We start from the raw sequence: 56,065 nt of genomic DNA, 5'->3' as shown, positions 1-56,065 counted from the left end.
TCCCCCGGCACTGCTCCGGCGTGACTCCTCCAGCGTGACTCCTGGGGCGTCACTCCTCGGGCGGCTCGACGAAGAGGGCGGCGAGCTTCGGCAGGCGAAGCCGCGCCTCGTCCTCGTCGTCGAAGTCCCAGAAGTCGTTCAGGTCCGGCGCCCGCACCGGGTCCCGGTCCGCCGGCAGGTCGGCCGCGGTGGCCTTCCGGTACGCCTCCCACGGCACCGCCAGCATGTCCTCGCACTCGAACTCCTCGCCGCTGAGCGCGGCGGACCGGACCTGCGGCAGCTCCGCGAGGGAGTCCGGGTCGGCGACCGCCCGGGCGAACACCGCCCGGCCCTGGGTCATCAGCCAGCCCCGGAAGTACTCGAAGCCGTCGTCCGAGGCGCCGCCGTTGATCAGATACGCCGCACCCCAGAGGTCGACCTTGTACGACGCGGCGAGCACCCGCTGCTGGTGATGGGCGTACCCGACGATCTCCTCCGGGTCCCGCTCGGCGAGCAGCGCCACCGCCCGGGCGGCGACCGCCGCGGGCTCTCCCCCGCCCCCGGCCCGGGCGTCGTCGATCAACTGCCAGAACTCGTCGGTCCTCATGGCTGGCCAGTCTGGCAGAGCACACCGACGTCCCGGTGCGGCAGCATGGGCGGGTGCCCGCGATCTCCCTGCCCCCGGTGCCGTACGACGCCACCGCCGACCGGCCGGCGTGGGGCGAGCTGCCCGCCGGGCTGCGGGACGCGCTGGCCGCCCGGCTCGGCGGGCACCCGGTGACGGTCCGCCCGGCCGGGGCGGGCTTCACGCGCGGCTTCGCCGCCGTGCTCACCGGCCCCACCGGGGAGCCGGTCTTCGTGAAGGCGGCGGCGCTGGCGGAGCAGCGGCACCTGGTCGACTGGTACGCCCACGAGGCCGCCGTCCTGGCCCGACTCCCCGCCGGCCTGCCGGTCCCGCGCCCGCGCTGGGCGCTCACCGAGGCCGGCTGGTACGCGCTCGCCCTGACCGCGGTCGACGGGCACACGCCCCGGCTGCCCTGGGCCCCGGCCGAGCTGGACGCCGCCCTCACCGCGTACGCCGAGGTGGCCGCCGCGCTCGCCGCGCCGCCCCCGGACCTCGTGGCGCTCGGGTTGCCGCGCCTCGCCGACCTGGCCCGCGACGACATCCTCTGGTGGGGCGAGGTGACCGCCGGCCGCGAACCGGCGCCGGTGCTGCCGCCCTGGGCGCCGCTGCCCGAACTGGCCGCGCTGGAGTCCCGCCTCCCCGGCTACGCCGACGCCGCCCCCGGCCTGGCCCACTGCGACCTGCGGGTGGACAACGTCCTGCTGGACGCCGCCGGCCGGGCCTGGATCTGCGACTGGAACTGGCTCTGCCACGGGCCGGCCTGGTTCGACCTGATCACCCTGCTGATCACCGGGTACGCCAGCGGCCTCGACGCGGACGCCGCCTTCGCCGGCCACCCGGCCGCCGCCGGGGCTCCGGCCGACGCGCTCGACGTGACCCTCGCCGCGCTCTCCGGCTACCTTCTCACCAGCGCCGCCGCCGGCCCGTCCACCGCGTCCCCGCACATCCGGGCCCACCAGCGCTGGAGCGGCGAGCAGGCCCTGGCCTGGCTCGCCGCCCGCCAGGGCTGGACCTGAGCACCCCGCTCCCGAGGCGTTTTGGCTCGCCGCCGGGCGACCTGGTAACCTGGCTTTTCGCGCGGCGATGGCGCATGTCCGCCGTGCGTGAAAGCAGACCAACCCGAGCTATCAAGACGAGGCTGTCGCGTGGCGAACATCAAGTCCCAGATCAAGCGCAACCGGCAGAACGAGAAGCGCCGGCTGCGTAACAAGTCGGTCAAGTCGTCGCTGAAGACCGCCATCCGGAAGTTCAACGAGGCTGCCGAGGCGGGCGACGCCGAGAAGGCCACCACCCTGATGCGTGAGGCCACCCGCAAGCTGGACAAGGCTGCCAGCAAGGGTGTCATCCACGCCAACCAGGCGGCCAACCGGAAGTCGGCGATCGCCAAGCGCGTCGCCTCGTTCTCGGCCTGACGAGCGCCTCAGACCTGACCGGAAGCCCCGGGGTTACCGCCCCGGGGCTTCCGGCTGTCTGCGTTCCCACGTCCGGTCAGGCGGTACGGACCATGTCGGCCTCGTCAGCGGTGCGGGTCGCCCCGGTCAGCGGTGCGGGTCGTGCCGGGTCGGGTCCGGCCGGCGCCCGGTGTCGGAGGGTGCGGCGGCAGGGCGGGGCGCTCCCAAGGTCGGATCGCCGGCCAGGGCCACCCCGCTGGGCAGCGCCCGGGCCGTGGACGGCACGCTGGCCCGGCCGACCACCGGCTCCATCTGCCGGCGGAAGCGGTCCCGTTCCTGCTCCGGCACCTGCGCCGCGGTGCGGATCACGATCTCGGCGACCATGTCGTTGAGCTTCACCATGGCCGCCACCGCCGCCGGCAGCACCAGCACCGCCCACCAGGTCACCAGCTCGGCGAGGGCGAGCAACACGGCCAGGGCCACGGCGCCCTCGAAGAAGAGGAAGCAGAGCACCCCGCCCGGGTTGACGAAACGCAGCCCGAGGACCCGGGCGTAGAGCGGCCGGTACCGCTCCTCGTCCGCCGGGACCGTCGACCACGTTCGGGTCACCGGCCGCCACCCCGCCGCGCCGCGGCCACGGAGAAGACGGCCCGCTCCAGCGCGTACGCCCGGTCGTCGGCGCCGCCCTTGACGGCGGCGTTGCACTCGGCGGCCGCGCGCATGGCCTCCACCAGGCCCTCCGGCGTCCAGCCCCGGCCCTGCCGCTGGGCCCGCTCGATCTTCCAGGCCGGCATGCCCAGGCTGCTCGCCAGCTGGTAGGGGCTCCCCCGCCCGGCCGAGGCGACCCGGGCCACGGTCCGCACTCCGTCGGCCAGGGCGTCGGCGATCGGCACCGGGTCGACGCCGACGTGCAGCGCCCAGCGCAGCGCCTCCAGGGCGCCGGGAACGTCACCGACCATCGTCGCGTCGGCCACCGTGAAGCCGGTCACCTCGACCCGCCCCCGGTAGTAGCGGGACACCGTGTCCGCCCCGATCCGCCCGTCGGTGTCGGCGACGAGCTGGGAGCAGGCGGCGGCCAGCTCACGCAGGTCCGTGCCGATGGCCGCGATCATCGTCTCGGCCGCGTCCTCGGTGCACTTGCCGCCCAGGCGGCGGATCTCGTCCCGGACGAACGCGACCCGCTCCCGGTGACCCTTGAGCTTCGCCGCCGGCACCACGGTCGCGCCGGCGGCCCGCAGCCCGTCGGCGAACGCCTTGCCCTTGGCGCCGCCCAGGTGCAGCACCACGAGCTGCACGTCCGGATCCGGGTTCTTCGCGTATCCGAGCAGGGCGGTGACCAGGTCCTTGCGGGCGTCCTGGCCGGCACGGAGCACGAGCACCCGGCGGCCGCCGAACAGCGACGGGCTGAGCATCTCGGCGATCTCCCCCACCGCCAGCGAGCCGGCCTGGTACTCCCGGACGTCAACATCCGGGTCGACGCTGCGGGCCCGGGCGACGGCTTCGGAGACGGCTCGCGTGGCGAGCAGTTCCTCGTCGCCGAGAACGAGCAGAATAGGGGGCAGGCTGGCGGGGGTCACGTCGCCCATATTCGCACGGCCTCCGACCGGATCGTGCCTGGTCATCGAGGACTGTGACGGCACAGCCCGCACTCAGCGCGAATCCAGACATTTGAGTCGATATACCAGCTATCCCAATAAGCACCTGGATTCTCGGGTGCTTCTCGAACCGGTCTCACCGCCGCCGCCCCGGGCCGGTTCCGCGGGCCACCACCGCCAGGCCACCGCCGGCGCGCACCGCGGCCACGTCGCCGTCGGTGTCGGTGCGCAGCACCCGGGTGCCGGTGCGGGTCAGCCGGTCCAGCAGGCCCGGGTTGGGGTGCCCGTAGTCGTTGTCGACGCCCACGCAGACCAGCGCGACCGCCGGGCGGACCGCCGCGAGGAACTCCGGATCCTGGTACGCCGACCCGTGGTGGGCCACCTTCAGCACGTCGGCCCGGATGGCGGCGGCCGGCACGGTCTCCAGCAGCGCCCGCTGCTCCTCGGTCTCCGCGTCGCCCGGCAGCAGGATCCGCACCCCGTGCACGGTGGCGGCCAGCACCAGGGAGTTGTTGTTCGGGTCCGACCGGCTGCCGCGCAGCGGGTACGGCGGCCCGATCGCGGTCAGCTCGACCGCCCCGGCCCGCCACCGCCAGCCCGCCTGCACCGGCGCCAGCGGGGTGCCGCCCTCGCGCGCCGCGTCGCGTACCTGGGCGACCCCGTAGGGCGGCTCGGACCACTGCGGGGTCGCCACCGCCGCCACCCGCCGGCCCCGGAACACCCCGGCGACGCCGCCCACGTGGTCGGCGTGGAAGTGGCTGACCACCAGCAGCGACACCTCGCGTACGCCGAGCCGGCGCAGGCATCCGTCCACCCCGGACGGGTCCGGGCCGGCGTCGACCACCACGGCCCGGCCGGTGGCGACCGGTAGCACCACGGCGTCCCCCTGCCCGACCGCGCACGCCACGATCACCCAGCCCGGCGGTGGCCAGCCGGCCGCGAGCAGCCGGACGGGCAGCGCGCCGAGCACGACAGCGGCCACGACGACCGCGACGAGCCGCCGGAGGACCGGCCGCCGGACGGCGACCAGCAGCGCCACGCTCACGGCGGCCAGCAGCAGGGCACCGGTCACCCCGCCCGGCCAGGGCAGCGTCCCGGCGGGCAGCCGCGCCCCCTGCGCGGCGACGGTCACCAGCCAGCGGGCGGGCCAGCTCGCCAGCCAGGCGGCGAACTCGGCGCCGGCCGGCCAGACCGGTGACAGCACCGCCGCGAGCACGCCCAACACCGTGGCGGGCGCGACCACCGGCACGGCCAGCAGGTTCGCCGGCACCGCGACCAGGCTCACCGTCCCCGAGATCCCGGCGATCACCGGACCGCAGGCGAGCTGCGCGGCCGCCGGCACGGCCAGCGCCTCGGCCAACCCGGGCGGTACGCCCCGCCGGCGCAGCCCGTCCCGCCAGCCGGGGGCGAGCAGCAGCAGCCCACCGGTGGCGCAGACGGAGAGCGCGAACCCGGGGTCCCCGGCCAGCTCCGGATCGACCAGCACCAGCACGGTGACCGCGGCGGCCAGGGCGGGCAGGGCGGCCCGGGTCCGACCGGTGGCGAGCGCGGCCAACCCGATGGCCCCCATGGCCGCGGCGCGGACGACGCTCGGCGAGGGCCGGACCAGGATCACGAACCCGACCAGGGCGAGTACGCACAGCGCGGCGGCCGTCCGCGGACCGGCCCGGGCCCAGCGGGCGAGCAGCAGCACCGCCCCGACCACGATGGCCACGTTGGACCCGGACACCGCGTTGAGATGGGTCATGCCGGTGGCCCGGAAGTCCTCCTCCACCTCGGGCGGCAGCCGGCTGGTGTCCCCCACCACCAGGCCGGGCAGCAGCCCGCCCGGCGCGTCGGGAAGTGGCGCGCAGGCCCGTTGCAGCCCGGCCCGCAGCACGCCGGCTGCCCGCTGGGGCCACGGCGCCGGGTCGTGGCGGGTCGGTGGCCCGGTGGCCGACAGCACGGCCGCCGTCAGGTCCCCGCCGCGTGGGGCGGACAGCCGGCCCTTCGCGATCACCCGCTGCCCCGGCAGCAGGGTGCGCCAGGCCGGGTCGCTCGCCAGCACGAGGCCGCGCACCGTGCCGGTGACCCGGCGGCCGGCGGGGTCCGTGAGGCGGGTCAGGTCGGCGCTGACCAGCAGGGTCGCCGGGCGGCCTGCGGCACGCCGGATCGGGCGCGGGTCGTCGCGGACCACCACCTCGGCGGTGACCAGGGTCCGCTCGGTCACGAGCGCCCGCACGGGGCCCGAGTCGCGGACCGCCAGGCGGGCCGCGGTGGCCGTCGCGCCGCAGACCACGCCGAGCAGCACGGCCACGGCGATCCAGCCGTAGCGGCGGACCGGGGCGGCCGGGCGGCCCAGCAGGCCACACAGGTGCGCGCCGGTGAGCAGCGCCAGGCCGGCGGCGACGACGGCCAGCGTGACGCTCGCCGTCAGGGTGGCGTGCAGGCCGGCCAGTGCGGCCAGCCAGGCGGCCACGGCCAGCCCGGCCAGCCGCAGATCGGGCACCTCCCGCGCCGTCGCGCCGCCGTCGCGTTGCTGTCCTCCGGCTGTCACGCCGCTTCCGGTGGCGGCGCGGCGGGGCGGCTCGCCGGTGTTCACACCGTCACCAGGTCCTTCAGCTGGTCATACCGGGCGTCGCCGATGCCGTCGACCTGGCGCAGGTCGGAGACCGAGCGGAAGCCGCCGTGCTGCTCGCGGTGGTCGAGGATCCGCTGGGCGAGCACGGGACCGACGCCGGGCAGCGCGTCGAGCTGGGCCAGGGTGGCGGTGTTCAGGTTCACCGGGCCGCCTCCCGGCGCCGCGCCGCCGGCCGCGGGTCCGCCGCCTCCGGTCACCGGCCCGGGCGGGGCGGCCTGGCCGGGTGGGGCGGTGACGCCGACCAGGATCAGCTCGCCGTCGGTGACCTTGCGGGCCGGGTTGAGCAGGGCGACGTCGACGCCGGGCAGCGCGCCGCCGGCCGCCTCGATGGCGTCGGCCACCCGTGCGCCGGCCGGGAGGCGGACGAGGCCCGGGCGGCGGACCTTTCCGGCCAGCGCCACCACCACCTGACCGGCGGAGGCGGTGGGCGCGGAGGTCTCCGGTGCGTCGACCGCCGCGGCCGGACGGACCGGCTCCGCCTGTGGCCGGGAGCGCCAGGCCCAGACGCCGGCGACCAGCACGACGACGACCGCCACGGCCGCGAGGGCCCGGACACCCCGCCGGCCGGGGTCGAAGGCGCCCGGGCCGGGCAGCCGGGACGCCAGAGGACGCCGTTCCCCGGCATCGTCGGCAGCGCCCACAGGGTCGTGCCCGTGTCGACCGCCTTCGTCGTCGGCCGGAAGCGCCTCGTCGGCAAGGCGTGTCAGCGGCCACCTCTGGGCGGCGTCAGGGGCCGAGGTCACCCGGCCCGACTCGGGCGCGCGGCCGGACGCGCGCACGGGCACCGGACCCGCGACGGCGGCGAGTGGCCGAGGATCGGCAGAGGATGAAGCCTGCGCAGCCCAGGGCGGATCAGGGTCGAGATCCGGACCGCGCCGGGAGCCTTCTGCCGGCATGGCGGCACCGACCGGCTCGAACAGCCGGGACAGCCGCCGCCGTACCGTCGTCTCCTCGTCGTCTGACACGGCTGGAAGCTACTGCGCCAACCCGGCCCGGGGCGGACGTCGGCGCTCGCCTGTGGACGACCGACAACCTTGTGGACGACCCCCCGGACCACCTCCATCTGTGCTACCGAGGCCCTCGTGGGGCAGGCGTCGGAGCCGTCGTGCCGGGACCCCGCGACCGCCCCGGCTCGTTGACAATGGCGACATGACAATTCGATACGCCGACGTGCTCCGCCCGCTACGGGAGGCGTACGACTCGCGTGCGGCATGGCGTGACGGGCTCAGCAAGGAGCCGTGGAAGGTGGCGGAACGGCAGGCGTTCCGTGACCGGCTGGCGGCGGGTGCGCGGCTGCTGGAGATCGGTGCCGGCACCGGACAGGACAGCGCCTGGTTCCAGCGGGAGGGCTTCGGCGTTGTCGCGGCCGACCTCTCGCCGGCGATGGTCGAGCACTGCCGGGCCAAGGGCATCGAGGCCCACGTCATGGACTTCCTGCGGCTGGACTTCCCGGCCAGCTCGTTCGACGCGGTGTTCGCGATGAACTGCCTGCTGCACGTGCCCAACCAGGACCTGCCCGCGGTTCTGGCGGCGATCCGGGCGATCCTGCGCCCCGGCGGGCTGTTCTTCGTCGGCGTGTACGGGAGCACCGAGAGCGCCGAAGGCCCCATCAGCGGCGACCAGCACGAGCCGCCCCGCTTCTTCTCGTTCCGCACCGACGAGCAACTGCTCACGTTCGCCGCCGCGTCGTTCGACGTCGTGGACTTCCATTCCGTGGACGTCGGCGGCGGCCACCGGTTCCAGTCGCTGACGCTGCGCCGCCCGGAGCGCGAGGAACGACGTTAGCGGGCCGGGGACAACTCCCGGGCGAAGCGGCGTACGGCGTCGGTGACCGCAGTCGGGTTGTCGAAATTGGCCAGGTGGCCGGCGCGCGGGATCAGCTCGATCCGGGTTCCGGGGCGGGCCCGGGCGAACTCCCGCTCCCCCGAGCGGAACAGCCGGTCCCGCTCCCCGTTGAGGATGAGCACCGGGGCGCGCACCGCCGCCAGGCTCGACGCGTCGAACCGGCCCATGACGTCGCGCCAGGCGATCGGGAGAGTGTGGAAGGCGTACCCGTCGGCGATGGTGGCGTCGACAACCTCCGGCGGGTAGAGGCGGCGCAGCAGCCGGTCGTTCCAGCGGGTGAGCCGGGCGGCCGGCAGCCGGGCGACCAGCGACGCCAGCAGCCGGTACGGGACGGTCGCCGGCCCGGTGGTGCTCTGGCTGGCGCCCATCAGCACCAGGCCGGCGAGCAGGTCCGGATGCCGGCGGGCGACGTGCAGCGAGACGTACCCGCCGAGCGAGTGCCCCACCACCAGGGCCGGGCCGGCGTCGAGGTCGTGGACCGCCTCGGCCACGATGTCGGCGGCACGGTCGAGGCTCCAGGGTTCGGCCGCGCGGCTGCCGTGCCCGGGCAGGTCGACGGCCGTGACGGGGAACTCGGCGGCGAGGGCGGGCAGTTGCGGCTGCCACTGGCCGCGGGCGAAGCGGGTGCCGTGCACCAGGACGATCGCGGGATGATCCACAATGCCCAGTCTGCCTCCGCGGCCGGACTCCGCGCCGCCCGGCCCCCGTCCACCACCGGCGTCACAAGGCTGACCGCGCCTCGGGGTCCGGGCCGAGCGCCGCCCGGCCCCCGTCGACCGGCAGGGTCACCCCGTTGACGAAGGCCGCCCCCGCCGACAGCAGGAAGGCCACCACCTCGGCGACCTCCTCGGCACGCCCGATCCGGCCCACCGGATGCAGCCGGGCCAGCTCGGCCTCGACCCGGTCCGCCTCGGCCGGATCCAGGTCGGCCAGGAAGGCGGCGTGCCGCTCGGTGTGGATCGAGCCGAGGGCGACCGCGTTCGTGCGGATTCCCCGGCCGCCGTAGTCCACGGCGAGGGCCCGGGTCAGCCCCTCGACGGCGGCCTTGGCAGTGGCGTACGGCAGGGCGCCCGGCACCGCCCGCCGGGCCTGGTGGGAGGAGACGTTGACGATCGCGCCGCCGGCTCCGGCGGCCAGGAACCGGCGTACGGCGGTGCCGGCGCCGACCACGGCGGGGCGCAGGTTGGCGGCGATCAGGTCGAACACCTCCCCCGCCGGCGCGCGGTGCAGGGCGGCGTCCCGGAACACGGCGGCGTTGTTGACCCAGCCGGTGAGCGGGGCGGCCGCCTCGGCGAGGTCGGCGGCCCGGCCGGTGGTGTCCTCGTCGGCGGCGTCGCCGGTCACGGCGCGCAGCCGGTCGGCGGCCGGGTGCCCGGCCAGCCAACCCAGCGCGGACTCGTCCCGCTCCACCACGACCACGGTGCCACCGCCGGCGGCCAGCCGCTCGACGATGGACCGCCCGACGCCCCGCCCGCCCCCGGTGACCACGTAGGACTGTGCGGTCATGCGACCACCCGAGGGGCGGCGACCTTGGCGAGTGGCCGTTCGACAGGAACGGAAACTCTCCAAGATCCGACCGGCCGCCGCGACCCGCCGGGCAAGGCGGCCGTCACCGCGGCGACCGCGACGACCACGCCGACCAGGACGGCGGCAGCGCCGGCGGACGCCATCACGGGCGCCGGTGGAGGACGACGCACGCGAGGCCCGGGCCGGCGTGCGCGGCGATCACCGCGCCCGCCTCGGTGACGTACGTGTCGTGCAGCCGGTCACCCAGTCGCTCGGTCAGCGCGGCCAGCAACTGGTCGGCGCGCTGCGGCGCGGCGAGGTGGTGCACGGCGAGGTCGACGTCGGCGTCGCCGGCCGCCTCGACCGCCAGGTCGACGAGGCGCGCGATGCCCCGGCTGGCGGTGCGGACCTTGTCCCGCACCACGATCGAGCCGTCCGGCATGTGCATGATCGGCTTGACCGAGAGGGCGGTGCCGAGCAGTGCCTCGGCGGCGTTGATCCGGCCGCCCCGGCGCAGGAACTCCAGGGTGTCGACGTAGAAGAAGATGGTGGTGCGGCCGACGGCGTCGAGCGCCGCGTGGCGTACCCCGGTCAGGTCCGCGCCCTGCGCGGCGGCCGCGGCGGCGGCGAGCACCGGGAAGCCCAGGCCCATGCCGGTGGAGCGGCTGTCGATCACGGTGACCCGGTCGTCGCCGACCTCGGCGGCGGCCAGCCGGGCCGCCTCCACGGTGCCGGAGAGTTCGGCGGAGAGGTGCACGGAGACGACCCCGTCGGCGCCGTCGGCGAGCAACTGCCGGTAGACCTGCGCGAACTGTTCGGGGGCCGGCCGGGACGTGCTCACCGTGACCCGCCGGCCGCCCAGGACGCGGGTGGCGTCCTCCGGGAAGGTCTCGACGCCTTCCAGCCCTTCGGCGCCGTTGAGCACGACGGTCAGCGGGATGACGGTGAGCCGGTGCGCGCGGACCAGCTCGGGCGGCAGGTAGGCGGTGGAGTCGGTGACGACCGCGACGGGCATGCCCGGCACGCTAGCCGATGTCACGGCGGAGCGCCGGGGCCGAACGGCTCAGACCGCCTCGGTCGACGCGGGCGCGGTGATCAGGCCGGCATTGTGCGCTCGGAGGTGCCAGCCCGGGGACGTGCGCCGCTGCACCCCGTCGTCGTACCGCAGCTCGGTCCAGTGGCAGTTGGACAGCGAGCCGATGGTGCGCAGCACCGAGTGGTCCCAGCCGAGCAGGTGGCCGACGCCCTGCCGGGCCCCGCCGCCGTGGGTGACCACCACTACGGTGCCCCCGACCGCCAGGTCGGCCGCGTCCTGGAGGGCCGCACCCATCCGCTTGCCCAGGTCATCGAGGGTCTCGATCTCCGAGCCCGGGTCGGGGTCGCCGGCCCGCCAGCGCGCGTACTCGTCGGGGAAGCGCTCCACGACCTCGGTGAGGGCCAGCCCTTGCCAGTGGCCGAAGTACCGTTCCCGCAGGCGGGCGTCGGTGTGGACCGGCAGCCCGGTCAGCGCGGCGAGCGCGGCGGCGGTGTCGGCGGCCCGGCGCAGGTCACTGGCGACGATGGCGTCCGGGCGCAGCGCGGCCAGCAGCGGCGCGGCGGTGCGGGCCTGCTCGCGGCCGAGGTCGTTGAGCGGCACGTCGGTCTGGCCCTGGACCCGGCCGGCGGCGTTCCAGTCGGTGTTGCCGTGCCGCCAGATGATCAGGCGGGTCATTCCGCGCTGGCGGTGCCGGCGGCCGAGTCGGCGAGGTCCCGGTCCACGAACGGGATCTGCGGGCAGTCCTTCCAGAGCCGGTCGAGGGCGTAGAACTCGCGCTCCTCGGTGTGCTGCACGTGGACCACGATGTCGACGTAGTCGAGCAGCACCCAGCGGCCGCCCCGCTCGCCCTCGCGGCGGACCGGCTTGGCCTTCTCCGGCAGCTCCAGCAGGCGCTCCTCGATGGCGTCGACGATGGCGAGCACCTGACGCTCGTTCGGAGCGGCGGCCAGCAGGAACGCGTCGGTGATCGCGAGCTGGTCGCCCACGTCGATGATGACGATGTCCTGCGCCTTCTTGTCGGCCGCGGCCTGGGCGGCGGCCATCGCCAGCTCGTGAGCGCGTTCGGAAACTGTCACCGTTCTCCTTCGATCAACCGTGCGACCCTCCAAGCCTCTCACACCCGGCGGGGCGGCGACTTGTCAGTTCTGGTCGATTACGCGGACAAACGCTCACTTTCCGGGCGGAATCACCGCTGGTAGAGCCGCCGTTTGGCGATGTACTGCACCACACCGTCGGGAATCAGGTACCAGACCGGCTCGCCCCGGGCGACCCGGGCCCGGCAGTCGGTCGAGGAGATGGCCATGGCGGGCACCTGCACGAGGCTGACCGAGTCGGCGGGCAGGTGCTTGTCGGACAGCTCGAAGCCGGGACGGGTCACCCCGATGAAGTGGGCCAGTTCGAGGACCTCGTCCAGGTCCTTCCACGACAGGATGCGCTCCAGGGCGTCCGCGCCGGTGATGAAGAAGAGCTGCACCTTCGGGCCGTACTCGGCGTGCAGGTCGCGCAGCGTGTCGACGGTGTAGGTGGGGCCGCCCCGGTCGATGTCGACCCGGCTGACCTGGAAGCGGGGGTTGGAGGCGGTGGCGATCACCGTCATGAGGTAGCGGTCCTCGGCCGGGCTGACCGGTTCGTCCGCCTTCTGCCACGGCTGCCCGGTGGGCACGAAGACCACCTCGTCCAGGCCGAACCGGTCCGCCACCTCGCTGGCCGCCACCAGGTGCCCGTGGTGGATGGGGTCGAAGGTGCCGCCCATGATCCCGATCCGCCGGATGTCTTCCTCCACCCCGCGATCGTAGGCCGGGGCCCGGCGAGCGTCCGCCGGGGCCGCCGGGCCGTCCCACGGACCGCGCCGGGCAGGGGGTACGCCCCCACCCCGGCGCGATCGCCCCGTCAGGCGCCCGCGGCGGCCACCGCCGTCCTGGCGACCAGGGCGCGGCGCAGGTCGTCGTCGAGGTCGACGACCCGCCGGCGCAGCCCCGGCGTGAGGTCGTCGCGGGCCAGCAGCGCCGCGGCCATGTCCCGTGTGGGCTGGGCCACGGCGTAGCGGGGGAACGCCAGGGTGGCGACCCGGTCCGCCGTCCAGGGGGTACGCAGCCGCGCCGCCGCCGGCATGTCGGCGAAGTACCGCTCGACGTAGCCGGCGGTCAGCTCGGCCTGCTCGGGCTGCCAGAAGCCCTGCGCGGTCGCCTCGACCAGGCGGTTGGAGAGGTCGGTGTTGCTGGTCACGATCTCCCAGGCGGCCCGCTTCGCCTCGGCGTCGGGCAGCGCGGCCCGGCAGCTCGCGGCCCGCTCCGCACCGGTGGCGCTGCGGTCGGCCGCCGCCTCGGCGGCGATCTCCGGCTCGCCGGCCGCGCCGAGCACCACGAGCCGGTGCAGCAGCGCCCAGCGCAGGTCGGCGTCGACCGCCAGCCCCTCGGGCACGCCCTCGCCGGCCAGCCAGCCGGCGAGCAGCCCGGTGTCGGTGGTGGCCTCGATCAGCCCGCGGGCCGCGGCGAGTTGCAGCGAGCCGCCGGCGGGGGCGCCGGCCAGCAGCCTGGCGCAGGCCCCGGCGACGCGGAGCAGGGCGGCGTCCCGGGCCAGCGGGTCCAGGTAGCGGTCGACGAGGTTGCGACTGAGGCTCAGCACGTCCTCCGCGATGATCACCTCGGTCTCGGCCGGCAGCGCCGCCGCGATGAGGGAGACCACCGAGGTCACCGGCCGCTCGCCGTCGGTGGCCGCGTCCAGGGCCTCGCCCCAGAGCAGCGCCCGCGCCAACGGGTCGGCCAGGCCCGGGAGCACCATGGGCACCGCGTCCGCCGAGGCGGGGTCGAGCCGGATCTTGGCGAAGGTGAGGTCGCCGGCGTTGGGCAGCAGCAGGCCGGTGGCCGGCTGCCCGACCAGCTCGGCCAGCACGGTGCGGCCCCGGTCGGCGGCCGGGTCGAGGTCCACCTCGAAGTGGTGGACCGGGGCGTCGGGGGCGTGGCGGGCCACGCCGATGCGGTGCGGGCGCAGCACCGGGTACGCCTCCGGCGCGGTCTGCACCACGGCCGCCTGGGCCCAGCGGCCGTCGGCGTCCACGGCGGTCTCCATCCGCAGCGTGTTGACCTGCGGGCGGCGCAGCCAGCGCTCGGCCCAGTCGGCCAGGTCCCGCCCGCTGGCGGCGCTCAGGCTCTCCAGCAGGTCGGCGAGGGTGGCGTTGCCGAACCGGTGCTTGGCGAAGTGCGCGTTCAGGCCGGCCAGGAAGGACTCGTCGCCGACCCAGGCGACCAGCTGGCGCAGCACGCTGGCGCCCTTGGCGTAGGAGATGCCGTCGAAGTTGAGCAGCGCCTGGGCCGCGTCGGCGACCTCCTCGGGGGCCACCGGGTGGGTGGAGGGGCGCTGGTCGGCCGCGTAGCCCCACGCCTTGCGGCGCATGGCGAAGGTGGTCCACGCCTGGGTGAAGCGGGTGGCCTCGGCGGTGACCCGGGTGCCCAGGTACTCGGCGAAGGACTCGTTCAGCCAGAGGTCGTCCCACCAGCGCATGGTGACCAGGTCGCCGAACCACATGTGCGCCATCTCGTGCGCGATGGTCGTGGCCCGCAGCTCGCGCTGGGTGTCGGTGACCGCGGAGCGGAAGACGTAGTCGTCGCGCAGGGTCACCAGGCCAGGGTTCTCCATGGCGCCGGCGTTGAACTCGGGGACGAACGCCTGGTCGTACTTGCCGAACGGGTAGCGCTCGGCGAAGAGCTGGTGGAACCGGTCGAGGCACTGCTTCGTGACGGTGAAGATCTCCTCGGCGTCGGCGTCCAGGTGCGCGGCGAGGGACTTCCGGCAGTAGATGGCGAGCGGGATGCCGTCGTGCTCGTCCTCCCGGACGTGCCAGGGGCCCGCGATCAGCGTGACGAAGTAGGTCGCCAGCGGCGCAGTGGGCGCGAACTCCCAGCGCCCCGGCGCCGGCCGGTCGGCGAGCTGCCCGTTGGCGGCCACCGTCCACTCCGGCGGGGCGGTGACCGCGAGGGTCACCGGGGCCTTGAGGTCGGGCTGGTCGAACGCGGCGAAGATGCGCTGCACGTCGTCGAGGAAGGACATGGCGTAGAGATAGGTCTCGCCGTCGGCCGGGTCGACGAAGCGGTGCACCCCCTCGCCGGTGTTGGAGTAGGCCATCTCGGCGCTGACGGTCAGCGTGTTCGTCGCGGCCAGCCCGGTCAGCGGCAGGCGGTTGTCGTCCAGCAGCGTCGGGTCGAGGTCCCGGTCGTTGAGGCGCACCCCGAGGAGTCGGTGGGGTTTGACCTCGGCGAAGGTCTCGGCGCCGGGGGTCGCCCGGAACCGGATGGTGACGGTGGAGCGGAACCGCTCGGCGTCCCCGGTCAGGTCGAGGTCCACCTGGTAGGACTCGACGGTGATCAGCGCGCCACGCGCGGTCGCCTCTACACGGCTCAGGCTCGGCATCCGCTTATCCTGCCCGATGGGGTCCGAGTGGGCTCCCCCGTTACCCCTGGCGATGGAGGAACAACGATGGGTCAGCACCCCAAGGGCGACTTCGACCTGTCCCGGGCGGTCTGGCAGCGGGCCGACGGCGACACGTCCGACAGCGCGGTCGAGGTGGCCTTCGTCGACGACCTGATCGGGATGCGCAACTCGGCCGAGCCGGACGGGCCCGTGCTGGTCTTCACCCAGGACGAGTGGGACGCCTTCGTGGCGGGCGCCCAGGACGGCGAGTTCGACCTGAGCTGAGCCCGGGCGCTCAGTCACCGTCGCCCCAGCCGAGCCCCCCGGGGCCGGGCGCGTGGTGGAAGCCCGGGTGGCCGGCCACGTCCGCGCAGCGCTCGCCGTCGGGGCCGACCGCCCCGCAGAAGAGGCGCTCCGCGCGGTGCCAGGCGTCGGCCGGGGAGAGCGCCGCCGCGCCGAGCGCCAGCTCCGGGCGGAGCAGGCCGAGCGCCTCGGCGTACGCGACGGCCAGCTCCCGCGCGCTCGTGGTGTCGGCCGCCTCGAAGCCGAGGTGCACGGTGAAGTGCCGGGGCGGCCGGGCCCCGGTGCGCCGGGCCGGCGCGATCAGCGGTTCCTCCCGGTCGCCGTGCCGCAGCCCGGCCACCGCCCGCCGGTGCCGCCGGTGTGCCGCTCTGTCGTCGCGCATCCGTCCTCCCCGTTGCCGATGCCGCCCCGCCGGTGTGCTGCCGGCGCGGGCGGGACCGGCCGCCGCCGGCCCCGCCCCGAAGCGAACCAGCTTTCCCGCGCCCTGGGAGGGGCCAGCTTCCGCGCTCTCCGCCGGCCCCTCCCCCGGCACGCCGCGACCGCCGGAACCGGGAGGCCGGGGTGGCGCCTGAGCGCCGGCGGCCCAGACGCACGGGGGCCGGGCGGCCGAATGGCGCGGGAGCGCCGGCGGCGCCGACGCGCGGGGCGGGGGTGGAGGATTCGCCCGGGCCGGCCCGGGTAGGTAGCGCAGCGACCGTGCAGGGCCGCCGAGCCGCGTCAGGAGCAGCCGATGAGCACCATCCCGAGCGACCGCAGCCCGGAGAGCACCCTGGCGTTCCTCCGCGAGGGCTACCGGTTCGTCGGCGCGCGGTGCGACCGCCTCGGCAGCGACATCTTCCAGACCCGGCTGCTGCTGGAGCCGACCATCTGCCTGCGCGGCCGCCCGGCCGCCGAGCTGTTCTACGACAACGAGCGCTTCGTCCGGCGCGGCGCCATGCCCATGCGCGGGCAGCGCACCCTGGTCGGCGTCGGCGGCGTCCAGGGCCTCGACGACGCGACGCACCGGAACCGCAAGGCCATGTTCATGTCGATCATGACGCCGGCGGCGGTCCGCCACCTCGGGCAGCTCTTCGACGACGAGTGGCGGGCCCGGATCCCGGCCTGGGCCGAGTCGGGGCCGGTGGTGCTCTACGACGAGGTGGCCCGGATGCTGACCCGGGCGGTCTGGGCCTGGGCCGGGGTGCCGCTGGCCGACGCCGACGTGCCCCGCCGGACCGCCGAGATGCACGCGATGATCGAGGGGCCGGCCGCGGTGGGGCCCCGGTACTGGCGGGGCGTGCTCGGCCGCCGCCGCGCCGAACGGTGGGCCGGCGACGTGATCGAGCGGGTGCGCTCCGGCGCGCTGCCCGCCCCCGAGCGCAGCGCGCTGCGGGTGATCGCCGGGCACCGGGACGAGCGGGGCATCCTGCTGCCCCGCCGGATCGCCGCGGTGGAACTGCTCAACGTGCTCCGCCCCACCGTCGCGGTGGACCGCTTCGTGGTCTTCGCCGCGCTGGCGCTGCACGACCACCCGCACTGGCGGGACCGGGTGCGCGGCGACGACGCGGCCACCGAGAGCTTCGTGCAGGAGGTCCGCCGCTACTACCCGTTCTTCCCGGTCGCCGCGGCCCGGGTCCGGCGCTCGTTCCAGTGGCAGGGGTACGCCTTCCCGCTGGGCCGGCGGGTGCTGCTCGACCTCTACGGCACCAACCACCACCCGCAGCTCTGGCCGGAGCCGGAGCAGTTCCGGCCGGAGCGGTTCGACGGCTGGCGGGACGACCCGTTCGGGATGGTGCCGCAGGGTGGCGGCGACCATGTCACCGGCCACCGCTGCGCCGGTGAGTGGATCACGATCGAGCTGCTGAAACGGGCGGTGGGCAACCTGACCGGGTCGATGAGCTACCGGGTGCCGCCGCAGGACCTGGCGCTGGACCTGGGCCGGATGCCCACCCTGCCGCCCAGCGGCCTGGTCGTCGACGGGGTACGCCGGACCGCCTGATCAGCGCACCACCGCGAACCGCAGGTCGGTGATCCGCCCCGGGTCGTGAGAGGCGGTCACTCGGCGACCACGAGCGCCTGCGGCGCGGCCTGCTTCATCCGGGTGCGGAGCCACTTGAGCTGGATGGCGGTCTCCTGCTCGCACGCCTTGACCACGCCGAGCAGGTCCTCGTCCCGCGCCCCGTACGCGGCCTGCCCGACCACCGTCCAGCAGATGTCGCACTGGGCGGCCATCAGGTAGAGGTCCTGGAGGTCGCGGAGCAGCCCGATCGGCCCGGTCCGGGTGCCGGAGAACAGCTCGGAGTGCAGCCGGTCCGGCTCGGCCGGGGCCTCCTCGGCGTACCGGCGGGCGAAGGGGGCCAGCTTCTCCGCGTGTCCGCGGCACTGGTTGGCCAGCTTCTCGCAGGTGTGGAAGACGTCCGGCTCGTCCCCGTGCGCCTTCCCCACCTCGGTGAACGCGTCACCGAGGCGCTCCTGGGCCTTGTGCAGCAGGCCGAGATAGTGGGCCAGGTGCATGTCACTCCCCCCTCGACGGCGCCTCGGCGGCCGGCCCGCCGACCGTGGCCGGGATCCCGGAGCCCTCCGGCGGGGCGGACCCGCCCACCGTCGGCGCGGGCGAGGGCCGGCCGCCCGAGTCGGCCTCCTTCACCACCCGCACGGCCGCCACCTTGAAGATCGGCTGCTTCGAGACCGGGTCCCAGGCGGTGATGGTCAGCTCGTTGGCCGCCCGGTCGTGCCGCCCCTCACCCGGGGCGGCCCCGTCGGCCGCGTCCCAGTAGCCGTAGTGGAAGGGGAGGAAGACCACGCCGGGGCGTACCCCGCAGATGCGGGCCCGGGCGCGGACGACGCCGCGCGGCGACTCGATGCGCACGAGGTCCCCCTCGCCGACCCCGAGCGGTCCGGCGTCGGCCGGGTTGAGCTCCACCCACGACTCGGGGGCGGCGTGCACGAGCTGGGTGGCCCGGCCGGTCTTGGTCCGGGTGTGGAACTGGTAGACGGTCCGCCCGGTGGTGAGCAGCAGCGGGAAGTCCCCGCTCGGCACCTCCGGCGACGGCTGGTACGGCGCGGCGTGCAGGAACGCCCGCCCGCCGGGCTGCTTGGCCCGGTACTCCCCGGGCAGCAGCTCGGCCCCGGTGGCCAGGTCGTGGCCGTACGACTCGCAGTAGTCCGGGTCGGTGTGGAACACCCCGTCGGTGTAGAGCCGCTCGGTGCCGTCCGGGTGCTCCTCGGTGCACGGCCACTGGACGCCGCCGGTGCGCAGCTTGTCGTAGGTGATGGCGGTGTAGTCGCAGGGCCGCCCGCGCGAGCACTCCTTCCACGCCTCGAACACCTCCTCCGGCCCGGTCCAGGTGATCAGCGGGTTCCCGTCCTTGTCGCGGAAGTCCATGCGGCGCGCGTAGTCGAGGAAGATGTCCAGGTCGGGCCGGGCCTCGCCGGGCGGCTCGACGGCCTTGTCGGAGATGTGCACGGTGCGGTCGACGCTGGTGAAGGTGCCGGTCTTCTCGCCCCAGGTGGCGGCCGGCAGCACCACGTCGGCCAGCTCGGCGGTCTCGGTCAGGAAGAGGTCCTGCACCACCACGAACAGCTCCGGGTTGGCCAGGATCCGGCGGATCCGTGCCAGGTCGGGCAGGGAGACCGCCGGGTTGGTGGCCGAGATCCACAGCAGCTTGATCGAGCCCTGCTCGGCGTACCGGAAGATCTGCATGGCGTGCGTCGGCGGCGCCCAGTGGGGGATCTTGTCGACCTCGACGTTCCACAGCCGGGCCAGCTCGGCGATGTGCTCCTCGTTGGCCCAGTTGCGCAGGCCGGGCAGGTCGCCGTCGGCGCCGCACTCGCGGTTGTTCTGCGCGGTGGGCTGCCCGTTCATCTGGTAGAGCCCGGCGCCGGGCCGCCCGATCATGCCGCGGATGAGGTGCAGGTTGTTGACCTGGCAGGACGCCGCGGTGGCCTGGTTGGACTGGTAGAAGCCCTGGAGGACGGTGGAGAGCAGCCGCTCCGACCGCCCGAGCAGTTCGGCGGCGCGTTCGATGTCCGCGGCCTTCAGGTCGCAGATCTCGGCCACCTTGGCGACCGGGTAGTCCTCCACCACCTGGCACAGCTCCTCGAAGCCGAGCGTGTGCGCCCGGACGTACGCCTCGTCGTACCAGCCGCGGTGGATCACCTCGCGGAGCAGGCCGTTGAGCAGCGCCTGGTTGGTGCCGTTGCGCAGCGCCAGGTGCACGTCGGCCTCCCGGGCCACCGGGGTGGCGCGCGGGTCGACGGCGAGCATCGCGGGCGGGTTCGGCCCGCGCCGCCGGTCCAACATCCGCATCCAGAGCACCGTCTGGGTCTCCGCGACGTTGTGCCCCCAGAGCGCGATCGCGTCGCAGTGGTCCACGTCGGTGTACGACCCGGGCTGCCCGTCGGTGCCGAAGGACGCCTTGAGCGCCGACGCGGCGGTGGCGGTGCAGAGCCGGGTGTTGCCGTCCATGTGCGGGGTGCCGAGCCCGGCCTTCCCGATCACGCCGAGCGTGTAGTACTCCTCCAGGAAGAGCTGCCCGCTGGTGTAGAAGCCGAAGTGGCCCCAGCCGCCCGGGCCGTCCAGCAGCTCCTTCGAGCGGGCCACGATCCGGCCCATGGCGGTGTCCCAGTCGGTCTCGACCAGCCGGTCCCCCTCGCGGACCAGGGGCCGGCGCAGCCGGTCCGGGCTGTGGTTGGCCTGCCAGCCGTAGAGGTCCTTCGGGTCGACCCGGCCGTGGTTGATCCGGTCGCCGGAGCGGCCCCGGACGCCGACGATCCGGTCGTCCATGACGGCGATGTCCATGGCGTCGCCGTTGGAGTGCAGGATCGAGGCGCTGGGCACCCAGCGCTGCACGTCGGCCTCGGTGTGCCCGTCGGCCAGGAAGGTGTCCACCCGCACCGGCCAGCGCTCACCCGGCCCGTACGGCGTGCGCGGCCCCCAAGGGTCGGCGATCCGGTCCACCATCGCTCATCCCACCTTCGGCGCCGCCCAGAGCGGCATCGGTCGACCGGTCGCCCGGTTGAACAACAGGTCCACGACGGTCACCAGCAGCACGGCGGCGAAGGCGACGACGAGCTGGTTGGGAGTGTGCAGGAGCCCGAGGCTCACGATCAGTGTGGTCGCGCCGGCCGGTGGGTGCGGGGCCTTCAGCAGCACCAGCACCGCGGCGGTGACCGCGAGCGAGCCGGCCGCGGCGACGATCCGCGCCCCGGACACTCCCTCCTGGAGCGCGCTCGGATGGTCGGCGAGGCCGGTGGCCAGCAGGAACCCGTACCCGGCGAGGAGCGCCACCAGGTGCCCGACGACCGTGTTGCGGGGCGAGGACTCCGGCTTGGCGGGCTGCTCGATGTGCAGCATGATCGCCGGTCCGAGGCTGGGGAACAGCCACGGCTGCCGGGTCAGCAGGGCGACCGCGCCGGCCACCACCACGGCGACCGCGCTGCCGGCGAAGGCCCGCGCGGCGGGCCGGGACGGCGTCTCATCGATCTCGGCGGGCATGGGGATGCTGTACCCCGCCCCGGGATTTCAAATCGACGCACGTCCCGGCGGTGTCACGCCGGTCAGGCCGCCTGGGGGTGCAGGACGGTACGCAGGCAGCCGTCCTCCTTCTTCTGGAAGATCTCGTAGCCCCGGGCGCCCTCCTCCAGCGACATCGGATGGGTGGCCAGGAAGCCCGGGTCGATCTCGCCGATGGCGAGCCGGTCCAGCAGCATCGGGATGTAGCGCTGGGCGTGCATCTGCCCCATCCGCAGCACCAGCGCCTTGTTCATGGCCGCGCCGAGCGGGAACTTGTCGACCAGGCCGCCGTACACCCCGACGATGCTCACCGTGCCGCCCTTGCGGCAGGCCATGATGGCCTGCCGGACCGAGGTCGGCCGGTCGCTCTGGAGCCGGGCCGTCTGCTTCGCCTTGTCGTACGCGTAGGTCGGCCCGACGTCGTGCGACTCCATGCCGACCGCCTCGATGCAGGCGTCCGGCCCGCGCCCGGCGGTCATCTCGCGCAGCGCCTCCAGCACGTCGGTCTCGGCGTAGTTGATCGTCTCCACGCCGAGCCGCTGCGTCGCGGTGGCCAGCCGTTCCGGCAGCCGGTCGATGACGATGACCCGCTCGGCGCCGAGGATCTGCGCGGACCGGGCGGCCATCTGCCCCACCCCGCCGGCGCCCCAGACGGCGACCACCTCGCCGCCCTTGAGGCCGCAGAAGTCGGCCGCCATCCAGCCGGTCGGCATGGCGTCCGAGGCGAACACCACCGAGTCGTCGGGCACCCCGTCGGGCACGGTGAACGCGCCGACGTCGCCGAACGGCACCCGGATGTACTCGGCGTGGCTGCCGGAGTAGCCACCGCCCGCGTGCGAGTAGCCGAGGATGCCGGCCGGGGAGTGACCCCAGAGCTTCTCGGTGAAGACCGGCTGGGGGTTGGAGTTGTCGCAGAGCGAGTACTGCTCGGTGCGGCAGTACCAGCAGCCGCCGCAGGCCACCACCGAGCCCACCACGACGCGGTCGCCGACCTTGATCCGCTGCACGTCGGGGCCGGTCTCCACCACCTCGCCCATGAACTCGTGGCCGAGGATGTCACCCTCGCGCATCGCCGGCAGGTACCCGTTGATGAGGTGCAGGTCGGAGCCGCAGACGCTGCTGGCCCGCACCTTGACGATGATGTCGCCGGCCGACCGGATGGTCGGCTCCGGCACGTCGCGGACGGCCAGCCGGCCGACGCCCTCCCAGCACAGCGCCCTCACGGCCGCCCTCCCGCCATCAGCTTCTCCCGGATCCGGTCGGTCGCCTCCTCCTGCTTCGGGCTGCGCCCCGACGGGTCGTGCCGGGTGTCCAGCACCTGCCCGGTCTCGATCAGCGACTTGATCCGCCGCAGGCCGCTGCGCAGCGCGAGGTCCGGGTCGTCCCCGGTGGCCAGGCCGAGCGCCCGGCGGACCGGGCCGGACCGCCAGCGCAGCTCGGCACGGATCTCGGTGCCCCGGTCCTGCGGCGCGGGCACCAGCTCGACCCGCCCCTCCTGGGCCACGGGCCCGTCGGTGACCCGCCAGCTCAGCCGGCCCGGGCCGTCGACGGTGATCTCGGCCCGCCACTCGGTGCCCCCGCCGGCCGGGTCGCTCGCCACACAGCGCCAGCGGTTGTCGGCGAGCTGCTCCAGGGTCGCCCACTCGGCGAGGCCCCGGTCCAGCCGTTCCCGATCGGTCCAGAAGCCGATCACCGCCGGCATCGGCCGGTCCACGGTGATTCCCCGGTGGACGACGTACCAGCCGTCCGCCCGGTCGGGTTGGTGCCGGCGCCGGCGCCGGGCCACCACCCGGCCGACCCCGAGCGCCGTCATCGTGGCGGCGCCGGCCAGCGCCCACCTCGTCGCGTTGCTGCTCATCACGTCTCCTCCACCGGGGCGTCTCGGACCGCCCGCATCCCGCAGCGCTACCCGGCCCGACGGGGTCGAAACGGTGAAACAGTTTGATCACCGAAATTTCGGGCACGCTGCCGGCCACCCTGCCAGACCCGAGAGGGGCACGCGTGGCCTTTGACCGCGAGGAGTACGGCCGGCCCCTCCCGGCCGCCGACAGCGCGCCGTTCGTCCCGCTCGACCCCGGCTCGGCGTCCACGCCGGACCGGCTCCCACTGGCGTACGTCCTGCCGCTGCCCAGGGCCGGCGACACCGACCTCGCCGAGCTGACCGGCTACCTGCGCCAGCTGAGCCGGTCGGTGGACGTGATCGTGGTCGACGGTTCGCCGCCGGAGCTGTTCGCCCGGCACGCGGCCGCCTGGCGCGGCCTGGTCCGGCACGTCCCGCCCGATCCCGCGCTGCACGGGCGCAACGGCATGGCGCGCGGCGTGCTGACCGGGGTCGCCCTGGCCCGCCACGAGCACGTGGTGATCGCCGGCGCCGACGTCCGGTACGACCGCGGGGCGCTGCGCGCCGTGCACGGGCTGCTCGACCGGGTGGACCTGGTCCGGCCGCAGCACCATTTCGACCCGTTGCCCTGGCCGGCCTGGTGGGACACCGGCCGGCTGCTGCTGCACCGGGCGCTCGGCGGGGACCGGCCGGGCAGCCTCGCGGTGCGCCGGAGCACCTTCCTGGCCATGGGCGGCTACGACCCGGACGTGCTCTTCGGGAGCCTGGAGCTGGTCCGGACGGCCCGCGCGTACGGCGCCGCCACCGCGGCCCCCGCCTGGCTGTACGTGCGCCGGCGCCCGCCCACCGTCGCACGGTTCCGCCGGCAGCGGGTCCGGCAGGCGTACGACGACCTGGCCCGACCCGGATGGCTGGTGGCCGCGCTGGCGGTGCTGCCGGCCGCGGCGGCCGCGCTCGCCGCCCGGCGGCCGGGGCTGCTGCTGCGGGCCGGGGTGGCCACGGTGGCCGTGGCGGAGCTGGGCCGGAGGCGGGCCGGCGGCACCCGGGTCTTCCCGGCGCACACCGCGCTCGCGGCACCGGTCTGGCTGCTCGAACGCGGGGTCTGCGCCTGGCTCACCCTGGGCCGGCGGCTGCGCGACGGCGGTCCCGGCGCGGACGCCCGTCCGGTCGCGCACTCCACCCGGGCGTTGCGCCGGCGGCTGGCCGACCGCCGCCCCGACGACCTGGTGCTCTGGGTGGAGACCGGCGCCGCGCCGGCCCCGGCCCGGGCGGACCGGCTGGCCGGCTGAGCGGTCACCCCGGACGCGAACAGCTCGCGGCCACTCCCCGGCGTGCTGCCGGGAGTGGCCGCGAGCTGCAGCGTACGGATGCCCTGGTCAGTACCGCACCTGGTCGCGGGACTGCTGGGCGGTCTCCTTGACGTCCTGCGCGGCGGTCTTCGTGTCGTCCTTGACCGCGTGCACGGCGTCCTGCGCGGTGGCCTTCACCGACTCGGTGGCGTGCTGCGCCGGCTCGCGCAGCTCCTCCTTCAGCTCGCTGGCGACCTCGCTCAGCTTCTCCTTGACCACGCCGCCGTGCTCGGCGGCCTTCTCCTTGACCTGCGCGGCGACCTGCTGCTCGCGCCGGGTGGCCGGGATCAGCGAGGAGACCAGCATGCCGACGCCGAAGGCGATCACGCCGGCGGCGATCGGGTTGCCCTCGGACTTCTCCCGCAGCACCTGCGGCGCCCGCTGGGCGGCGTCACCGACGGTCGAGGCGGCGGCGTGCGCCTTGTCGCCGACCGTGGACGCCGCCGAGGAGGCGTGGTCGCCCACCGAGTGGGCGGCGTGGCCGGTGCTGTGGCCGAGGTCCGATGCGGTTCCCATCACCTTGTCCTTCACATTCGTCAGCGCGCTGCGGACGCGCTGCTTGCGGTCGTCGACGATGCGGCTCGGGCTGACCTTGTACGCCAGGGCGTCCACGTCCGAGCTCAGGTTGGTGCGAGTGGCTTCGATCTCCCGGCGGATCTGGTCGGGGTCGGTGCTCATCGGGTGACTCCCTCCGGGTGCGGCTTGAGCGCGTCGGGGATGCGCTGCACGCTGTCGTTGGTCTGCTTGAGGCCGCGGATCCGCTCGGCGTTCTTCTTCGCCATCGAGTAGAGGACCCCCGCGACGACGGCCCAGATCACGGCCACGATCAGCGCGGCCAGGCCTGAATCCATCACGTTGTCCAGGAACTGCCAGATCGCGATGGAGACGAAGAGCGCCACCATGTAGCCGCCGAAGCCGGCGCCGCCGAAGAGCCCGGCGGCCTTGCCCGCCTTCTTGCCCTCCTGGCGGATCTCGGCCTTGGCCAGCTCGACCTCCTGGCGCATCAGCGTCGAGAGGTCGGTGGTGACCTGGCGCATCAGCTCACCGATTGAGCTGCCCCGGACCTCGTCCGCGGTGTGCGGCGCGCCCGCCGCCTGGTAGCCGGAGTCCAGCCCGGACCCCTGCGTCGGCATGCTCATGCCGTCGCCTCCCTTCTGCCGGTCCGGCCGTTCACGGACGGTTCACGCCGCTCGACGGCACGCCCGGCAGCGGGTCGGTCCGGCTCGGCGGGGGCAGCGGCTGGCCGGTGCCACCCTCCGGGTCGGCCCAGGTGTTCGGGGCGCCGCCGGCCGGGTAGGTCGCGCCCGGCGCGGAGTAGCCCGGGTCCGGCTCGGCGTACGTGCCGGGGGTCGGGTCGAGGTAGCCGCCCGGCGGCACCTGCTCCGGCACCGCCCGGGAGGTCGGGATGACCGCGGTCCGGTCCGGGTCGTAGGACGGCCGGACACCGTCGGCGCCGTCGCCGATCGCCGCGATGTTCCGGGTCAGCCGGCCGGCGACCACGCCGAGGAGGGCGGCACCCAGCAGGAAGGTGCCCGGGTTGCGGCGGGCGTAGGTCTTCACCTCGTTGAGCAGGTCGCCCGGCTCGCGCTGCTCCAGCCAGCCGGCCACGCCGTGCACCCGGTCGGCGGCCTGGTGGGCCAGCTCGGTGACCGGGCCGCCGCTGCCGCCGTTCTGCGCCATCGAGCGCATCTCCTCGGCCAGCGACCGCAGCCCGCTCGCCGCGCGCTGCTGCTGCTGGCTGGTCTGCGCGGTGACCTGGTTCCGGGCCTCGCCGTAGAGGTTGCGGGCCTGGCGCTTCGCCTCGCCGACGACCTCCTGGCCCTGTTCCTTGGCGGTCTGGGCGACCGCGCCGCCCGCGTTGGCGGCCTCGTTGCCGACCTGGCGGGCCTGGTCACGGACCCCGCCGCCGTTGGTCGACTCGTACGTGCCGGACGTGGATGAGAGATCGTAGGTCATGATGTCCCTTCCGCTCGGAATTCGTAGCGGTTGTGCTCGGGGGATCACGCCGACGTTGCTGCCGGCGTGTCGAATTCCCTACCCCCGGTCGCCCGGTCCATGCCTGATTCGTCATTTCTCTGCGGAAGCGACCCGCGCCGGTCACACAATGGAGGGTCTGCCCGCCCGGGCGGCGGTGAGCTCCACGGAGGTGACAGCGATGGCACGTGCCGTGCGCGGACGCGCCCCGGCCCGGCCCCGGCCGACGATCCAGAAGGTCGCCCTCGCGGTGGCCGCCGTCTTCCTGCTGATCGGCGTGCTCGGCTTCGTCCCCGGCTTCACCACCCACTACGGCGACCTGAAGTTCGCCGGCCACCACTCCGAGGCCAAGCTGATCGGCCTGTTCCAGGTGTCGGTCCTGCACAACCTGCTGCACCTGCTCTTCGGCCTGGTCGGCCTGGTGCTGGCCCGCCGGATCGCCGGGGCGCGGCTGTTCCTGGCCGGCGGCGGCGCGGCCTACCTGGGCCTCTGGCTGTACGGCTTCGCCATCGACCGGGAGACCGCGGCGAACTTCATCCCGATCAACGACGCCGACAACTGGCTGCACCTCTTCCTCGGCTTCGGCATGCTCGCCCTGGGCCTGCTGCTCAACAACGAGCTGGGCACCGGCGGCCGGCCGGACAGCCCCCTCGACCGGCCCTGACCAGCACCGTCACCCGTTCGGGCGGCAACGCCTGCGGACACACCGGGCACGCGTTTGCCCGGTCGCCGCCCGGGGCACGAGGACCACCACGGGGAGTGACCCCGGCGGGACGAGGAGGTCCGGCGATGCCACGGTGGTTGCGGGAGAACGCGCTCACGGTCGCCATGCTCGGCGCGTTCGTGGTCTTCCTGATGTTGCAGAGCGTGTTCGGCTGGCAGGTGCACAACGAGGAGCTGGCCGAGTACGGCGCCGCGCCGCTGAGCTGGTGGGCGTACCTGGGCACGGGCCACTTCGCGGAGGCGGTCTTCGAGAACTGGGAGTCGGAGTTCCTCCAGATGGGCGGCTACGTGCTGCTCACCGCGTACCTGGTGCAGAAGGGCTCGGCCGAGTCGAAGCCCGAGGACCAGACGGACCGGCCCGAGGACGACCCGCGGCACGCCAACCCCGACTCCCCCTGGCCGGTGCGGGCCGGTGGCCTGCCGCTCGTGGTCTACCGGAACAGCCTCTCCATCGCGCTGCTCATGATCTTCGGTGGGGCGTTCCTCGGCCACCTCTTCGGCGGCGTGGCCGCCTACAACCAGGAGCAGGCGTTGCAGAGCGGGGCCGCCCCCATCAGCGCCTGGCAGTTCCTCGGCACCAGCGACTTCTGGTTCCAGTCGATGCAGAACTGGCAGAGCGAGTTCCTCGCCGTGGGCGTGCTGATCCTGCTCAGCATCGTGCTGCGCCAGCACGCCAGCCCCGAGTCCAAGCCGGTCACCGCCGCGCACGCCCAGACCGGCGCCTAGGGCGTCCGCTCAGGCGGCGACCGGCAGGCGCTTGGCGAAGCAGACGCTGTACGGGTTGTCGACGTACTCCCCGTACACCGGGACGGGCCGGTAGCCGCAGGACCGGTAGAGGCCGATGGCGGCCGGGAGGTAGGTGCCGGTCTCCAGGCAGACGGTGGTGTGCCCGTGCCGGAAGGCCAACTCCTCCAGGGCGGCCAGCAACTGCCGGGCGATGCCCCGCCCCCGGTACGCCGGCCGGACGTACATCCGCTTCAGCTCGCCGTTCTCGGCGTCGAGGGCCTGGAGCCCGCCGCAGGCGACGGCCCGCTCGCCGTCGACCACCGCCAGGTAGCGGATGTCGTCGTGGGTGATCGTCGCCTGCCCGTCCAGGCCGCCGTCGGCCTCGCGCAGCTCGCGCTGCTGGGCGGCGACCAGGGCGGCGATCTCCGGATCCGTGGCGGGACGGGATTCGATCAGCATTCCGTCACGGTAGGTCGGCCGGATTTCGCGGAGGTTTCCGGCCAACATCCCGAACACGGACGGAGCGGAACTAGTCCCAGTCCTCGTCGTCGGCGTCGTCCTGCGGGGCGGCCACCACCTCGTCCTCCGGACGGACCCGGCGCGCCTTGCGGGCGGCCAGCCGCTCCGCGGCGGAGACGCGGGTCGACTTGTCCTCCAGCCGGACGTCGGTGCCCCGGTTGCCGGGGACGAAGTCGACGCCGGCGTAGAGGGTGGGCTGCCAGTCGAACTCCCGGTCGCCGATGCGGACCAGGTCGCCCGCCTGGGCGCCGGCCTTGGCCAGCTTCTCCTCGACGCCGAGGCGGGCCAGCCGGTCGGCCAGGAAGCCCACCGCCTCGTCGTTGTCGAAGTTCGTCTGCTTGACCCAGCGCTCCGGACGGCTGCCCCGGACGGTGTAGGAGCCGTCCTCCTCCGCCTCGATGGTGAAGCCGGCGTCGTCGACCGTCTTCGGGCGGATCACGATCCGGGTCGGCTCGGCCGGCGGCGCGGCCCGGCGGGACTGGTCGACCAGCTCGGCCATCGCGTACATCAGCTCCCGCAGCCCTTCGCGGGTGGCGGTGGAGACCTCGAACACCCGGAAGCCGCGGGCCTCCAGGTCGGGCCGGACGATGTCGGCGAGGTCCCGCCCGTCCGGTACGTCGATCTTGTTGAGCGCGACCAGGCGGGGACGGTCGGCCAGGCCGCCGTACTGGGTCAGCTCGGACTCGATGGCGTCGATGTCGGCGAGCGGGTCCCGGCCCGGCTCCAGCGTCGCCGTGTCGACCACGTGCACCAGCACGGCGCAGCGCTCGACGTGGCGGAGGAACTCCAGGCCCAGGCCCCTGCCGGTGGCCGCGCCCGGGATCAGGCCCGGCACGTCGGCGACCGTGAAGGTGTGGTTGTCCACCCGGACCACGCCCAGGTTGGGCACCAGGGTGGTGAACGGGTAGTCGGCGATCTTCGGCTTGGCGGCGGAGATCACCGAGATCAGGGAGGACTTGCCGGCGGAGGGGAAGCCCACCAGGCCGACGTCGGCGACGCTCTTCAGCTCCAGCACCACGTCGAGCCGGTCGCCCGGCTCGCCCAGCTCGGCGAAGCCGGGGGCCTTGCGCCGGGCGTTCGCCAGCGAGGCGTTGCCCCGGCCGCCGCGCCCGCCCCGGGCCGCCTCGAAGGTGGTGCCCGCGCCGACCAGGTCGGCCAGCACCTCGCCGTCGAGCGTCTGCACCACGGTGCCGTTCGGCACCTTGATGATCAGGTCGTGGCCGTTGGCCCCGTCCCGGTTCGAGCCGGCCCCGCCCTTGCCGTTCTCGGCCTTCATGTGCGGCCGGAAGTGGAAGTCGAGCAGGGTGGTCACCTGCGGGTCGACGACCAGCGAGACGCTGCCGCCGTGCCCGCCGTTGCCGCCGTCGGGGCCGCCGAACGGCTTGAACTTCTCCCGGTGGATGGAGACACAGCCGTGCCCGCCGTCGCCGGCCTGCATGTGCAGGACGACCCGGTCAACGAACGTCGTCACGACGCCAATCCTTCCAGCGGGATCCACCCCGCACCTGAAAAAGCGAAGCGGGCCGGGACCCGAGGTCCACGGCCCGCGACGCCTGCGAATTACTGCTGCGGCACGATGCTGACGGTCTTGCGACCGCGCTTGGTGCCGAACTGGACCGAGCCGGCGGCCAGCGCGAACAGCGTGTCGTCGCCGCCACGGCCGACCAGGTCACCGGGGTGGAACTTGGTGCCACGCTGACGGATGAGGATCTCACCCGCGCTGACGACCTGACCACCGAAGCGCTTCACGCCGAGCCGCTGGGCCGCGGAATCGCGACCGTTACGCGAGCTGGACGCACCCTTTTTGTGAGCCATTGGAGGACGACCTACTTCCCGCTGGAGATGCCGGTCACCTTGACCTGGGTCAGCGGCTGGCGGTGACCCTGGCGCTTGTGGTAGCCGGTCTTGTTCTTGAACTTGTGGATCCGGATCTTCGGGCCCTTGGTGTGCGCGGCGATCTCGCCGGACACCGCGACCTTGGCAAGCTTCGCCGCGTCGGTCACCAGGTCGTCACCGTCGACGAGGAGCACCGCGGTGAGCTTCACCGCGTCGCCGGGGGCACCGGCGAGCTTCTCGACCTCGATCACGTCGCCCTCGGCGACCTTGTACTGCTTGCCGCCGGTCTTGACGATCGCGTACATCGGAGGCGGACTCCCTGTCGTTGAGGCTGCTGGCGTCTTTACCCACCGTTGCCGGTCGGTCGTTCCCACGGCGTCTCGCCGGGAGCCGTGACACCGGCGGCGCGGGCACGCGGGAACTCGGCACACCAAAGTGCGCCGCAGGCAAGCGTACGCCATACCCGGCCCGCCACCCAAACCGGGCCGCCGGTTCGGCCCGCGGGTGAGGCGAAACGCACCGCTCAGCGGCCCTGCCACGGAGACGGCAGGGGGCCCCTGCCCCGGGCTCGGTGGCCGGGGCAGGGGCCCTGTCGAACGCGCGTGCGGGTCAGCTGGCTACGGCCGGGTACGCCGCCGGGCGCCGCCACGCCGGGACCGCCGGCGGGCGGTGCCGGTGTCGGCGCCCTCCTCGTCCCCGTCGCCGAGGGCGTCCGGGTCGTCCGCGGCGGCCAGCCGGGCCGAGTCGCCCTCCTGGCTGTCCGTGACCGCCGGGCCGGCCGCCGCCTGGGACTCGAACCGGGACAGGTCGTAGCCCTGCGTGTCGTAGTAGTCGTCCTCCGGGGTGTCGACCACCTCGGCGACGGCCTTCTCCGGCGCGGCCGGGGAGGGCTGCTCCGCGGCCTCCGCGGCGGGCTTCTCCGGGGCGGCCTTGCGGCCCCGGCGCCGGCCCTTCTCCTCGCCGGCGGGGGCGGTGACGGCCGAGGCGACCGCCTTGACCTTCTCCCCCGCGCCGCCGCGCGGCTTCTCCGGCACCGGCTCGGTGTGAATGATCACGCCCCGGCCCTTGCAGCACTCGCAGGTCTCGCTGAACGCCTCCAGCAGGCCGGCGCCGATCCGCTTGCGGGTCATCTGCACCAGGCCCAGCGAGGTGATCTCGGTGACCTGGTGCTTGGTGCGGTCCCGGCCCAGGCACTCGGTGAGCCGGCGCAGCACCAGCTCACGGTTCGACTCCAGCACCATGTCGATGAAGTCGATCACCACGATGCCGCCGAGGTCGCGCAGCCGCAGCTGGCGCACGATCTCCTCGGCCGCCTCCAGGTTGTTCCGGGTGACCGTCTCCTCCAGGTTGCCCCCGGAGCCGGTGTACTTGCCGGTGTTGACGTCGATGACGGTCATGGCCTCGGTCCGGTCGATCACCAGCGACCCGCCGGAGGGGAGGAAGACCTTCCGGTCCAGCCCCTTGAGGATCTGCTCGTCGATCCGGTACTCGGCGAAGACGTCGGTGGTGCCGGCGTGGCGACGCAGCCGGGCGACGAGGTCCGGCGAGACGTGCGACAGGTACGACTCGACCTCGTCGTACGCCTGCTCGCCCTCGATCACCAGCTCCCGGAAGTCCTCGTTGAAGAGGTCACGCACCACCCGGATGACCAGGTCGGGCTCCTCGTAGAGCAGCACCGGGGCGCCGCCCTCGGCCGCCTTGGCCTGGATCTCCTCCCACTGCGCCTGGAGCCGCTTGACGTCCCGGGCCAGCTCGTCCTCGCTGGCGCCCTCGGCGGCCGTCCGGACGATCACCCCGGCGCCGTCCGGCACCAGCTTCTTGAGGATGTCCCGCAGCCGCTTGCGCTCGGTGTCCGGCAGCTTCCGGCTGATGCCGGAGGCGTTGCCGTTCGGCACGTAGACCAGGTGCCGGCCGGAGAGCGCGATGTGGCTGGTGAGCCGGGCGCCCTTGTGCCCGATCGGGTCCTTGGTGACCTGCACCAGCACCGAGTCGCCCGACCGGAGCGCGTGCTCGATCGAGCGGGCCCGGCCCTCCAGGCCGGTGGTGTCCCAGTTGACCTCGCCGGCGTAGAGCACGGCGTTGCGGCCGCGCCCGATGTCGACGAAGGCCGCCTCCATGCTGGGCAGGACGTTCTGCACCTTGCCCAGGTAGACGTTGCCGGCCATGGTGCCGGACGAGTTGCGGGTCACGTAGTGCTCGACCAGCACGCCGTCCTCGAGGACCGCGATCTGGGTCCGGTCGCCCCGCTGGCGCACGGCCATCACCCGGTCGACCGCCTCCCGGCGGGCCAGGAACTCCGACTCGCTGAGGATCGGCGGTCGGGTACGCCGCTGCTCGCGGCCGTCCCGGCGGCGCTGCCGCTTGGCCTCCAGCCGGGTCGACCCGGAGACGCCCTGCACCTCGTCGACGGCCTTGCGCGGCTCGCGGATCTTGACGACCGTGGGCACGCCGTCCTCGGCGGCGGTCTCCGCCTCGCCGGCGCCCCGGCGGCGGCGCCGACGGCGACGACGGGTCATCCCCTCGCCCTCGGCCTCCTCCTCGTCCTCGGTCTCCTCGGCCTCGGCTTCGGCGGCCTCGGCCCGGACGGCCTCCTCGGCCTCCTCGTCCTCGGCCTCCTCGGCGCCCCGGCCGCGGCCCCGGCCCCGGCGGCCCCGACGACGGCGGCGACGCATGGCCGCCTCGTCCTCGTCCTCCTCCGCCTCGGCGGTCTCCTCGGCCTCGGTGGTCGGCTCCTCCTCGGCCTCGACCTCGGCCGCCACCGGCTCGACCTCGCGGCGGCCGCGCCGGCGGCGCCGACCGGTCTCCGCCGGCTCCTCGACCGGCTCCTCGGCGACCGGGTAGGTGACCCGGACGACCGGGGCCTCCTCGGGCTGGGGAGGCATGAACAGGACGGTCGGCGCGGAGAGCGCGGCCCGACGGCGGCGGGTGGTCGGGGCGGGCTCCTCGGCCGGGCCCGGCACGGCCGCACCCGGCGACACCTCACCGGTCCGGTCCTCCGGACCGCCGGCGCGGGCCAGGCGGGCCTGGTCCTCCGGGGTCGGCTCGTCCTCGGCGTCCTCGCCGACCGCGTCCTCGTCCTCGGGCTCGCCGGCGGCGGGCGGCTCGGCGTCGGCCTGCGGCTCGGCCACCGCGTGCGGCTCGGCCGCCGGCCCGGCGGCCTCGGCGGGCGCCTCGGTCGGCGACTCGTCGGCCGGGGCCTCCACGGGCGGCGGGGTGGTCTTGCGGCGGCGGGTACGGGTCACCTTGACCGGCGGCACCACCTCGTCGGAGGCGGCCTCCACGTCGGCGGCGGCCACCGGCTCCTCGACCGCCTTGGCGGGGGTCGCCTTGCGCCGCCGCCGGGTCTTCGGCGCGGCCTCCAGGTCACCGGCGACCGGGGCGAACACCTCGGCCTGCGGCGACTCGCCGCTGCCGGTCGCCGCCGTCGGCGCCTCCACCGGCGCATCGGTCTGCTCCGGCTGGTTCAGCGGCGCGGCCTTGCGGCGGCTGGCCCGCTTGCGGGCCGGCGGCTTGACCTCGGCCGTGCCTTCGGTGCTGCTGCTGGCGGTCGCCTCGGCCGGCTCTGCGCCGGTCCGTTCGCCGCCCTCGGGCTCGTTCTCGAGCATGGACGTTCTCCAGTTCTGGCTGCCCCGGGCGCGGGTGAGCGCTGCCACGCAGGGTCGCCGCAAAAGGTGTTTCCGCCGGGCGCGCAGGTGCGCGACCGCCGAAGTCTGCCTGCCAGAACGCCGACCGTCGGTCAGCGTTCTCCGATGGCTGCCCCGTCGCGGTCCGCGTCCAACGGATCCACGATCTCGCCCTGCGCGGTCAGCGTGCCCTGCGCCAGCCGGATCACCCTCGGGGAGACCGGCGGCTCCAGGTCGGCCACCACGCGGAGGCCGGAAAGGACGTCATCGGGTCGTACGGACGGGGTGACCTGCCGCACGACCAGTTCGAGTATCGCACACGGTACGGCCGTCGCCCCGGAAGGCGTCTCGGACGGCGGCAGCGTATCGATGGCGATGACCGCAGCACGGGCGTCGAAGGTGCGCCGGCCCTGCTTGGTCATCCGCTCGACCTGGATCTCCTCGGCGGCCGTGAACGCGCTCACCGCCCGCTCCAGCGCGGCCGGGTCGACCTCGGGCAGCTCGATCCGCCAGCGGGACGCCTCGATGCGGTCGGCCAGGCTGCCACCGGTGGCCTCCACCGCGTCCAGGACGTCGAGCCCGGGCGACAGCGCGGCGTCCAGGGCCGCCCGCAGCTGCGCCGGGTCGACCGGCTCGCGCAGGCCGATCTCCAGGTACTCCGCCTCGCTGGCCACGCCCGTGGGCGCCGCGGAGGCGTACGAGATCTTCGGGTGTGGGGTGAAACCCTGGGAGAAGGCGATCGGCACGCCGGCCCGGCGCAACGCGCGCTCGAAGGCCCGGGCGAAGTCCCGGTGCGAGGTGAACCGCAGCGGGCCACGCTTGGCGTACCGGATCCGGACCCGCTGGACGACCGGCGCCTGGCCGCCCTCGGGTTGAGGCTTTCTGGCGATCGTGAGCTCCTCGGCTTTACCTGGGTGTCCGTCCCATCCTGGCGCAGCGGCCGGCACGGCCCGCAGCCGGGGCGGCGGAAGCGGCCGGACGAACCGGCTCGAACCGGTCAGCGGGGGCCTGCCCGCCCGCCCGGAGACGACGGTGACCGGCCGGTGACACGCAGGTCACCCGGCCGGCCACCACGGTTCAGGACCGGTTCCCGCCCGGTGGCGGGTAGGACCCCGGTGGGGGCGGAAGGTGCCCGGGCGGCGGAGCGTACGGGTTGGCGCCCGGCGGGGCCTGACCACCCGGCGCGCCCGGCGGGGCGTGGTAGCCGGCCGGGACGGGCGGGGTGCCGTAACCGCCCCCGGCGCCCCGGTCGAGCAGTTCGTCCGGTACGGCGGCGGCCCGGGCCGCCTCGCGGCGGTAGCGGCGCCGGTTCCAGATCAGGAAGACCACCAGCGCCACCAGCACCACCAGCGCCACGGCGATGCCGATGCCGATGACCATGACCTGCTGGTCCGTGGGACCGCCGCGGTCGCCGTGCTCGGTGACGTCGAAGTCGTCGTCCTCGGCGGCCTGCGGTGGGGCCGGGCTGGCCGCGGCCGGCTCCAGGAGCGGGTTCGCCGAGACCGCCGGCACCTTCGCGGTCAGGGCCGCCAGCGCGTCGATCCGGCCGAAGCCGTACTGCGGGTCCCGGCCGGGCGGGCCGGCGTCCCGGGCGGTGCGGATGATCCGATTGATCACGTTGGGGGCGGAGAGGTCCGGGTATTTCGACCGGATCAGCGCCGCCACGCCGGAGACGATCGCGGTGGCGTCGGAGGTGCCGTCACCCCAGCCGTAGCCGTGGTCCCGGCCCGCGTTGTAGATGCTGTCGCCGGGGGCCGCCACCACGGCCTCCGGCCCCTGGACCGAACCCGACCAGAACCGCCCGCCCCGGGTGGTGCCGGTCACCGCGATGATCCCCGGGACGTTGGCCGGGCTGGTCACGTCGACGTCCCCCTTGGCGGTGTTGCCCGCCGCGGCCACCAGCACCACGTCCCGGTCCAGGGCGTACCTGATCGCGGACTCCTCGTCGGCGGAGGCCACGCCCCCACCGCCGTAGGACAGGTTGATCACCTTGGCGCCGCCGTCGACGGCCATCCGGATGCCCTGGGCCGACGCCGCATCACTGATCTCACCCTTGCCCGGCTTCGTCTTGATGGGCAGGATCCGCACACCGGGGGCGATGCCGGTCACCCCGTCGGAGCCGGCGTTGCGCGCCGCGATGATGCCGGCCATGTGGGTGCCATGGCCCTCCACGTCGGAGCGTCCGTCGCCCGGGGCCCCGTAGCTGCGGCCACCGGGGAGCACCTGACCGGCCAGCTCCGGGTGGGTGGCGTCGACGCCGCTGTCCACCACGGCGACGGTCACCCCGCGCCCGGTGGACAGCTTGTGCACCTGGTCGATCCGCAGCTCGTCCAGGTACCACTGCTCGGCCCGTCGCGGGGCGGCGGCCGCCGGTTGGGCGGCCCCCAGCACCATGAGCCCGGCCACCAGGCCGGCCGCGACCGGCCGGAGCATGCCCACGTGCAACCTCATCCGTCCGTCCTCAGCGCAGGATGCCCGGGGACGCGGCGTCACCGCTGCCCCACGGATCGTCGTCCTCAGTCAACCACGACGAGTGCTCGCTGCCGCTGCCGCCGTGCCCGGCCCCGCCGTGCCCGCCGCCCATCATGCCGCCGCCCATCATGCCGGCGCCGCGCGCGCCACCCGCGCCCGCGCCGGCCGCGTTGCGCAGCGCGCTGGCCGCGCTGGTCATCGGGGGCACCTTGCCGTTGCCGCCACCGACCATGCCGGGGATGCCGCCCATGCCGATCCCGCCGGCCGCGCCGACACCGCCGCCACCGATGCCGCCGGCCGAGCCGAGACCGGCCCCGCCGCCACCGAAGCCGCCGCCCGCACCGCCGAGGCCCGCGGAGCCGCCACCGAGACCGCCGGTGCCGCCGTAGCCACCGCCGATGCTGCTCGGCCCGCCCGCGCCGGCAAGGCCGGTGCCGTAGTCGTGGTCGCCGGTCCCGACCCCCGGGTACCCGGCGCCGGTCGACGGCGGTGTGTAGGTGCCGGCGCCACCGCCGCTCCCGCCGCCGAAGTCGGGGCCTCCGGTGGTGGGCGGGGGCGTCAGCGATCCGCCGCCGCCCGAGAAGGAGCCCCCGCCGCCACCGGCGCCGGTGCTGCCGAGGCCCGGCGCGCTGCCACCGAAGCCGCCGCCCGCGCCACCGCCGCCGCCACCGCCGCCCGGCAGGCCGGACGGCGGCTTGCGGTCGTCGGGCCGGTAGTCGTCCCTGCTGTCCTGCGGGCTCGGCACCACCAACTTGGGCCGCTCGGTCTCCACCGCGGCGGGCAGCGGCGACATGGCCGAGTTGGCCGCCTGCTGGTTGTCCCGGTACCAGTTGTCCAGGTGCGACTTGGTGTCCCACCAGCCGTCGCGCTGGTTGTCGCTGGCCTTGCCGTCGACCTTCATGGTCGCCTCGAGGTCGTCGGCCTTGTCACGGAACGCGCCGTCGGCGTACGAGGCGGGGTTGCTCTGGTAGTCCTTGCGCAGCGCCGCCAGGAAGCCCGAGGCGCTCTCGCCGTCGCGGGCGTCGTCGAGCTCGGTGCCGTTGGGCAGGCTCCACTCGTTCCAGCCGAAGTCGTCCATCAGCGGGATCGGGATGCTCGCCACCGACTTGCGGATGTCACCCTCGATCCGCGACAGCGCACCGCTGACGTTGCTGGCGTGGGTGATCAGCTCCTCGATCTCCTTGCCGATCTCGCCCAGGTGCTCGCGGTACGCGTCGCCGCCGCTGCCCTTCCAGCCGGCGAGCAGGCCGGGCAGGCCGCCGCTGTGCGGGCGCTCCTGGCCGGGCGCGATCGGGCCGACGAAGGAACGCCCGACGAGCGCGTCGCGCAGGTAGCCCAGGCCGGTGGAGAGGCTGCTCCACCCGACGCCGACCGAGCCGACCGTCTCCGGGTCCGCCGACAGCGTCACCTCGCGGACGCACCGCTCCCAGGTTCCTCCAGCCATGACCGTCTCCCCCTCAGGCCGTGTACGGGTAGGTGGGCGGCTGCTGGCCCGTCGCCGGCGGCGGGGCGGCGGACTCCAGCATCCGCTCGATCTCCTTGCCGTTGGCGGCGTTGCGGGCCTCGGTGTCGCGGAACGCCTTGGCGATGTCCTCGGTGCCCTGCTTCAGGGTGGCCAGCTTGAGGGAGAGCGCCTTGAGGTGACCCTCCATGTTCGCCGTCGACTTCGTCAGCGCCTGCCACTGCATGCGGGCGTCCTCGTACGCGCCGAACGGCGTGCCGTTGGGCACCGTCTGCGCGTTGTTGCTGTCGCCCTTCATCCGCTCCTTGATGCGTTCCATCTCGTAGCCGATGGTGTCGTCGACGTACTGCTTGAGGCGCTCGACGTACTCCGCCGCGGCTTCCAGGTCCTCGACGCTGACGTGCAGATCGCCGGTGTCCGGCGGCCTGATGTCACCCATGCTGCTGCCCTCCCCGCTGCCGGCCCCCGGCCGGTCCACTACGGACGCAGCGTATCGAGTGACAGCCAGTCGAGGCACCCCCACCCCGCGGCGCGGGACATCGACGGGTGACGAGTCCCGGAATGTGACGGAGCGCGGGAACCCCGTGGGGATCCCGCGCTCGGGTGTGCGTCGGTGGTGCTACTGCTGGGCGCCGGTGGGCAGCTTGAGCCCGTTGACCGGGGTCAACGGCAGCAGCTTCTTACCGGTCGGGCCGATCTGGATCTCGGTGTCCATGGACGGGCAGACGCCGCAGTCGAAGCAAGGCGTCCAGCGGCAGTCGTCCTGTTCGTACTCGGACAGGGAGTCCTGCCAGTCCTGCCAGAGCCAGTCCTTGTCCAGGCCGGAGTCGAGGTGGTCCCAGGGCAGGACCTCCAGCTCGTCGCGCTCCCGGGTGGTGTACCAGTCGAGGTCCACCCCGAAGGACGGCAGCACCTCGGCCGCCGCGTCCACCCAGCGCTGGTAGGAGAAGTGCTCGCTCCAGCCGTCGAACCGGCCGCCGTTCTCCCAGACCTTGCGGATCACCGCGCCGACCCGGCGGTCGCCCCGGGACAGCAGGCCCTCGATCAGCGACGGCTCGCCGTCGTGGTAGCGGAAGCCGATGGCCCGGCCCAGCGACCGGTCGCTGTTGATGGCCTGCTTGAGCAGCTTCAGCCGGCCGTCGATGACCTCCGGGCGCTCCATGGCGGCCCACTGGAACGGGGTGTGCGGCTTCGGCACGAAGCCACCGATCGAGACGGTGCAGCGGATGTCCTTGGACCCGGTCGCCGCCCGGCCGGCCCGGATGACCTCGTGCGCCATGTCGGCGATCTCGAGGACGTCGGAGTCGGTCTCGGTGGGCAGGCCGCACATGAAGTAGAGCTTCACCTGCCGCCAGCCGTTGGTGTACGCGGTGACGACGGTGCGGATCAGGTCTTCCTTCGACACCATCTTGTTGATGACCTTGCGGATCCGCTCCGACCCACCCTCCGGGGCGAAGGTCAGGCCGGTCCGCCGCCCGTTGCGGGACAGCTCCTGCGCCAGGTCGATGTTGAAGGCGTCCACGCGGGTCGACGGCAGCGACAGCGAGACGTTGGTGCCCTCGTACTGCTGCGCGAGGCCGGAGCACATGTCGCCGATCTCGGAGTGGTCGGCCGACGACAGGGACAGCAGGCCCACCTCGTGGAAGCCGGAGAACTCCAGCCCCTGCTGCACCATCTGGCCGACCGTGGTGATCGAGCGCTCCCGCACCGGGCGGGTGATCATGCCGGCCTGGCAGAACCGGCAGCCCCGGGTGCAGCCGCGGAAGATCTCCACCGCGTACCGCTCGTGGACCGTCTCGGCCAGCGGCACGAGGGGCTTCTTCGGGTACGGCCAGGCGTCCAGGTCCATGGTCGTGCGCTTGTGCACCCGGAACGGCACGTCGGGACGGTTCGGCACGACCCGCTGGATCCGGCCGTCGGGCAGGTAGTCCACGTCGTAGAAGCGCGGCACGTAGATGCTCTCGGTGCGGGCCAGCCGCAGCAGCAGCTCGTCCCGGCCGCCCGGGCAGCCCTCGGCCTTCCAGTCCCGGACGATCGCGGTGATCTCCAGCACCGCCTCCTCGCCGTCGCCGAGCACGGCGGCGTCGATGAAGTCGGCGATCGGCTCCGGGTTGAACGCGGCGTGCCCGCCGGCCACGATCACCGGGTCCGCCTCGGTGCGGTCGGCGGCCAGCAGCGGGATGCCGGCCAGGTCGATCGCGGTGAGCAGGTTCGTGTAGCCCAGCTCGGTGGAGAAGGAGACGCCGAACACGTCGAAGTCGCGCACCGCCCGGTGGGCGTCGACGGTGAACTGCGGCACGCCGTGGGCGCGCATCAGCTTCTCCAGGTCCGGCCAGACCGCGTACGTCCGCTCGGCCAGCACGTCGGGCAGCTCGTTGAGCACCTCGTAGAGGATCTGCACGCCCTGGTTGGGCAGGCCCACCTCGTACGCGTCGGGATACATCAGCGCCCACCGGACGGTCGCCGCGTCCCAGTCCTTGACCACCGCGCCCAGCTCGCCACCGACGTACTGGATGGGCTTGGTCACCTGGGGCAGCAGCGGCTCCAGCCGCGGCCACACGGAATTGGCCGCGACCGGGCGCGGCGTCGTCGACGGGGCACTCATGATGCCCAAGGGTACGCGGTCCCCCGCCACCCACCACGCCGCACCGCTCCCCCGCGCGCCCGGCCCGACCAGCGCCGCAGCCTCCCCCGCCCGGGTTGATCAAGAGCTTGGCGTCCGGATCGCCGGCGACCGGACGCAAACTTCTTGATCGACACGGGTGGCGGGGCGATGGCGGGGCCTGCCGGGGGATTCGTCGGGGTGGCGGGGCGGTATTAACCTCGTCTCCGGCGCGAGAGGAGATTGCCGCGATGTCGCAGCCGCAGCCGGGGGCGGACCGGCCGGCCGACGGGGGCACCCCGGCCACCGGCCGGGACGGGGATCCGGCGGCCACCGGGCCGTCGCCCGACGTGCCGCCGCAGGCCGCCCCCACGCCCCCGACCACGACCGACGCCTCCTCCGCGCCGGCTGAGACCACCGCGCCGGCCGAGCCCGCCGGGCAGGCCGAGCCGGAGCCACAGGCCGAACCCGACAGCCAGGCGGCACGGGACACCGAAGCCGCAGCCGGCACGCAGTCCGAAGCCGTCGTCCGGGTCGAACCACAGGGCCAGGCCGCACCCGATGCCCAGGCGGCGCCGGACGTCGAGGCGCAACCCGACCCGGACCCCGACCCCACCCCGGTCTCGCCCGCACATCCCGCCCGCGGTTCCGCCGCCGTGCCCGGCCCCGCCCGCGCCGCCGGCGCGGCCCCGGTCGCGCCCCGCCCCGACCCCACCCGGGTGGAGCGGCGACCCGACCCGACGCGGGTCGAGGACCCGGCGGACGCCACCCCCGCCGAGCCTGCCGCGCCCCGCTGGAGCGGCTCGGCGGCCGTACCGCCCCCGCCGCCGCGCAAGCGCGCCTGGGGCGAGTCGGCCGAGCCCACGCCGGTGCCGCCGGCGGACTCGCCGGAGCACCAGGTTCCGGTCGACCCGTGGGAGGGCGTGGACACCACCGGCTGGGACCTGCACTCCGCCGACTTCCCGGCGCTGCCGCCGACGCTGCCCTACACGGCGCCCTACCCGGTGCCGCACCCGCCGCCGGCTCACACCCCGCCCTACCCGGCCCCGCCCGTCGCGTCGGCGCCGCCGCGGCACCCGGCGCCCGCCGCCCGCCCGGCCCCGGCCCCGCCGCCGGCGGTCGCCCCGCCGGGGCCCACGCTGCCGAAGCAGCGCCGCGGGAAGACCCCGCCGGCGGTGACCGCGCCGCCGGGGTGGCAGCCGCCCAAGGGGTACGTGGCCGTGCCGGTCCGCCGCCGGCGCCGCTGGCCCTGGGTGCTGCTGCTCACCGTCGCCTGCTGCTGCGGCGTGCCGCTCTGGTGGGTCCAGCCGCTCTCCGCCCAGTACCCGGCCCGCGCGAGCCTGCCCGACCAGCTCGGTTCGCTGCGGCTGCGTCAGGACGAGCGCAGCCAGGCCGCCGCCGAGGAGCTGAAGTCACAGGTAGGCCAGGCGCACCTGCTCGCCGAGGACACCTTCGCGGGGATCTACAGCACGACCGATGGCAAGCGGGTCACCCTGTTCGGCGGCACCGGGTTCCGGCTGAGCCCGGAGTCGGACGCGGAGGCCGAGCTGGCCCGCCTCACCGACCGGTACGACCTCAAGCCGTCCGTGCCGGTGGAGACCGGCGTCCGGGGCCGGTACGAGCGCTGCGCGGTCGGCCGGGCCGAGGGCGACACGGTGGTGGTGTGCACCTCGGTCGACCACGGCAGCCTGGCCACCGGCGTCTTCACCCGGCTGTCGCTGGACGACAGCGGCCGGCTGCTGGACGAGCTGCGCGAGCAGGTCGTGGTCCCCGAGGGATCCTGAACCTTCGTCACTGTTCGCAACGTATCGAACACGTAAAGGTTCCGTCTTGCTTCCGGGCCGGATCGGCCCGAGGGGCGACAATCGGGACATGTCGCGGCGTTGGCTCTTCGCTGACCAGCTGGGGCCGCACTTCCTCGACGAGCGGAAGCAGCCGGTTCTCCTCATCGAGTCCAAGGCCGTCTTCCGGCGCCGGGTCTACCACCGGCAGAAGGCCCACCTGATCCTCTCCGCGCTGCGGCACCGCGCCGCCGAGCTGGGCGACCAGGCGATCTTCCTGCGCGGCGAGACGTACGGGCAGGCGCTGCGGACGGTCCGCGAGCCGCTGGAGGTCTGCCACCCGACGTCGCGGCGGGCGCTGGAGTTCGTCCGCGAGCTGGACCGGGTGACCGTGCTGCCGGCCCGGGGCCACGTGACCAGCCTGGAGGACTTCGCCGACTGGGCCGACGGCCGGCGGGGCGCGCTGCGGATGGAGGCGTTCTACCGGTTCGCCCGGGAGCACCACGGGGTGCTGATGGACGGCCACGAGCCGGCCGGCGGCCGGTGGAGCTTCGACACGGAGAACCGCGAGCCGCCGCCGAAGGACGGGCGGCTCGGCGTGCCGGCGCCGCCGATGCCGAAGGAGGACGACATCGACGCGGAGGTCCGGGCCGACCTGGACCGCTGGGCGCGGGAGGGCATCCGGTTCACCGGGCGGGACGGGCCGCGCCGTTTCCCGGCCACGGCCGGGGAGGCGACGGCGCGGTTGCGGCACTTCCTCCGGCACCGGCTCGCCGCGTTCGGCCGGTACGAGGACGCCATGCTCTCCACCGACCCGTGGCTGGCGCACAGCCTGCTGTCGTCCTCGTTCAACCTGGGCCTGCTGGACCCGATGGAGGCGGTCCGGGGCGCCGAGCGGGCGTACCGGCGGCAGGGCGCGCCGCTGGCCGCCGTGGAGGGCTTCGTCCGGCAGGTGATGGGCTGGCGGGACTACGTCTGGCACACCTACTGGTACTTCGGGAGGGGCTGGGGGGACAGCAACGAGTTGAGCGCCCGCCGCTCCCTGCCGGACTGGTGGCGCGACCTGGACGCGGACGCGGTCGACGCGCGCTGCCTCGCCGACGTGCTCACCGGCGTCCGCGACCGGGCCTGGGCGCACCACATCCCGCGGCTCATGGTGCTCGGCAACTACGCCCTCCAGCGCGGCTGGCGCCCGGCGGAGCTGGTCGAGTGGTTCCACACCCGGTTCGTGGACGGCTACGAGTGGGTGATGACCGGCAACGTGGTCGGCATGAGCCAGTACGCCGACCTGGGCCGGATGACCACCAAGCCGTACGTGGCCGGGGGCGCGTACATCAACCGGATGAGCGACTACTGCGGGGGCTGCCGCTACGACCCGCGCCAGCGCGTCGGCGAGGACGCGTGCCCGTTCACCGCCGGCCACTGGGCGTTCCTGGCCCGCAACCGCAGCCGGATCCCGGCGAACGCGCGGATGGCGCGCACCATGAAGCAGCTGAGCCGCCTCGGTGACCTGGACGCGGTGGTGGCCCAGGAGAAGCGGCGCGGCAGCGACCCGCCGTGACGCCTCAGGCGGTCGGGTCGGCGGTGGGCTCGGCGCGCTTCGGCGCGTAGCGCGGCACGTACTCCTGGCCGGTGAGCTTCTGGATCTCGGCCATCATCTCGTCGGTCATCTCCCGCAGCGACGTGCGGTCGTCCGACCGGCCGGTGAAGTCCAGCGGCTTGCCGAACCGGATGGTGATCTCCCCTCGGCCCGGCCGGGGCACCCGCGTGCCGATCGGCTGCGCCTTGTCGGTGCCGGTCACGCCCACCGGGATGATCGGCACGCCGGCCGCCACGGCCAGCCGCGCGGCGCCGGTCCGCCCCCGGTAGAGCCGCCCGTCGGGCGAGCGGGTCCCCTCGGGGTAGACGGCCACCAGGTCGCCGGCCTTGAGCACGGGGATGGCGGCGTCGAACGCGGACAGCGCGGCCCGGCCGCCGGCCCGCTCGACCGGGATGGCGCCCAGCCCGGTGAGCACGAACTTGGAGAACGCGCCCTTCACCCCGGTGCCCGTGAAGTACTCCGACTTGGCCCAGAACGCCAGGTGCCGCGGGACCACCGTGCCGAGCAGCAGCTCGTCGGCGACGGAGAGGTGGTTGCCCGCGAAGATCGCCCCGCCGGTCGCCGGGATGTGCTCCAGCCCCTCCACATGCGGACGGAAGGCCAACCGCACCGTGGGCGCCACGATGAGCTTGCCGATGGTGTAGAGCAGGGGCACGGGTCCTCCGGCGGTCGTACTGGGCAGGCGGTGTCACGGTAGCGGACGGTTCCACCACGGGCGGATTGGGTGGCCGGCCGCCCGGGGGGTGGTCCGGCGACGTCCCCGCCGCCGGACCACCGTCATCACGAGCTCATACCCGCCGGACGGCCACCGTCACCCGCTCACCCTCGCCGACCTCGCCGGCGAAGCCGTCGACGCCCTCGGCGAAGTCGACCGTGTCGGCCAGGACCTCCCGGGCCACGAAGTCGGTGTACGCGGCGACCGCCGCGCGGACCTCCTCCGAGGCGGAGACGGCCACCACGATCCGGTCCGAGACGTCGAGGTCGGCGTCCCGGCGGGCCTGCTGCACCACGCGGACCACGTCCCGGGCCAGCCCCTCGGCGGCCAGCTCCGGGGTGACCTCGGTGTCCAGCACGACGACGCCCTCGCCACCGGGCAGCGGCGCGGAGTGCTCGGCGTCGGCCGCGACGAGGCGCAGCTCGTACTCGCCCTCGGCCAGGGTGATCCCGGCGGCGACCGGGGCGCCGTCGACCAGCTCCCACTCCCCCGCCTTGACCGCCTTGATCACCTGCTGGACCGACTTGCCGACCCGCGGGCCGAGCGCCCGGGGCACCACGGTCAGCACCTGCTGGCAGTAGGCGGACACCTCGTCGGTGATCTCCACCGCCTTCACGTTGACCTCGTCGGCGACCAGGTCGGCGAAGGGCCGCAGCTGGGCCGCGACCGGGGAGGCCACGGTCAGCTTCGACAGCGGCAGCCGGACCCGCAGCCCCTTGGCCTTGCGCAGCGACAGGGCCGCCGAGGCGACCGCCCGCACGTTGTCCATGGCGGCCACGAGGTCGTGGTCGGCCGGGAACTCCTCCGCCGACGGCCAGTCGGTCAGGTGCACCGACCGCTCGCCGGTGAGGCCGCGCCAGATCTCCTCCGCGGTCAGCGGCGCCAGCGGCGCCACCACCCGGCAGAGCGTCTCCAGCACCGTCCACAGCGTGTCGAACGCGTCCGCGTCGCCCGCCCAGAACCGGTCCCGGGACCGGCGCACGTACCAGTTGGTCAGCGCGTCCAGGTAGGACCGGACGGTGGCGCAGGCGCCCGAGATGTCGTACGCGTCGAACTGCCCCTGGACCGTCGACACCAGCTCGTTCGTCTTCGCCAGCACGTACCGGTCGAGCAGGTGGGTGGAGTCCACCCGCCGCTTCGCCGTGTAGCCGTCCGCGTTGGCGTAGAGCGAGAAGAAGTACCAGACGTTCCAGAGCGGCAGCAGCACCTGCCGCACGGCGTCCCGGATGAGCGTCTCGGTGACCGCCATGTCGCCGCCGCGCAGCACCGGCGAGGACATCAGCATCCAGCGCATCGCGTCCGACCCGTACGAGTCGAACACGTGGTAGACGTCCGGGTAGTTGCGCAGGCTCTTGGACATCTTGCGCCCGTCGGAGCCGAGCAGGATGCCGTGGCTCAGGCAGTTGCGGAACGCCGGCCGGTCGAACAGCGCGGTGGCCAGCACGTGCATGGTGTAGAACCAGCCGCGCGTCTGTCCGATGTACTCGACGATGAAGTCGCCCGGGTAGTGGTGCTCGAACCACTCGCGGTTCTCGAACGGGTAGTGCACCTGGGCGAACGGCATCGAGCCGGACTCGAACCAGCAGTCCAGCACCTCGGGCACCCGGCGCATCATCGACTTCCCGGTCGGGTCGTCCGGGTTGGGGCGGACCAGGTCGTCCACCGCCGGCCGGTGCAGGTCGGTCAGGCGTACGCCGAAGTCCCGCTCCAGCTCGTCCAGCGAGCCGTACACGTCGACCCGCGGGTAGTTCGGGTCGTCGGACTTCCACACCGGGATCGGCGAACCCCAGAACCGGTTCCGGCTGATCGACCAGTCCCGGGCGTTGGCCAGCCACTTGCCGAACGAGCCGTCCTTGATGTGCCCCGGAGTCCAGTTGATCTGCTGGTTCAGCTCGACCATCCGGTCCTTGAACCGGGTGACCGCGACGAACCAGGAGGAGACCGCCTTGTAGACCAGCGGCGTGTCGCAGCGCCAGCAGTGCGGGTAGGAGTGGGTGTAGGTGTCCTGCCGCAGCACCACCCCCCGCTCCTTCAGCTCCCGGATCACCGGCTTGTTCACGTCGAAGACCTGCTCGCCCTGGTACGGCGGGACCAGCCCGGTGAACCGGGTGTGGTCGTCGACCGTCACGACGGTCGGGATGCCGGCCGCGTTGCAGGTGTTCTGGTCGTCCTCACCGAAGGCCGGGGCCAGGTGGACGATCCCGGTGCCGTCCTCGGTGGTGACGAACTCCGCGCCGAGCACCTGGTAGGCGTTCTCGCCGGCGTGCTCGACCAGGAAGTCGTAGAGCGGGGTGTAGCGGCGCCCGACCAGGTCGCGGCCGTACACGGTGCCGACCTGCTCGTACCCCTCCAGCTCCTTGGCGTACGCGCCCAGCCGCGCCGCGCCGACGACGAACCGCTGCCCGTCGCGCTCCAGCACCGCGTACTCGATGTCGGGGCCGACGGCGAGCGCCAGGTTCGACGGCAGCGTCCACGGCGTGGTGGTCCAGACGCCGAGCCGCACCGGGCCGCGCACCGGCTCGGGGGCCGACTCGTCCGCGGTCAGCTCGAACCACACGGTCAGCGTGGGGTCGTGCCGGTCCTTGTAGACGTCGTCCATCCGGGTCTCGGTGTTCGACAGCGGGGTCTCGCACCGCCAGCAGTACGCCAGCACCCGGAAGCCCTCGTAGACCAGACCCTTGTCGTGCAGGGTCCGGAAGGCCCACATGACGCTTTCCATGTAGTCCAGGTCGAGCGTCTTGTAGTCGTTGGCGAAGTCGACCCAGCGGGCCTGCCGGGTGACGTACCGCTCCCAGTCCTGGGTGAACTCCAGCACCGAGGTGCGGCAGGCCTCGTTGAACCGGGCCACGCCGAGGTCGAGGATCTCCGCCTTGGTGGTGATGCCGAGTTGCTTCTCGGCCACCACCTCGGCGGGCAGGCCGTGGCAGTCCCAGCCGAACCGGCGCTCGACGTGCCGGCCGCGCATGGTCTGGTAGCGCGGCACCACGTCCTTGACGTAGCCGGTGAAGAGGTGGCCGTAGTGGGGCAGGCCGTTGGCGAAGGGCGGCCCGTCGTAGAAGACGTACTCGTTCTTGCCGTCCTGCCCGGCGGGGCGGGCCTCGACCGACGCCTCGAAGGTCTTGTCGGCCGTCCAGTGCTCCAGGACCCGGCGCTCGACCGCGGGCAGGTCCGGGCTCGCCGGGACGCCGCCGGCGGTCGGGTCGTGCAACGGATAGGCCATCGGGGGTCGCTCTCCTCGCGCAGCTCACTCGTCGGTGGGTCTGCGAGGACGAGCTTCTCCGGGTTGGCCGTGTCGGCGCCCCCGGGTGGCCCGCGGTACCACCCCGCTTGACGGTCAAGGTGCGACCGCCCGCTCGTTGGTCGGCTGTGACGGGCCGTCCCGTCCGGTTCTACTGAGCCGGTCACCCGGCCGTTCTTCCGGAGGCTCACCGGTGATGGCCGGGTCGTCGCCTGTGTGCCCACAAGCGTACTCGACCCACCCCCCGTCCCGCCTCCGACTATCGCCCCACCCCGGTGATCATGAGGTTGACGACGACATCCGAGATCACCGTCACACCTCGCACCGTCACACCGCCCCGGCCCCGATCCGTCGTACGGGCGTACCGACGAGATGAGGGAGGCGGCCATGAGCCGAATCGACATGCCGGCGGTGGTGCCGCAGGCGTACCAGGCGGTGCTCGGCCTGGAGAAGTACGTGCAGAAGAACGTCGACCACACCGTGCTGGAGCTGGTCAAGCTGCGGGCGTCGATGCTGAACGGCTGCTCGTTCTGCGTGGACATGCACAGCCGGGACGCGCTGGCGGCCGGGGAGTCCAGCCGGCGGCTGTTCGCCGTCGCGGCGTGGCGGGAGGCGCCCTTCTTCACCGAGCGGGAGCGGACCGCGCTGGCGCTGACCGACTCGGTGACCCGGCTCGGCGAGCACGGCGTGCCGGACGACGTGTGGGACGCCGCCGCGAAGGTCTGGTCGGAGAAGGAACTGGCCGATCTGGTGGTCGCGATCGCCACAATCAACGTGTGGAACCGGATCTCGGTGAGCACCCGCACCGAGCCGCCGGTCGAGGTGTGACCTCACCCTCGGCGGCGGCGCAGGCGGCCGGTGCGCTCGTCGCGCACCGGCCGATGCTGCTCGGGCTGGCGTACCGGCTGCTCGGCAGCCTGCACGACGCCGAGGACGTGCTCCAGGAGGCGTACCTGCGCTGGCTGGACGTCGACCGGGACAGCGTGGCCGAACCGCGCCGCTACCTGTCCCGGGTGGTCACCCGGCTCGCCCTGGACCGGCTGCGGGCCCGGCAGGCGGCCCGGGAGACCTACGTGGGGCCGTGGCTGCCCGAGCCGGTGCCGACCGATCCGTCGCCGTTCGGCCCGCTGGAGACCGTCGAGCAGCGGGAGACGCTCTCCACCGCGCTGCTGCACCTGCTGGAACGGCTCACCCCGCCCGAGCGCGCGGTGTACGTGCTGCACACCGCCTTCGCCCTGCCGTACGCCGAGATCGGCGACCTGCTCGACCGGTCCGCGGCGGACTGCCGGCAGCTGCACCACCGGGCGGTCGCGCGGATCGCCGAGGGCCGGCGGCGGTTCACCGCCGGAGCGGCGGAGCAGCGGCGGCTGCTGGACGCCTTTCTGGCCGCGGCGCGCGACGGCGACCTGGCCCGGCTGACCGGCCTCGTCGCCGACGACGCCACCGCCTGGAACGACGGCGGCGGCCGGGTCTCGGCCGCCCGCAACCCGGTGCTCGGCGCGGAGCGGATCGCCCGCTTCTTCACCGGCCTGTTCCACCGCCGCCACCCCGGCGTCCGGGGCGACCGGATCGAGCTCAACGGCGCGCCGGCGCTGCTGCTGCGCCTGCCGTCCGGGGCCCGCTACACGCTCTCCGTGGCCGCCGCCGACGGCCGGATCACCGGCTTCTACCTGGTCGGCAACCCGGACAAGCTGGACCTCCTGCCCGACTGAGCACGTGCCGCGGCCCCGGCCCGCGGGCGCGGGACCGGGGCCGTGGTGACGCCGGGTCAGCCCAGCTCGGGGAACCAGAGGCCGATCTCGCGCTTGGCGCTGTCGACCGAGTCGGAGGCGTGGACCAGGTTCTCCCGGTTGGAGAGGGAGAAGTCGCCGCGGATCGTGCCGGCGGCGGCCTTGCGGCCGTCGGTGCTGCCGATCATGCCGCGGACCACCTCGATCACCTGGTCGCCGGAGAGCACCAGGGCGACCAGCGGACCGCCGGTCATGAACGCCTTCAGCGGCGGGTAGAACGGCTTGTCCACGTGCTCGGCGTAGTGCTGGTCGGCGAAGTCGCCGTCCATGGTGCGGGTCACCAGCGCGTCGATCCGCAGGCCCTTGCGCTCGAAACGGGCGAGGATCTCCCCCACCAGACCGCGGCGGACCGCGTCGGGCTTGATCAGTACGAGCGTGCGCTCGTCCGGGCTGCTGCTGGACACGCTGGTTTCCTCCTGTGCGCGGAACCGGGTCGGGCTGGGTACGGTCAGCGTAGCGACCCGGTCCCGGCGCCGGCGCGGCGGCTACTCCTTCCCTGGGTCGTCGCGGCGGCCTAGCCTGGCCCTGGAACCCCTGGGAGGTCCACTGTGGCGAATGGCGGGAACCGACCGATCGCGCCGGTGCGCAAGCTGATCGGCGCCGTGCTGGGCACCCTGGCCACGTTCGTGATCCTGTTCGGGCTGGGCATGACGAGCTGGGCCATCGTGGCGCTCGGCTTCGCCCTGCTGGTGCTGGCCATCGCGCTGGCCACGGTCCGCGGCGGCGGCCGCACCTGGGTGGTCGGGCTGGGTCATGTGCACAGCGCCTCCGAGCCGCCCACCCAGTACGCCTTCGGCCGCTGCGAGCTGCAACTGGTGATCGACGCGCCCGGCCTGCCGCCCCGGTCCAAGAAGATCATCGAGCCGCGGGTCCCGGTCGCCAAGTGGCCGTCGCTCGGCCAGGCGCTGCCCGTCCGGGTCGCCCTGGACGACCAGCGGCACGTCCGCGTGCTCTGGGACGAGGTGCCCACCCACGCCGAGACCGCCGCCGCGGTGGCCGACCTGCCGCCCGAGTACGCCGACCCGGACCCGGTCGACGAGGTGCTCATCGGGCAGGAGGCCCCGCCGTGGGCCGACCGGGCCCCGGAGGACGACTTCCGCGACGACTTCCCGCCCGCGCCGGACCCCCTCCTCGACGACCTCACCGTGCTGCCGGAGGAGCGGGAGCCGGTGGTGCTGCACCAGCGCCCCGGCGGCGGAGTGGTGCTGGAGGGGCAGCTGGTCGAGCCCACCGTGGGCGGCCCGCTCCCCCGCCGGGCCCCGGCGCCGCGCCCGCCCGCCGAGGAGCGGTTCGACACCGTGCCGGTGGACCCCATCGACGTTCCGCTGGACGAGCCGCCCGGCGAGGCGCCGCCCACGCCGGAGGAGCTGGACGAGGCCATCTTCGGCCCGGCCGGCGACGACGAGCCGGCCGAGGTGGCGAGCCCGATCAGCGGGGTCGGCATCACCCTGCTCGTCACCGACCTCGACCGGTCCCTGGCCTTCTACCGGGACCTCGGCTTCGACGAGCTGGACCGGGGCGAGGGCAACGCCGTCCTCGCCTCCGGGCCGACCCGCCTGGTGCTGCGCCGGGTCACCGGGGCCGCTCCGATCAGCCGCCGGCTGGTTCACGTCAACCTCGAGGTCGACGACATCCAGGCGGCGTACGAGCGGCTGCGCGGCTCGGGCGTCCGGTTCACGTACGCCCCGCGGGTGGTCAACCGGGGCACCAAGCTGGAGGTGTGGGCGGCCGCCTTCCGCGACCCGGACGGGCACGGCGTGGCGCTCACCCAGTGGCGCACCCTCGCCGACGCCTGAGCCCCCGCCCCGCAGCCGGCGGGCCGGCGCTCAGCCGAGGATGACCCGCCGCACGTGCAGCGCGTACGCCCACACCAGCGCGAACATGACGCCGAGCGCGAACAGCGACCAGTGCAGCAGCCCGGAGAGCAGCAGCAGGCCCTGGAGCACCGTGCCGGCGTGCCAGGCCCAGGCCCGCTTCATCTGGCCGGCGAGCGCCACGCAGGCGACCGCCAGGGCGACGATCGCGGCGATGGCCGCGCCGCTCAGGTCGCCGCCGACCACCCGGATCGGCTGGATGGCCAGCAGCAGCACGAGCGCCTCCAGGGCGAGTGTGCCGGCGCCGAGGCCACGAACCGCCTTGTCCGGGTTGCGCAGCCCGGACCGCCGCTGCCCGCCGCCCTCGGCCTGAGCGCCTTCGGCCTGAGCGCCTTCGGCCTGAGCGCCCTGGATCTGAGCGCCTTCGGTCGGGGCGCTCCTGCCGGGGCGCTCCTCCACCGGGCCGGTCATCGCTTGAGCAGCCGGCGGGCGTCGGCCACGGTCACCACCGATCCGGTGATCAGCACGCCCACCCCGGCCAGCTCGCCCGGCACGTCGGACTCGGCCTCGGCGACGGCCGCCTCGATGGCGTCCGGCATCTCCTCGGCCACCTGCACCCGGTCCGGCCCGAAGGTCTCCCGGGCCAGCGCGGCCAGCTCGTCGACGGGCATCGCCCGGGGCGAGCTGTTCGCGGTGACCACGATCGAGTCGAGGACCGGCTCCAGCAGCTCCAGCAGGCTGGCCGCGTCCTTGTCGCCGAGCACGGCCAGCACGCCGACCAGCTTGCTGAACGCGAACTCCTCCTGGAGCGCGGTGACGGTGGCGGCCATCCCGTGCGGGTTGTGCGCGCCGTCGAGCAGGATCGTCGGGGCGGTGCGTACCTTCTCCAGCCGCCCCGGCGAGCTGGTCGCCGCGAAGCCCTCCCGGACCGCCTCGATGTCGAGCTGCCGCCGCGCGCCCGCGCCGAGGAACGCCTCCACCGCGGCCAGCGCCACGGCGGCGTTCTGCGCCTGGTGGGCGCCGTGCAGCGGAATGAAGATCTCCTCGTACACCCCGCCCAGGCCCTGGATGGTGAGCACCTGGCCGCCGACGGCCACCGCGCGGCGCAGCACGCCGAACTCGGCGCCCTCGCGGGCGACGGTGGCGCCCACCTCGGCGCAGCGCTCCAGGATCGGCCGGGCGGCCTCCTCCTCCTGGGCCGCCGCGATCACCGTGGCGCCGGAGTGGATGATGCCCGCCTTGTGCAGCGCGATGTCCTCGATGGTGTCGCCCAGCCACTCGGTGTGGTCCAGCCCGATCGGGGTGATCACGGCGACCCCGGCCTGGATCACGTTGGTGGCGTCCTCGGCGCCGCCGAGCCCCACCTCCACCACGGCGACGTCCACGGGGGCGTCGGCGAAGGTGGCGAAGGCCAGCGCGGTGGTCAGGTCGAAGTAGGTCAGCGGCTCCTCGGAGCGGTGGTCGACCAGCTCGGCGAGGGGCGCCACCTCGCGGTAGGTCGCCACGAAGCGGTCCTCGCTGACCGGCTCGCCGTCCAGGCTGATCCGCTCCCGGACGGTCTCCAGGTGCGGGCTGGTGTAGCGGCCGGTGTGCAGCCCGAACGCCCGCAGCAGCGAGTCGATCATCCGGGCGGTCGACGTCTTGCCGTTGGTGCCGGTCAGGTGGATCGACGGGTATGCCCGCTGCGGGCTGCCGAGCAGGTCGAGCAGGCTCTCGATCTTCTCCAGCTCGAAGCGCATGCGGGTGAAGCCGCGCGCGTTGAGCGCGGCCTCCACCTCGGCGAACTCGGTGCGGTCGGTCACGACGGCAGCGCCTCCAGGGCGGCGTCGATCCGGACCAGATCCGCCTCGGCCACCGCCAGCCGCTCGCGGATCTTGGCGACCACCGGCTCCGGCGCCTTGCCGACGAACGCCGGGTTGTCCAGCTTCGCCCGCGCCTGCGCGGCCTCCTTCTCGGCGGCCGCCCGGTCCTTGGTCAGTCGGGCCCGCTCGGCGGCCACGTCGATCGAACCCCGGGTGTCCAGCGCGACGCTGACCTCGCCCGGCATGGCGAGGGTGGCGCTGGCCTGGAAGTCGTCGCCGGGCGCGTCGAGCCGGACCAGCGAGCGGACCAGCGGCTCGTGCGCCGCGATGCCCGCGCCGGCGAGGCCGTCGAGCCGGGCCGCCACCCGCTGCGTCGGGCGCAGCCCCTGGTCGGACCGGAAGCGCCGGATCTCGGTCACCACCCGCTGGAGGGTGCCGACCTCGACCTCCGCGGCGTCGTCCACGAGGGTACGGTCGGCCACCGGCCACGCGGCGGTCATCACCGTCTCGCCGCCGGTCAGCGCGGTCCACAGCTCCTCGGTCACGAACGGGATCACCGGGTGCAGCAGCCGCAGCAGCTGGTCCAGCACGTGCCCCAGCACCCGGCGGGTGGCGTCGGCGGCCGGCCCGCCCTCGGCCAGCACCGGCTTGCTCAGCTCCACGTACCAGTCGCAGACGTCGTCCCAGGCGAAGTGGTAGAGCAGGTCACAGACCTTGGCGAACTCGTACGCCTCGAACTGCTCGTCCACCTCGGCCGTGACATGCGCCAGCCGGGAGAGGATCCACCGGTCGACGGTCGACAGCTCCGCCGGGGCCGGCAGCGGCCCGTCGGTGTGCGCGCCGTTGAGCAGCGCGAACCGGGTGGCGTTCCAGAGCTTGTTGCAGAAGTTCCGCGAGCCCTGGCACCACTCCTCGCTGACCGGCACGTCCTGACCGGGGTTGGCGCCCCGGGCCAGCGTGAACCGGGTGGCGTCGGCGCCGAACCGGTCGATCCAGTCCAGCGGGTCGACCACGTTGCCGAACGACTTCGACATCTTCTTGCCGTGCTCGTCGCGGACCATGCCGTGCAGGGCGACCACGTCGAACGGCTGCACGCCGTCCATGGCGTAGAGGCCGAACATCATCATCCGGGCGACCCAGAAGAACAGGATGTCGTAGCCGGTGACCAGCACGCTGGTCGGGTAGAACTTCGCGAGGTCCGGGGTGCGCTCCGGCCAGCCGAGGGTGGAGAACGGCCAGAGGCCGCTGGAGAACCAGGTGTCCAGGACGTCCTCGTCCTGCCGCCAGCCGTCGCCGGTCGGCGGCTCCTCGTCCGGGCCGACGCAGACGATCTCGCCGTCCGGGCCGTACCAGACGGGGATGCGGTGACCCCACCAGAGCTGGCGGGAGATGCACCAGTCGTGCATGTTGTCGACCCAGGCGAAGTAGCGCTTGGCCAGCTCGGCCGGCTCGATCTTCACCCGGCCGTCGCGCACCGCGTCACCGGCCGCCTTGGCCAGCGGGGCGGTGTTGACGAACCACTGGAGCGACAGCCGCGGCTCGACCGTGGTCTTGCACCGGGAGCAGTGCCCCACGGCGTGCACGTACGGCCGCTTCTCGGCCACGATCAGGCCCTGCTCGCGCAGCGCCGCCACGATCGCCGGGCGGGCCTCGTACCGGTCCAGGCCCTGGAACGGGCCCGGCGCCGTGATGATGCCGCGCTCGTCCATGATCGTGAGCTGCGGCAGGTCGTGCCGCTGGCCGATCTCGAAGTCGTTCGGGTCGTGCGCCGGGGTCACCTTGACCATGCCGGTGCCGAAGCTCGGGTCGACGTGCTCGTCGGCGACGATCGGGATGCGCCGGTCGGTCAGCGGCAGGGCCACCTCGGTGCCGATGAGGTGCCGGTAGCGCTCGTCGTCCGGGTGCACCGCGACCGCGGTGTCGCCGAGCATGGTCTCGGCCCGGGTGGTGGCCACCACGACCTCGTCGCTGTAGCGGATCGAGATCAGCTCACCCTCGTCGTCGGTGTGCTCGACCTCGATGTCGGAGAGCGCGGTGAGGCAGCGCGGGCACCAGTTGATGATCCGGTTCGCCCGGTAGATGAGCCCGTCGTCGAAGAGCTTCTTGAACATGGTCTGGACGGCCCGGGACAGGCCCTCGTCCATGGTGAAGCGCTCGCGGTCCCAGTCGACCGCGTCGCCGAGGCGGCGCATCTGGCCCAGGATGGCGCCGCCGGACTCGGCCTTCCACTGCCAGACCCGCTCGACGAACTTCTCCCGACCGAGGTCGTGCCGGGACAGGCCCTCGCCGGCGAGCTGCCGCTCGACCAGGTTCTGGGTGGCGATGCCGGCGTGGTCCATGCCGGGCAACCAGAGCGCCTCGTAGCCCTGCATCCGCTTGCGCCGGTTCAACGCGTCCATGAGGGTGTGCTCGAACGCGTGGCCCATGTGCAGCGAGCCGGTGACGTTCGGCGGCGGGATGACGATCGTGAAGGGCGGCTTGTCGCTGTCCGCCGACGCCCGGAAGTGGCCGGCGGCTACCCACTGCTCGTACCGTCGCTGCTCTACCTCGCCGGGCTGGTACTGGCCGGCAAGGGTCGGGGCGTCGGGGCGTCGGGCATCCAGTCTCTCGGTCACCCTGAAAGTCTACGGAGCGCTTTCGGAGACCCGACGTGCGCCACCTGTTAGTTCGCGTACGGTGGCGGACATGTCCGACGCGCACCTCACCGAGCGTCCGGTCGACGAGGGCCCCGAGCCGGTCGACCTGACCGACGAGCCGATCCGGCTGAGCCGCCGCGACCCCGCGCTGGAGCCCGACCGACGCCCCGTCTCGCGGCGGCGGAAGATCGCGCTAACGGCCGCGCTCGTGGTCGGGCTGGCCGGCGCCGGGGCGCTCGGCCTCGGCGGCTGGCGGGTGCTGGCGGAGAAGGACACCGAGCTGACCGCGCCGGCCACGGTGGCGGGGCTCACCCGGGACGACAGCGACCGGGCCCGCAGCACCGCCGACTACCTGCGCGACGGTTTCGCCGCCGACATCGAGCTGGACCGCAGCTTCGGCACGGTCTACACCGACCCGGCGGACGCCAAGCGATCGGTGCTGCTCTTCGGCGGCACCACCCTGCTGTGGCAGCCGGAGCGGGACCTGGACAGCCTCTTCGGGCTGATGGCCGACGAGACCGGCAAGGTGACCGGCCTGCGCGAGGTGGACGCCGGCCGCCTGGGCGGCGTCATGAAGTGCGGCACGACCAGCGGCGACGGCGGCGACTTCGCGGTCTGCGGCTGGGCCGACCACGGCAGCGTGGCGATGGGGATGTTCCCGGGCCGGTCGGTGGACGAGTCCGCGGCGCTGTTCCGCAAGCTCCGCGAGGGCATCCAGCACCGGTGAACGGAAGGGCGCCTCTCGGGGGCGCCATTTCGCTC

51 protein-coding genes are annotated in these 56,065 nt (G+C 74.1%); 14 read left to right on the top strand and 37 right to left on the bottom strand.

From position 1 onward, the window contains the following. Positions 1-49 precede the first annotated feature (49 nt). Complete coding sequence (locus FXF50_RS25370) at positions 50-586, bottom strand: DUF4240 domain-containing protein (RefSeq protein WP_148431449.1); 537 nt, start codon at positions 584-586, stop codon at positions 50-52. A 53-nt stretch (positions 587-639) separates the two neighbouring features. Here FXF50_RS25370 and FXF50_RS25365 point away from each other — a divergent pair, with 53 nt between their 5' ends. Both FXF50_RS25365 and rpsT read left to right on the top strand, forming a co-directional pair. Further along, positions 640-1,620, top strand: coding sequence for an aminoglycoside phosphotransferase family protein (locus tag FXF50_RS25365; RefSeq protein ID WP_255510187.1), 981 nt, complete (start codon positions 640-642; stop codon positions 1,618-1,620). A gap of 129 nt (positions 1,621-1,749) precedes the next feature. Beyond that, positions 1,750-2,016 (top strand): 30S ribosomal protein S20, encoded by a 267-nt coding sequence (gene rpsT, locus FXF50_RS25360; protein ID WP_107076136.1) that lies wholly within the window; start codon positions 1,750-1,752, stop codon positions 2,014-2,016. A 126-nt stretch (positions 2,017-2,142) separates the two neighbouring features. Here rpsT and FXF50_RS25355 read toward each other — a convergent pair whose 3' ends face one another. From FXF50_RS25355 to FXF50_RS25340, 4 genes are all read right to left on the bottom strand, one after another. Continuing rightward, the gene (locus FXF50_RS25355; protein ID WP_255510186.1) at positions 2,143-2,604 is read right to left on the bottom strand and encodes a hypothetical protein; all 462 of its coding nucleotides are present in this window, start codon (positions 2,602-2,604) and stop codon (positions 2,143-2,145) included. Next, complete coding sequence (gene holA / locus FXF50_RS25350; RefSeq protein ID WP_148431445.1) at positions 2,601-3,581, bottom strand: DNA polymerase III subunit delta; 981 nt, start codon at positions 3,579-3,581, stop codon at positions 2,601-2,603. Before holA ends, FXF50_RS25355 begins: the two co-directional genes overlap by 4 nt. A 145-nt stretch (positions 3,582-3,726) precedes the next feature. Further along, complete coding sequence (locus tag FXF50_RS25345) at positions 3,727-6,171, bottom strand: ComEC/Rec2 family competence protein (RefSeq protein ID WP_370464154.1); 2,445 nt, start codon at positions 6,169-6,171, stop codon at positions 3,727-3,729. Next, complete coding sequence (locus FXF50_RS25340; protein ID WP_370464153.1) at positions 6,168-7,175, bottom strand: helix-hairpin-helix domain-containing protein; 1,008 nt, start codon at positions 7,173-7,175, stop codon at positions 6,168-6,170. Before FXF50_RS25340 ends, FXF50_RS25345 begins: the two co-directional genes overlap by 4 nt. Before the next feature lie 184 nt (positions 7,176-7,359). On the opposite strand from FXF50_RS25340, the gene FXF50_RS25335 reads away from it, so the two are divergent. Then, on the top strand, positions 7,360-7,995 hold the full coding sequence (locus FXF50_RS25335; protein WP_148431443.1) for a bifunctional 2-polyprenyl-6-hydroxyphenol methylase/3-demethylubiquinol 3-O-methyltransferase UbiG: 636 nt from the start codon (positions 7,360-7,362) through the stop codon (positions 7,993-7,995). Here the strand turns inward: FXF50_RS25335 and FXF50_RS25330 are convergent. The 7 genes from FXF50_RS25330 to pepN form a co-directional block, all read right to left on the bottom strand. Then, entirely contained in the window at positions 7,992-8,714 is a 723-nt protein-coding gene (locus FXF50_RS25330) for an alpha/beta fold hydrolase (protein ID WP_222866104.1), read from the bottom strand. The genes FXF50_RS25335 and FXF50_RS25330 overlap by 4 nt on opposite strands. A 61-nt stretch (positions 8,715-8,775) precedes the next feature. Then, positions 8,776-9,561, bottom strand: a complete 786-nt coding sequence (locus tag FXF50_RS25325) for an SDR family NAD(P)-dependent oxidoreductase (protein WP_148431439.1) — start codon at positions 9,559-9,561, stop codon at positions 8,776-8,778. Positions 9,562-9,724: 163 nt separating this feature from the next. Next, on the bottom strand, positions 9,725-10,576 hold the full coding sequence (locus FXF50_RS25320) for a DegV family protein (protein WP_148431437.1): 852 nt from the start codon (positions 10,574-10,576) through the stop codon (positions 9,725-9,727). 48 nt (positions 10,577-10,624) lie between these two features. Next, positions 10,625-11,272 (bottom strand): histidine phosphatase family protein, encoded by a 648-nt coding sequence (locus tag FXF50_RS25315; RefSeq protein WP_148431435.1) that lies wholly within the window; start codon positions 11,270-11,272, stop codon positions 10,625-10,627. Continuing rightward, positions 11,269-11,673: a ribosome silencing factor gene (rsfS, locus tag FXF50_RS25310; protein ID WP_091319213.1), complete on the bottom strand. Its 405-nt coding sequence runs from the start codon at positions 11,671-11,673 to the stop codon at positions 11,269-11,271. Before rsfS ends, FXF50_RS25315 begins: the two co-directional genes overlap by 4 nt. 110 nt (positions 11,674-11,783) lie before the next feature. Further along, a complete protein-coding gene (gene nadD / locus FXF50_RS25305) occupies positions 11,784-12,380 on the bottom strand; it encodes a nicotinate-nucleotide adenylyltransferase (protein WP_148431434.1) in 597 nt (198 codons plus the stop codon). 107 nt (positions 12,381-12,487) lie between these two features. Continuing rightward, positions 12,488-15,004, bottom strand: coding sequence for an aminopeptidase N (gene pepN, locus FXF50_RS25300; protein WP_148431432.1), 2,517 nt, complete (start codon positions 15,002-15,004; stop codon positions 12,488-12,490). A 66-nt stretch (positions 15,005-15,070) separates the two neighbouring features. On the opposite strand from pepN, the gene FXF50_RS25295 reads away from it, so the two are divergent. Beyond that, positions 15,071-15,289, top strand: a complete 219-nt coding sequence (locus FXF50_RS25295) for a DUF397 domain-containing protein (RefSeq protein ID WP_091319205.1) — start codon at positions 15,071-15,073, stop codon at positions 15,287-15,289. A 10-nt stretch (positions 15,290-15,299) separates the two neighbouring features. Here FXF50_RS25295 and FXF50_RS25290 read toward each other — a convergent pair whose 3' ends face one another. Next, a complete protein-coding gene (locus FXF50_RS25290) occupies positions 15,300-15,689 on the bottom strand; it encodes a hypothetical protein (protein WP_148431431.1) in 390 nt (129 codons plus the stop codon). 348 nt (positions 15,690-16,037) lie between these two features. Here FXF50_RS25290 and FXF50_RS25285 point away from each other — a divergent pair, with 348 nt between their 5' ends. Continuing rightward, positions 16,038-17,285: a cytochrome P450 gene (locus FXF50_RS25285; RefSeq protein WP_148431429.1), complete on the top strand. Its 1,248-nt coding sequence runs from the start codon at positions 16,038-16,040 to the stop codon at positions 17,283-17,285. Between the two features lie 56 nt (positions 17,286-17,341). Here FXF50_RS25285 and FXF50_RS25280 read toward each other — a convergent pair whose 3' ends face one another. From FXF50_RS25280 to FXF50_RS25260, 5 genes are all read right to left on the bottom strand, one after another. After that, complete coding sequence (locus tag FXF50_RS25280) at positions 17,342-17,800, bottom strand: hypothetical protein (RefSeq protein WP_148431428.1); 459 nt, start codon at positions 17,798-17,800, stop codon at positions 17,342-17,344. Between the two features lies 1 nt (position 17,801). Then, on the bottom strand, positions 17,802-20,249 hold the full coding sequence (locus FXF50_RS25275) for a molybdopterin oxidoreductase family protein (RefSeq protein ID WP_148431426.1): 2,448 nt from the start codon (positions 20,247-20,249) through the stop codon (positions 17,802-17,804). 3 nt (positions 20,250-20,252) lie between these two features. Then, on the bottom strand, positions 20,253-20,783 hold the full coding sequence (locus FXF50_RS25270; RefSeq protein ID WP_148431424.1) for an HPP family protein: 531 nt from the start codon (positions 20,781-20,783) through the stop codon (positions 20,253-20,255). A gap of 62 nt (positions 20,784-20,845) precedes the next feature. After that, complete coding sequence (locus FXF50_RS25265; protein ID WP_148431422.1) at positions 20,846-22,024, bottom strand: zinc-dependent alcohol dehydrogenase; 1,179 nt, start codon at positions 22,022-22,024, stop codon at positions 20,846-20,848. Then, positions 22,021-22,659, bottom strand: coding sequence for a cyclase (locus tag FXF50_RS25260; RefSeq protein ID WP_148431421.1), 639 nt, complete (start codon positions 22,657-22,659; stop codon positions 22,021-22,023). Before FXF50_RS25260 ends, FXF50_RS25265 begins: the two co-directional genes overlap by 4 nt. Positions 22,660-22,802: 143 nt before the next feature. On the opposite strand from FXF50_RS25260, the gene FXF50_RS25255 reads away from it, so the two are divergent. Continuing rightward, positions 22,803-23,930 carry a glycosyltransferase family 2 protein gene (locus tag FXF50_RS25255; RefSeq protein WP_148431419.1) on the top strand — a complete coding sequence of 376 codons (1,128 nt, stop codon included), beginning with the start codon at positions 22,803-22,805 and terminating at the stop codon, positions 23,928-23,930. 87 nt (positions 23,931-24,017) lie between these two features. On the opposite strand, the gene FXF50_RS25250 is transcribed toward FXF50_RS25255, so the two are convergent. The 3 genes from FXF50_RS25250 to FXF50_RS25240 are packed head-to-tail and all read right to left on the bottom strand — an operon-like array spanning position 24,018 to position 25,946. Next, positions 24,018-24,668, bottom strand: coding sequence for a DUF3618 domain-containing protein (locus FXF50_RS25250; protein WP_148431417.1), 651 nt, complete (start codon positions 24,666-24,668; stop codon positions 24,018-24,020). Next, the gene (locus FXF50_RS25245) at positions 24,665-25,129 is read right to left on the bottom strand and encodes a phage holin family protein (protein ID WP_148431415.1); all 465 of its coding nucleotides are present in this window, start codon (positions 25,127-25,129) and stop codon (positions 24,665-24,667) included. The genes FXF50_RS25250 and FXF50_RS25245 overlap by 4 nt, the downstream gene beginning before the upstream one ends. A gap of 31 nt (positions 25,130-25,160) precedes the next feature. Continuing rightward, positions 25,161-25,946, bottom strand: a complete 786-nt coding sequence (locus FXF50_RS25240) for a hypothetical protein (RefSeq protein ID WP_148431413.1) — start codon at positions 25,944-25,946, stop codon at positions 25,161-25,163. Positions 25,947-26,145: 199 nt separating this feature from the next. Between FXF50_RS25240 and FXF50_RS25235 the strand changes: the two genes are divergently transcribed. After that, positions 26,146-26,628, top strand: coding sequence for a DUF4383 domain-containing protein (locus FXF50_RS25235; RefSeq protein WP_148431412.1), 483 nt, complete (start codon positions 26,146-26,148; stop codon positions 26,626-26,628). 125 nt (positions 26,629-26,753) lie between these two features. Then, positions 26,754-27,413 carry a DUF6766 family protein gene (locus FXF50_RS25230; protein ID WP_148431410.1) on the top strand — a complete coding sequence of 220 codons (660 nt, stop codon included), beginning with the start codon at positions 26,754-26,756 and terminating at the stop codon, positions 27,411-27,413. A gap of 9 nt (positions 27,414-27,422) precedes the next feature. Here the strand turns inward: FXF50_RS25230 and FXF50_RS25225 are convergent, their stop codons facing one another. From FXF50_RS25225 to FXF50_RS25180, 10 genes are all read right to left on the bottom strand, one after another. Continuing rightward, positions 27,423-27,872, bottom strand: coding sequence for a GNAT family N-acetyltransferase (locus FXF50_RS25225; RefSeq protein WP_148431409.1), 450 nt, complete (start codon positions 27,870-27,872; stop codon positions 27,423-27,425). A 70-nt stretch (positions 27,873-27,942) separates the two neighbouring features. Beyond that, complete coding sequence (gene obgE, locus FXF50_RS25220) at positions 27,943-29,403, bottom strand: GTPase ObgE (protein ID WP_148431407.1); 1,461 nt, start codon at positions 29,401-29,403, stop codon at positions 27,943-27,945. Positions 29,404-29,492: 89 nt separating this feature from the next. After that, positions 29,493-29,747 (bottom strand): 50S ribosomal protein L27, encoded by a 255-nt coding sequence (rpmA, locus tag FXF50_RS25215; RefSeq protein ID WP_013288010.1) that lies wholly within the window; start codon positions 29,745-29,747, stop codon positions 29,493-29,495. 11 nt (positions 29,748-29,758) lie between these two features. After that, entirely contained in the window at positions 29,759-30,073 is a 315-nt protein-coding gene (gene rplU / locus FXF50_RS25210) for a 50S ribosomal protein L21 (protein WP_018787289.1), read from the bottom strand. Between the two features lie 312 nt (positions 30,074-30,385). Then, entirely contained in the window at positions 30,386-33,373 is a 2,988-nt protein-coding gene (locus tag FXF50_RS25205; RefSeq protein ID WP_148431405.1) for an Rne/Rng family ribonuclease, read from the bottom strand. A gap of 131 nt (positions 33,374-33,504) precedes the next feature. Further along, on the bottom strand, positions 33,505-34,224 hold the full coding sequence (locus tag FXF50_RS25200; RefSeq protein ID WP_148431499.1) for a TIGR03936 family radical SAM-associated protein: 720 nt from the start codon (positions 34,222-34,224) through the stop codon (positions 33,505-33,507). Positions 34,225-34,468: 244 nt separating this feature from the next. Further along, entirely contained in the window at positions 34,469-35,842 is a 1,374-nt protein-coding gene (gene mycP, locus FXF50_RS25195; protein ID WP_148431403.1) for a type VII secretion-associated serine protease mycosin, read from the bottom strand. A 10-nt stretch (positions 35,843-35,852) separates the two neighbouring features. Continuing rightward, on the bottom strand, positions 35,853-37,307 hold the full coding sequence (locus tag FXF50_RS25190) for a hypothetical protein (RefSeq protein WP_148431401.1): 1,455 nt from the start codon (positions 37,305-37,307) through the stop codon (positions 35,853-35,855). A gap of 13 nt (positions 37,308-37,320) precedes the next feature. Beyond that, on the bottom strand, positions 37,321-37,764 hold the full coding sequence (locus FXF50_RS25185) for a hypothetical protein (RefSeq protein WP_148431399.1): 444 nt from the start codon (positions 37,762-37,764) through the stop codon (positions 37,321-37,323). A 180-nt stretch (positions 37,765-37,944) separates the two neighbouring features. Beyond that, entirely contained in the window at positions 37,945-39,930 is a 1,986-nt protein-coding gene (locus tag FXF50_RS25180) for a TIGR03960 family B12-binding radical SAM protein (RefSeq protein ID WP_148431398.1), read from the bottom strand. Positions 39,931-40,178: 248 nt separating this feature from the next. Here FXF50_RS25180 and FXF50_RS30025 point away from each other — a divergent pair, with 248 nt between their 5' ends. Both FXF50_RS30025 and FXF50_RS25170 read left to right on the top strand, forming a co-directional pair. After that, positions 40,179-41,711 (top strand): hypothetical protein, encoded by a 1,533-nt coding sequence (locus FXF50_RS30025; RefSeq protein WP_148431396.1) that lies wholly within the window; start codon positions 40,179-40,181, stop codon positions 41,709-41,711. A gap of 88 nt (positions 41,712-41,799) precedes the next feature. Next, positions 41,800-43,269, top strand: a complete 1,470-nt coding sequence (locus FXF50_RS25170; protein WP_148431394.1) for a cryptochrome/photolyase family protein — start codon at positions 41,800-41,802, stop codon at positions 43,267-43,269. Positions 43,270-43,273: 4 nt separating this feature from the next. Here the strand turns inward: FXF50_RS25170 and FXF50_RS25165 are convergent, their stop codons facing one another. Both FXF50_RS25165 and ileS read right to left on the bottom strand, forming a co-directional pair. After that, positions 43,274-43,963, bottom strand: a complete 690-nt coding sequence (locus tag FXF50_RS25165; RefSeq protein WP_148431392.1) for a 1-acyl-sn-glycerol-3-phosphate acyltransferase — start codon at positions 43,961-43,963, stop codon at positions 43,274-43,276. A gap of 133 nt (positions 43,964-44,096) precedes the next feature. After that, entirely contained in the window at positions 44,097-47,243 is a 3,147-nt protein-coding gene (gene ileS, locus FXF50_RS25160; protein WP_148431390.1) for an isoleucine--tRNA ligase, read from the bottom strand. 405 nt (positions 47,244-47,648) lie between these two features. On the opposite strand from ileS, the gene FXF50_RS25150 reads away from it, so the two are divergent. Continuing rightward, entirely contained in the window at positions 47,649-48,089 is a 441-nt protein-coding gene (locus FXF50_RS25150) for a carboxymuconolactone decarboxylase family protein (RefSeq protein ID WP_091319142.1), read from the top strand. After that, the gene (gene sigJ, locus FXF50_RS25145; protein WP_255510183.1) at positions 48,086-48,973 is read left to right on the top strand and encodes an RNA polymerase sigma factor SigJ; all 888 of its coding nucleotides are present in this window, start codon (positions 48,086-48,088) and stop codon (positions 48,971-48,973) included. The genes FXF50_RS25150 and sigJ overlap by 4 nt, the downstream gene beginning before the upstream one ends. Positions 48,974-49,029: 56 nt before the next feature. On the opposite strand, the gene ndk is transcribed toward sigJ, so the two are convergent. Then, a complete protein-coding gene (gene ndk, locus FXF50_RS25140) occupies positions 49,030-49,455 on the bottom strand; it encodes a nucleoside-diphosphate kinase (protein ID WP_091319140.1) in 426 nt (141 codons plus the stop codon). 144 nt (positions 49,456-49,599) lie between these two features. Between ndk and FXF50_RS25135 the strand changes: the two genes are divergently transcribed. After that, positions 49,600-50,847, top strand: a complete 1,248-nt coding sequence (locus FXF50_RS25135; protein WP_148431387.1) for a VOC family protein — start codon at positions 49,600-49,602, stop codon at positions 50,845-50,847. A gap of 30 nt (positions 50,848-50,877) precedes the next feature. On the opposite strand, the gene FXF50_RS25130 is transcribed toward FXF50_RS25135, so the two are convergent. The 3 genes from FXF50_RS25130 to FXF50_RS25120 are packed head-to-tail and all read right to left on the bottom strand — an operon-like array spanning position 50,878 to position 55,282. Next, positions 50,878-51,336 carry a DUF4233 domain-containing protein gene (locus FXF50_RS25130; protein WP_255510182.1) on the bottom strand — a complete coding sequence of 153 codons (459 nt, stop codon included), beginning with the start codon at positions 51,334-51,336 and terminating at the stop codon, positions 50,878-50,880. Then, positions 51,333-52,667, bottom strand: coding sequence for a folylpolyglutamate synthase/dihydrofolate synthase family protein (locus FXF50_RS25125; RefSeq protein ID WP_148431385.1), 1,335 nt, complete (start codon positions 52,665-52,667; stop codon positions 51,333-51,335). Before FXF50_RS25125 ends, FXF50_RS25130 begins: the two co-directional genes overlap by 4 nt. Next, positions 52,664-55,282, bottom strand: coding sequence for a valine--tRNA ligase (locus FXF50_RS25120; protein ID WP_148431383.1), 2,619 nt, complete (start codon positions 55,280-55,282; stop codon positions 52,664-52,666). The genes FXF50_RS25125 and FXF50_RS25120 overlap by 4 nt, the downstream gene beginning before the upstream one ends. A 70-nt stretch (positions 55,283-55,352) precedes the next feature. On the opposite strand from FXF50_RS25120, the gene FXF50_RS25115 reads away from it, so the two are divergent. Further along, positions 55,353-56,030, top strand: coding sequence for a hypothetical protein (locus FXF50_RS25115; protein WP_148431381.1), 678 nt, complete (start codon positions 55,353-55,355; stop codon positions 56,028-56,030). The last annotated feature ends 35 nt before the right edge of the window (positions 56,031-56,065 follow it).

It is taken from the genome of Micromonospora sp. AP08, assembly GCF_008085935.1.
Lineage (GTDB): Bacteria > Actinomycetota > Actinomycetes > Mycobacteriales > Micromonosporaceae > Micromonospora > Micromonospora chersina.
Note: the sequence above shows the minus strand (reverse complement) of the source record. Positions and strands in the feature narration are given on the sequence as shown.

What these genes read in the sequence shown, in the direction of transcription:
- FXF50_RS25370 (WP_148431449.1), bottom strand. Translation starts at nt 586, where the DNA reads ATGAGGACCGACGAGTTCTGGCAGTTGATCGACGACGCCCGGGCCGGG.
- holA (WP_148431445.1), bottom strand. Translation starts at nt 3,581, where the DNA reads ATGGGCGACGTGACCCCCGCCAGCCTGCCCCCTATTCTGCTCGTTCTC.
- FXF50_RS25335 (WP_148431443.1), top strand. Translation starts at nt 7,360, where the DNA reads ATGACAATTCGATACGCCGACGTGCTCCGCCCGCTACGGGAGGCGTAC.
- FXF50_RS25325 (WP_148431439.1), bottom strand. Translation starts at nt 9,561, where the DNA reads ATGACCGCACAGTCCTACGTGGTCACCGGGGGCGGGCGGGGCGTCGGG.
- FXF50_RS25320 (WP_148431437.1), bottom strand. Translation starts at nt 10,576, where the DNA reads ATGCCCGTCGCGGTCGTCACCGACTCCACCGCCTACCTGCCGCCCGAG.
- FXF50_RS25315 (WP_148431435.1), bottom strand. Translation starts at nt 11,272, where the DNA reads ATGACCCGCCTGATCATCTGGCGGCACGGCAACACCGACTGGAACGCC.
- pepN (WP_148431432.1), bottom strand. Translation starts at nt 15,004, where the DNA reads ATGCCGAGCCTGAGCCGTGTAGAGGCGACCGCGCGTGGCGCGCTGATC.
- FXF50_RS25295 (WP_091319205.1), top strand. Translation starts at nt 15,071, where the DNA reads ATGGGTCAGCACCCCAAGGGCGACTTCGACCTGTCCCGGGCGGTCTGG.
- FXF50_RS25290 (WP_148431431.1), bottom strand. Translation starts at nt 15,689, where the DNA reads ATGCGCGACGACAGAGCGGCACACCGGCGGCACCGGCGGGCGGTGGCC.
- FXF50_RS25285 (WP_148431429.1), top strand. Translation starts at nt 16,038, where the DNA reads ATGAGCACCATCCCGAGCGACCGCAGCCCGGAGAGCACCCTGGCGTTC.
- FXF50_RS25280 (WP_148431428.1), bottom strand. Translation starts at nt 17,800, where the DNA reads ATGCACCTGGCCCACTATCTCGGCCTGCTGCACAAGGCCCAGGAGCGC.
- FXF50_RS25275 (WP_148431426.1), bottom strand. Translation starts at nt 20,249, where the DNA reads ATGGTGGACCGGATCGCCGACCCTTGGGGGCCGCGCACGCCGTACGGG.
- FXF50_RS25270 (WP_148431424.1), bottom strand. Translation starts at nt 20,783, where the DNA reads ATGCCCGCCGAGATCGATGAGACGCCGTCCCGGCCCGCCGCGCGGGCC.
- FXF50_RS25260 (WP_148431421.1), bottom strand. Translation starts at nt 22,659, where the DNA reads ATGAGCAGCAACGCGACGAGGTGGGCGCTGGCCGGCGCCGCCACGATG.
- FXF50_RS25250 (WP_148431417.1), bottom strand. Translation starts at nt 24,668, where the DNA reads ATGAGCACCGACCCCGACCAGATCCGCCGGGAGATCGAAGCCACTCGC.
- FXF50_RS25245 (WP_148431415.1), bottom strand. Translation starts at nt 25,129, where the DNA reads ATGAGCATGCCGACGCAGGGGTCCGGGCTGGACTCCGGCTACCAGGCG.
- FXF50_RS25240 (WP_148431413.1), bottom strand. Translation starts at nt 25,946, where the DNA reads ATGACCTACGATCTCTCATCCACGTCCGGCACGTACGAGTCGACCAAC.
- FXF50_RS25235 (WP_148431412.1), top strand. Translation starts at nt 26,146, where the DNA reads ATGGCACGTGCCGTGCGCGGACGCGCCCCGGCCCGGCCCCGGCCGACG.
- FXF50_RS25230 (WP_148431410.1), top strand. Translation starts at nt 26,754, where the DNA reads ATGCCACGGTGGTTGCGGGAGAACGCGCTCACGGTCGCCATGCTCGGC.
- FXF50_RS25225 (WP_148431409.1), bottom strand. Translation starts at nt 27,872, where the DNA reads ATGCTGATCGAATCCCGTCCCGCCACGGATCCGGAGATCGCCGCCCTG.
- rpmA (WP_013288010.1), bottom strand. Translation starts at nt 29,747, where the DNA reads ATGGCTCACAAAAAGGGTGCGTCCAGCTCGCGTAACGGTCGCGATTCC.
- rplU (WP_018787289.1), bottom strand. Translation starts at nt 30,073, where the DNA reads ATGTACGCGATCGTCAAGACCGGCGGCAAGCAGTACAAGGTCGCCGAG.
- FXF50_RS25205 (WP_148431405.1), bottom strand. Translation starts at nt 33,373, where the DNA reads ATGCTCGAGAACGAGCCCGAGGGCGGCGAACGGACCGGCGCAGAGCCG.
- mycP (WP_148431403.1), bottom strand. Translation starts at nt 35,842, where the DNA reads ATGAGGTTGCACGTGGGCATGCTCCGGCCGGTCGCGGCCGGCCTGGTG.
- FXF50_RS25190 (WP_148431401.1), bottom strand. Translation starts at nt 37,307, where the DNA reads ATGGCTGGAGGAACCTGGGAGCGGTGCGTCCGCGAGGTGACGCTGTCG.
- FXF50_RS25185 (WP_148431399.1), bottom strand. Translation starts at nt 37,764, where the DNA reads ATGGGTGACATCAGGCCGCCGGACACCGGCGATCTGCACGTCAGCGTC.
- FXF50_RS25180 (WP_148431398.1), bottom strand. Translation starts at nt 39,930, where the DNA reads ATGAGTGCCCCGTCGACGACGCCGCGCCCGGTCGCGGCCAATTCCGTG.
- FXF50_RS30025 (WP_148431396.1), top strand. Translation starts at nt 40,179, where the DNA reads ATGTCGCAGCCGCAGCCGGGGGCGGACCGGCCGGCCGACGGGGGCACC.
- FXF50_RS25170 (WP_148431394.1), top strand. Translation starts at nt 41,800, where the DNA reads ATGTCGCGGCGTTGGCTCTTCGCTGACCAGCTGGGGCCGCACTTCCTC.
- ileS (WP_148431390.1), bottom strand. Translation starts at nt 47,243, where the DNA reads ATGGCCTATCCGTTGCACGACCCGACCGCCGGCGGCGTCCCGGCGAGC.
- FXF50_RS25150 (WP_091319142.1), top strand. Translation starts at nt 47,649, where the DNA reads ATGAGCCGAATCGACATGCCGGCGGTGGTGCCGCAGGCGTACCAGGCG.
- FXF50_RS25130 (WP_255510182.1), bottom strand. Translation starts at nt 51,336, where the DNA reads ATGACCGGCCCGGTGGAGGAGCGCCCCGGCAGGAGCGCCCCGACCGAA.
- FXF50_RS25115 (WP_148431381.1), top strand. Translation starts at nt 55,353, where the DNA reads ATGTCCGACGCGCACCTCACCGAGCGTCCGGTCGACGAGGGCCCCGAG.